45 protein-coding genes and 4 pseudogenes are annotated in these 57,671 nt (G+C 46.3%); 21 read left to right on the forward strand and 28 right to left on the reverse strand.

Annotated elements, in window-relative coordinates; translation table 11 throughout:
- Positions 1-51 precede the first annotated feature (51 nt).
- Together GZ78_RS10395 and msrP are read right to left on the reverse strand one after the other, a co-directional pair.
- On the reverse strand, positions 52-633 hold the full coding sequence (locus tag GZ78_RS10395) for a protein-methionine-sulfoxide reductase heme-binding subunit MsrQ (protein ID WP_034835231.1): 582 nt from the start codon (positions 631-633) through the stop codon (positions 52-54).
- A 10-nt stretch (positions 634-643) separates the two neighbouring features.
- A complete protein-coding gene (gene msrP / locus GZ78_RS10400; protein ID WP_034835232.1) occupies positions 644-1,687 on the reverse strand; it encodes a protein-methionine-sulfoxide reductase catalytic subunit MsrP in 1,044 nt (347 codons plus the stop codon).
- 516 nt (positions 1,688-2,203) lie between these two features.
- On the opposite strand from msrP, the gene betB reads away from it, so the two are divergent.
- From betB to GZ78_RS10415, 3 genes are all read left to right on the forward strand, one after another.
- A complete protein-coding gene (betB, locus tag GZ78_RS10405; protein ID WP_201772699.1) occupies positions 2,204-3,679 on the forward strand; it encodes a betaine-aldehyde dehydrogenase in 1,476 nt (491 codons plus the stop codon).
- A gap of 23 nt (positions 3,680-3,702) precedes the next feature.
- Complete coding sequence (betA, locus tag GZ78_RS10410) at positions 3,703-5,367, forward strand: choline dehydrogenase (RefSeq protein ID WP_034835234.1); 1,665 nt, start codon at positions 3,703-3,705, stop codon at positions 5,365-5,367.
- 369 nt (positions 5,368-5,736) lie between these two features.
- On the forward strand, positions 5,737-6,951 hold the full coding sequence (locus GZ78_RS10415) for a choline transporter (RefSeq protein ID WP_034835235.1): 1,215 nt from the start codon (positions 5,737-5,739) through the stop codon (positions 6,949-6,951).
- A 91-nt stretch (positions 6,952-7,042) separates the two neighbouring features.
- On the opposite strand, the gene pssA is transcribed toward GZ78_RS10415, so the two are convergent.
- Positions 7,043-7,870, reverse strand: coding sequence for a CDP-diacylglycerol--serine O-phosphatidyltransferase (gene pssA / locus GZ78_RS10420; protein ID WP_034835237.1), 828 nt, complete (start codon positions 7,868-7,870; stop codon positions 7,043-7,045).
- Between the two features lie 67 nt (positions 7,871-7,937).
- On the opposite strand from pssA, the gene GZ78_RS10425 reads away from it, so the two are divergent.
- Positions 7,938-9,542 (forward strand): tetratricopeptide repeat protein, encoded by a 1,605-nt coding sequence (locus GZ78_RS10425; RefSeq protein WP_034835239.1) that lies wholly within the window; start codon positions 7,938-7,940, stop codon positions 9,540-9,542.
- On the opposite strand, the gene GZ78_RS10430 is transcribed toward GZ78_RS10425, so the two are convergent.
- On the reverse strand, positions 9,539-10,453 hold the full coding sequence (locus GZ78_RS10430; RefSeq protein WP_034835241.1) for a LysR substrate-binding domain-containing protein: 915 nt from the start codon (positions 10,451-10,453) through the stop codon (positions 9,539-9,541). The two genes, GZ78_RS10425 and GZ78_RS10430, sit on opposite strands and share 4 nt — an antisense overlap.
- Positions 10,454-10,487: 34 nt before the next feature.
- Between GZ78_RS10430 and GZ78_RS10435 the strand changes: the two genes are divergently transcribed.
- On the forward strand, positions 10,488-10,883 hold the full coding sequence (locus GZ78_RS10435) for an N-acetylmuramoyl-L-alanine amidase-like domain-containing protein (protein ID WP_269078754.1): 396 nt from the start codon (positions 10,488-10,490) through the stop codon (positions 10,881-10,883).
- Positions 10,884-11,018: 135 nt separating this feature from the next.
- On the opposite strand, the gene cuyB is transcribed toward GZ78_RS10435, so the two are convergent.
- Positions 11,019-11,720, reverse strand: coding sequence for a cysteate racemase (gene cuyB, locus GZ78_RS10440; protein WP_236631525.1), 702 nt, complete (start codon positions 11,718-11,720; stop codon positions 11,019-11,021).
- A 356-nt stretch (positions 11,721-12,076) separates the two neighbouring features.
- Between cuyB and GZ78_RS10445 the strand changes: the two genes are divergently transcribed.
- The 3 genes from GZ78_RS10445 (at position 12,077) to GZ78_RS10455 (ending at position 13,898) form a co-directional block, all read left to right on the forward strand.
- A complete protein-coding gene (locus GZ78_RS10445) occupies positions 12,077-12,808 on the forward strand; it encodes a phosphorylase family protein (protein WP_034835246.1) in 732 nt (243 codons plus the stop codon).
- 204 nt (positions 12,809-13,012) lie between these two features.
- On the forward strand, positions 13,013-13,234 hold the full coding sequence (locus tag GZ78_RS10450; protein WP_269078755.1) for a YqaE/Pmp3 family membrane protein: 222 nt from the start codon (positions 13,013-13,015) through the stop codon (positions 13,232-13,234).
- A 4-nt stretch (positions 13,235-13,238) separates the two neighbouring features.
- The gene (locus tag GZ78_RS10455; RefSeq protein WP_201772700.1) at positions 13,239-13,898 is read left to right on the forward strand and encodes a DUF2959 domain-containing protein; all 660 of its coding nucleotides are present in this window, start codon (positions 13,239-13,241) and stop codon (positions 13,896-13,898) included.
- Positions 13,899-14,271: 373 nt separating this feature from the next.
- Here GZ78_RS10455 and GZ78_RS10460 read toward each other — a convergent pair whose 3' ends face one another.
- Complete coding sequence (locus tag GZ78_RS10460; RefSeq protein ID WP_034835247.1) at positions 14,272-14,718, reverse strand: MaoC/PaaZ C-terminal domain-containing protein; 447 nt, start codon at positions 14,716-14,718, stop codon at positions 14,272-14,274.
- A gap of 137 nt (positions 14,719-14,855) precedes the next feature.
- Between GZ78_RS10460 and GZ78_RS10465 the strand changes: the two genes are divergently transcribed.
- Positions 14,856-17,039: a hypothetical protein gene (locus GZ78_RS10465; RefSeq protein WP_034835248.1), complete on the forward strand. Its 2,184-nt coding sequence runs from the start codon at positions 14,856-14,858 to the stop codon at positions 17,037-17,039.
- Positions 17,040-17,050: 11 nt separating this feature from the next.
- Here GZ78_RS10465 and GZ78_RS10470 read toward each other — a convergent pair whose 3' ends face one another.
- Together GZ78_RS10470 and ilvC are read right to left on the reverse strand one after the other, a co-directional pair.
- Positions 17,051-17,968 (reverse strand): DMT family transporter, encoded by a 918-nt coding sequence (locus tag GZ78_RS10470; protein ID WP_152558657.1) that lies wholly within the window; start codon positions 17,966-17,968, stop codon positions 17,051-17,053.
- Positions 17,969-18,068: 100 nt separating this feature from the next.
- Positions 18,069-19,085: a ketol-acid reductoisomerase gene (gene ilvC, locus GZ78_RS10475; RefSeq protein WP_034835250.1), complete on the reverse strand. Its 1,017-nt coding sequence runs from the start codon at positions 19,083-19,085 to the stop codon at positions 18,069-18,071.
- A gap of 139 nt (positions 19,086-19,224) precedes the next feature.
- Here ilvC and ilvY point away from each other — a divergent pair, with 139 nt between their 5' ends.
- Together ilvY and GZ78_RS10490 are read left to right on the forward strand one after the other, a co-directional pair.
- On the forward strand, positions 19,225-20,088 hold the full coding sequence (gene ilvY / locus GZ78_RS10480; RefSeq protein WP_034835252.1) for an HTH-type transcriptional activator IlvY: 864 nt from the start codon (positions 19,225-19,227) through the stop codon (positions 20,086-20,088).
- Between the two features lie 481 nt (positions 20,089-20,569).
- Positions 20,570-20,749 carry a hypothetical protein gene (locus GZ78_RS10490; RefSeq protein ID WP_161787359.1) on the forward strand — a complete coding sequence of 60 codons (180 nt, stop codon included), beginning with the start codon at positions 20,570-20,572 and terminating at the stop codon, positions 20,747-20,749.
- 106 nt (positions 20,750-20,855) lie between these two features.
- Here the strand turns inward: GZ78_RS10490 and ilvN are convergent, their stop codons facing one another.
- Together ilvN and GZ78_RS10500 are read right to left on the reverse strand one after the other, a co-directional pair.
- Positions 20,856-21,347 (reverse strand): acetolactate synthase small subunit, encoded by a 492-nt coding sequence (gene ilvN / locus GZ78_RS10495; protein ID WP_034835257.1) that lies wholly within the window; start codon positions 21,345-21,347, stop codon positions 20,856-20,858.
- On the reverse strand, positions 21,347-23,068 hold the full coding sequence (locus GZ78_RS10500; protein ID WP_034835258.1) for an acetolactate synthase 3 large subunit: 1,722 nt from the start codon (positions 23,066-23,068) through the stop codon (positions 21,347-21,349). Before GZ78_RS10500 ends, ilvN begins: the two co-directional genes overlap by 1 nt.
- Positions 23,069-23,547: 479 nt before the next feature.
- Here GZ78_RS10500 and GZ78_RS10505 point away from each other — a divergent pair, with 479 nt between their 5' ends.
- Together GZ78_RS10505 and GZ78_RS10510 are read left to right on the forward strand one after the other, a co-directional pair.
- Positions 23,548-23,979: a DUF4124 domain-containing protein gene (locus GZ78_RS10505; protein ID WP_161787360.1), complete on the forward strand. Its 432-nt coding sequence runs from the start codon at positions 23,548-23,550 to the stop codon at positions 23,977-23,979.
- Positions 23,980-24,405: 426 nt separating this feature from the next.
- Positions 24,406-25,134 carry an SDR family NAD(P)-dependent oxidoreductase gene (locus GZ78_RS10510; RefSeq protein WP_034835261.1) on the forward strand — a complete coding sequence of 243 codons (729 nt, stop codon included), beginning with the start codon at positions 24,406-24,408 and terminating at the stop codon, positions 25,132-25,134.
- Between the two features lie 58 nt (positions 25,135-25,192).
- Here the strand turns inward: GZ78_RS10510 and GZ78_RS10515 are convergent, their stop codons facing one another.
- The 3 genes from GZ78_RS10515 to ureG form a co-directional block, all read right to left on the reverse strand.
- On the reverse strand, positions 25,193-25,417 hold the full coding sequence (locus GZ78_RS10515) for a hypothetical protein (protein WP_034835263.1): 225 nt from the start codon (positions 25,415-25,417) through the stop codon (positions 25,193-25,195).
- A 97-nt stretch (positions 25,418-25,514) separates the two neighbouring features.
- Positions 25,515-25,967, reverse strand: a complete 453-nt coding sequence (gene tnpA, locus GZ78_RS10520) for an IS200/IS605 family transposase (protein WP_034835265.1) — start codon at positions 25,965-25,967, stop codon at positions 25,515-25,517.
- Positions 25,968-26,082: 115 nt separating this feature from the next.
- Entirely contained in the window at positions 26,083-26,655 is a 573-nt protein-coding gene (gene ureG / locus GZ78_RS10525) for an urease accessory protein UreG (RefSeq protein WP_236631526.1), read from the reverse strand.
- Between the two features lie 49 nt (positions 26,656-26,704).
- On the opposite strand from ureG, the pseudogene GZ78_RS10530 reads away from it, so the two are divergent.
- The 5 genes and pseudogenes from GZ78_RS10530 to urtE form a co-directional block, all read left to right on the forward strand.
- Positions 26,705-27,034, forward strand: a pseudogene (locus tag GZ78_RS10530) (urea ABC transporter permease subunit UrtC); the annotation flags it as partial.
- 96 nt (positions 27,035-27,130) lie between these two features.
- Complete coding sequence (locus GZ78_RS10535; protein WP_051786143.1) at positions 27,131-28,531, forward strand: IS1380 family transposase; 1,401 nt, start codon at positions 27,131-27,133, stop codon at positions 28,529-28,531.
- A 183-nt stretch (positions 28,532-28,714) separates the two neighbouring features.
- Positions 28,715-29,326, forward strand: a pseudogene (locus GZ78_RS10540) (ABC transporter permease subunit); the annotation flags it as partial.
- Positions 29,319-30,140: an ABC transporter ATP-binding protein gene (locus GZ78_RS10545; protein ID WP_034835268.1), complete on the forward strand. Its 822-nt coding sequence runs from the start codon at positions 29,319-29,321 to the stop codon at positions 30,138-30,140. The pseudogene GZ78_RS10540 and the gene GZ78_RS10545, both read left to right, overlap by 8 nt.
- Before the next feature lie 57 nt (positions 30,141-30,197).
- Positions 30,198-30,893, forward strand: coding sequence for an urea ABC transporter ATP-binding subunit UrtE (gene urtE / locus GZ78_RS10550; protein WP_034835269.1), 696 nt, complete (start codon positions 30,198-30,200; stop codon positions 30,891-30,893).
- An 878-nt stretch (positions 30,894-31,771) separates the two neighbouring features.
- Here urtE and GZ78_RS10565 read toward each other — a convergent pair.
- From GZ78_RS10565 to mrcB, 11 genes and pseudogenes are all read right to left on the reverse strand, one after another.
- Positions 31,772-33,025 (reverse strand): ISL3 family transposase, encoded by a 1,254-nt coding sequence (locus GZ78_RS10565; protein WP_034834897.1) that lies wholly within the window; start codon positions 33,023-33,025, stop codon positions 31,772-31,774.
- A gap of 187 nt (positions 33,026-33,212) precedes the next feature.
- Positions 33,213-34,058, reverse strand: a complete 846-nt coding sequence (locus GZ78_RS10570) for a hypothetical protein (protein WP_034835274.1) — start codon at positions 34,056-34,058, stop codon at positions 33,213-33,215.
- A gap of 235 nt (positions 34,059-34,293) precedes the next feature.
- Entirely contained in the window at positions 34,294-37,395 is a 3,102-nt protein-coding gene (locus GZ78_RS10580) for a transglutaminase-like domain-containing protein (RefSeq protein WP_201772701.1), read from the reverse strand.
- Between the two features lie 149 nt (positions 37,396-37,544).
- A complete protein-coding gene (locus GZ78_RS27395) occupies positions 37,545-42,560 on the reverse strand; it encodes an IgGFc-binding protein (protein ID WP_051786042.1) in 5,016 nt (1,671 codons plus the stop codon).
- Positions 42,557-45,274 carry a carboxypeptidase regulatory-like domain-containing protein gene (locus tag GZ78_RS10590; protein ID WP_152558659.1) on the reverse strand — a complete coding sequence of 906 codons (2,718 nt, stop codon included), beginning with the start codon at positions 45,272-45,274 and terminating at the stop codon, positions 42,557-42,559. The genes GZ78_RS27395 and GZ78_RS10590 overlap by 4 nt, the downstream gene beginning before the upstream one ends.
- Positions 45,275-45,544: 270 nt before the next feature.
- The gene (locus tag GZ78_RS10595) at positions 45,545-45,856 is read right to left on the reverse strand and encodes a YqcC family protein (protein WP_034835282.1); all 312 of its coding nucleotides are present in this window, start codon (positions 45,854-45,856) and stop codon (positions 45,545-45,547) included.
- Between the two features lie 76 nt (positions 45,857-45,932).
- A pseudogene (tnpA, locus tag GZ78_RS10600) lies at positions 45,933-46,313 on the reverse strand (IS200/IS605 family transposase); the annotation flags it as partial.
- Between the two features lie 13 nt (positions 46,314-46,326).
- Positions 46,327-47,484 carry an IS4 family transposase gene (locus GZ78_RS10605; RefSeq protein ID WP_034835285.1) on the reverse strand — a complete coding sequence of 386 codons (1,158 nt, stop codon included), beginning with the start codon at positions 47,482-47,484 and terminating at the stop codon, positions 46,327-46,329.
- Positions 47,485-47,595: 111 nt separating this feature from the next.
- Positions 47,596-47,676 (reverse strand): annotated as a pseudogene (locus GZ78_RS28300) (IS200/IS605 family transposase); the annotation flags it as partial.
- Between the two features lie 142 nt (positions 47,677-47,818).
- Entirely contained in the window at positions 47,819-48,193 is a 375-nt protein-coding gene (locus GZ78_RS10610; protein ID WP_081869787.1) for a tetratricopeptide repeat protein, read from the reverse strand.
- Positions 48,194-48,213: 20 nt separating this feature from the next.
- Positions 48,214-50,490, reverse strand: coding sequence for a penicillin-binding protein 1B (gene mrcB / locus GZ78_RS10615; protein WP_051786044.1), 2,277 nt, complete (start codon positions 50,488-50,490; stop codon positions 48,214-48,216).
- A 304-nt stretch (positions 50,491-50,794) separates the two neighbouring features.
- Between mrcB and GZ78_RS10620 the strand changes: the two genes are divergently transcribed.
- Together GZ78_RS10620 and GZ78_RS10625 are read left to right on the forward strand one after the other, a co-directional pair.
- The gene (locus GZ78_RS10620) at positions 50,795-52,354 is read left to right on the forward strand and encodes a bifunctional aminoglycoside phosphotransferase/ATP-binding protein (protein ID WP_034835288.1); all 1,560 of its coding nucleotides are present in this window, start codon (positions 50,795-50,797) and stop codon (positions 52,352-52,354) included.
- Positions 52,355-52,498: 144 nt separating this feature from the next.
- Positions 52,499-52,759 (forward strand): TfoX/Sxy family protein, encoded by a 261-nt coding sequence (locus GZ78_RS10625; protein ID WP_034835289.1) that lies wholly within the window; start codon positions 52,499-52,501, stop codon positions 52,757-52,759.
- A 1-nt stretch (position 52,760) separates the two neighbouring features.
- Here GZ78_RS10625 and GZ78_RS10630 read toward each other — a convergent pair whose 3' ends face one another.
- Positions 52,761-53,516 (reverse strand): HesA/MoeB/ThiF family protein, encoded by a 756-nt coding sequence (locus GZ78_RS10630; protein ID WP_034835290.1) that lies wholly within the window; start codon positions 53,514-53,516, stop codon positions 52,761-52,763.
- A gap of 140 nt (positions 53,517-53,656) precedes the next feature.
- Positions 53,657-54,049, reverse strand: coding sequence for a glycine cleavage system protein GcvH (gene gcvH / locus GZ78_RS10635; protein WP_034835292.1), 393 nt, complete (start codon positions 54,047-54,049; stop codon positions 53,657-53,659).
- A gap of 571 nt (positions 54,050-54,620) precedes the next feature.
- Here gcvH and GZ78_RS10640 point away from each other — a divergent pair.
- Positions 54,621-55,145 (forward strand): hypothetical protein, encoded by a 525-nt coding sequence (locus tag GZ78_RS10640; protein WP_051786045.1) that lies wholly within the window; start codon positions 54,621-54,623, stop codon positions 55,143-55,145.
- 23 nt (positions 55,146-55,168) lie between these two features.
- Here the strand turns inward: GZ78_RS10640 and GZ78_RS10645 are convergent, their stop codons facing one another.
- Entirely contained in the window at positions 55,169-56,947 is a 1,779-nt protein-coding gene (locus tag GZ78_RS10645) for a lysophospholipid acyltransferase family protein (RefSeq protein WP_034835294.1), read from the reverse strand.
- A gap of 274 nt (positions 56,948-57,221) precedes the next feature.
- Positions 57,222-57,668: a MauE/DoxX family redox-associated membrane protein gene (locus tag GZ78_RS10650; protein ID WP_034835296.1), complete on the reverse strand. Its 447-nt coding sequence runs from the start codon at positions 57,666-57,668 to the stop codon at positions 57,222-57,224.
- Positions 57,669-57,671 lie beyond the last annotated feature (3 nt).

Raw genomic sequence — 57,671 nt, forward strand, 5'->3', positions numbered from 1 at the left:
TTAGCTTTAGGTTTGGCGCTAAACTCTTTTCCAGTAACGGTATTAAACTCGTTACGACAGACGTTTTTTTATGGGGATCCTGAACAGCATCAAACCAGCGACCACAGAACCAAATATAACAACCTCTGTATAATCACTCTTTGAGAGCCAGACAAAGTGAAGGATGGCCAGTCCCGCAGCCAGATAAACCAGCTTGTGCAGCTTCGCCCACTTTTTCCCCAGACGGCGCATCATACTTTTTGTGGACGTGACTCCCAGTACTGAGAGTATCAGGATCGCAATAGCTCCCACTATTATATAGGGACGCTGATAGAGGTCTTCCAACAGCGTTTGCCACTGCCAGCCCAACATAAAGGCAAGGTAGGCAATAACATGAAGCACTGCATAAAAGAGAGAAAAGAGCCCAATCATTCTCCGAAAACGAATCAACTTATTAATACCGGTGATTTTTCTTGCCGGAGTAACTGCCAGACTCATGCACAGGAAGATTAAAGCCCACTCACCCAGATCCCGGGTCAGCGTGTTCGCTGGATCGGGCCCCAGTTGATTGGTGGTCACAGCATTGACCAGCCAGGCTAATGGCACCAGACAAAGGGGGAAAACAACCAGCTTTAACTTTGCGATCCAGTCCATAACACCACCTTTAATAGAACTTCCTTAGGTCCATCCCTTTATAGAGATGAGCCACTTCTTCGCCATAGCCATTAAACTTTTGAGTTTCGATTTGGTTAGGCTCCCAGATAGAATTAGGCAGTCTTCGCTCTTTCTTCTGGCTCCATCGCGGATGATCAACTTCAGGATTTACATTGGCATAAAAGCCATACTCACTGGGTCCCGACTTAACCCAGGTGGTTCGTGGCATGGTTTCAGTAAAACGGATCTTTACGATTGATTTAATACTCTTGAAGCCATACTTCCAGGGCACAATCAGCCTTAAAGGCGCACCATTCTGTGGTGGCAGTGTTTTTCCATAGACGCCTATCGCCATAAACGTCAGAGGATTCATAGCCTCATCAATTCTCAGACCTTCAACATAAGGGTATTCAATGGCACTGAAGCTGGAACGCTGCCCTGGCATCTGCTCTGGTGCGTAAAGCGTCTCAAACTGAACATACTTTGCTTTTGAAGTAGGCTGGAAACGCTTCAACATATCTGCCAGTGAAATACCTACCCAGGGAATGACCATGGACCAGGCTTCAACACAGCGAAGGCGATAGATGCGATCTTCTACATCATGAGGTTTGAGCATATCTTCCAGAGTGTATTTCCCGGGCTTCTCAACCTCTCCTTCAACCACCACAGACCATGGATCTGTTTTCATATTTTTGGCGTTTTTGGCTGGATCGTCTTTCGAATAGCCAAATTCATAAAAGTTGTTATAGCCAGTTACATTGGCATAAGGCGTTAAGGCTTCGTCGGTTGTGAAACGACTGGGCTTAGAGCTGGCGACTTTCTGTTGCAGCCAATCCGGGGCAGACAATTGCGGAACATCTCCAGAACCTGAACTCGCCATTTTTTTAGCTGACTGCGGGTCGGCTGCATCACTGCAACCCGCCAAAGCCAAACCCATTCCGGCAAAGGCAAACTGGCCACCCATTCTCAGAAAACGGCGACGATCCTGGTAGACACTTTCTGAGGTAATTTCACTACTGCGGACGTCTCCCGACTTTCTGGTTTTGATCAGCATTGGTTCACTCCTGAGTCATTCTCTTATTTATCTATTACGCTCGTTTCAATTGAACAGTTTCAAATTTCACAAGCGGAAATGCTGTTCGCAAGAGTCTCGCAGCAAAGTCAATTACCTGACAGCTACTGTGCCAGTGCCTCCAGACACTCTACACATTACTTAAAACGGCAGTACAAAATCTATACCTTTAATGACGTCATATCGGACAAATTTATTCCATTTTCAACACATTTGATCAGGCAGCACAAAATCTATACACTGTAATCACTTAAAATACTTACAAGAGCCTTATGTTTTCGCAGTTTCTGCATTTTTCCCGAAATAATTCCCCTTCTACCCAAACTCTGCTGGCACTGTTTTTACAACATCATTTTCGACTTTCCTAAGCTACCTTCTATCTAAGCTAACGCTTGGCTTTGCTGCTTTATCTCATTTAAACGACGTTAATCCAGTGCACCTACTGTCAGTCCTCACGGGCTTTTTTATAGTCAGCACTGTTTAATATCTTCACGTCCAATGGAGCCACCTGTGTCACTACCCTGCTATCAGAATTTTGTCGATGGCCAGTATTTAGCCAATAAAACTGGCAATACCTTTCCAGTTATTAACCCGGCTACTCGTCAGGTTCTCTACACGGTTGAAATTGCAGACGAATCTATCCGTCAGGCAGCTGTTGACAGTGCCCAGAAAGGGTTTGAGACCTGGTCAAAAATGACCGGCATGGAGCGCAGCCGAATTCTCAACCGCGCCGTCAGCCTATTGCGTGAACGTAACGATGAACTGGCTCGGATAGAAGTGCTGGATACTGGCAAGCCCTGGCAGGAAGCTTCAGTGGTTGACGTAGTGACAGGCGCTGACTCTATAGAGTTTTTTGCAGGACTGGCCCCTTCTATTGAAGGAAACCAACAGAGTCTGGGAGATGATTTCTATTACACTCGTCGTGAAGCCTTGGGTATCTGTGCAGGTATCGGTGCCTGGAACTACCCACTCCAAATTGCCTGTTGGAAAGCTGCCCCCGCTTTAGCTTGCGGTAACAGTATGATTTTCAAACCTTCAGAAGAAACGCCTCTGGGCGCATTGAAACTGGCTGAAATTTTTATTAAGGCAGGCATGCCTGCAGGCGTATTCAACGTCATTCAAGGGGATGGTGAGGTCGGTTCATGGCTGACCCACCATCCTGACATCGCCAAAGTTTCATTCACTGGCGAGGTCAGCACAGGTAAAAAAGTCATGGCAGCAGCAGCCTCTTCATTGAAAGAGGTCACCATGGAACTGGGTGGTAAATCACCACTGATTATCTTTGATGATGCAGATCTTGAAAATGCCGTATCCGGAGCCATGCTCGGTAACTTCTACACTCAAGGCGAAGTGTGCACGAACGGTACACGGGTTTATGTCCACAAGAACATTTACCCAGCCTTTATTGAAAGATTACAACAGCGTACCGAGAACAACATTGTGCTCGGTGACCCTATGGACCCTGATACCAACATGGGCGCTCTGATTTCAGAGAAGCACCATCAATTGGTTCTTGGCTATATCAATAAGGGTATAAAGGAAGGTGCTACCTTGCTGACCGGAGGCAAGGCAGCCTCACCCTCTTCAGCTCCTGACGGATTCTTTGTCGAACCGACCATTTTTACAGACTGTCGTGATGATATGACCATTGCTCGTGAAGAGATTTTTGGACCGGTCATGGCGGTATTCACCTTCGAAGACGAAGCTGAAGTCATTGCCCGTGCCAACGATACTGAACTGGGTCTGGCAGCAGGCGTATTTACTCAGGATATCACCCGCGCACACCGTGTTATTCATCAGCTTGAAGCAGGAATCTGCTGGATCAATAACTACGGTGCCTCACCCGCTGAAATGCCAGTGGGTGGTTATAAACAGTCTGGTATTGGTCGTGAAAACGGTGTCGAAACTCTGAAAAACTATACCCAGATCAAAGCCGTGTATGTGGGTATGACCCCTCTGGACAGTCCGTTTTAAGGTTGCTCTCAGGAGGAGGTACCATGACAGAGAAAAAGTATGACTATGTCGTTGTTGGTGCCGGTTCTGCTGGATGCGTTCTGGCCAACCGTTTGACCGAAGACGGTAATAATCAGGTATTACTGATTGAAACCGGTGGCAGTGACCGAAGCATTTTCATTCAAATGCCCACCGCACTGTCCATTCCCATGAATACGAAAAAGTATGCATGGCAGTTTGAAACCCAACCAGAACCTTTTTTAGACGATCGTCGTATGCACTGCCCACGAGGCAAGGTATTAGGCGGCTCTTCTTCCATCAACGGTATGGTTTATGTCCGAGGCCATGCAAAAGACTTTGATGAATGGCATCAGCATGGTGCTACTGACTGGGATTATCGTCACTGTCTACCGTATTTCCGTAAAGCTGAAAGCTGGGCTTTTGGGGGTGATGAATATCGGGGAGATAACGGACCATTGGCCGTCAATAACGGCAATGAAATGAAAAACCCGCTCTACACTGCCTTTATCAAGGCCGGTGTCGAAGCGGGTTATATGGAAACTGCTGACTACAACGGCTGCCGACAGGAAGGTTTTGGCCCCATGCACATGACCGTGAAAAACGGTATTCGCTGGTCCACTGCCAACGCTTACCTGCGCCCGGCCATGAAACGCAACAATTTAACGGTTGTCACCCATGCCCAGGTTCATCGTGTCTTGCTGAAAGAAAAACAAGCGACGGGCGTTGAGTATAAACACAAAGGTCAGATCAAACAGGCTCTGGTGAATAAAGAAGTCATTCTTTCTGCCGGCTCCATTGGCTCACCCCATATTCTTCAGTTGTCAGGGATTGGCTCGAAAAGTGTACTGGACAGTGCCGGTATAACCGTACGCCATGAATTACCGGGAGTAGGTGAGAATTTACAGGACCACCTGGAATTCTATTTCCAGTTCCGCTGTAAGCAACCCATAACGCTCAATGGCAAAATCGACCCACTCAGCAAACTGTTTATTGGCGCACGCTGGTTCTTCAAAAAAGACGGACTGGGTGCAACCAACCACTTTGAATCCTGTGGCTTTATTCGCTCAAAAGCAGGGGTGGAATGGCCTGATATGCAGTATCACTTCCTGCCTGCTGCTATGCGATACGATGGAAGAAGCGCTTTTGACGGGCACGGCTTCCAGGTACATATCGGACACAACAAGCCCAAGAGTCGTGGTTGGGTGAGAGCCGTATCTGATAATCCAGATGATCATCCTGATATTCAGTTTAACTACCTGGCTCACGAAGATGATCGCGAAGGTTTCAGACAGTGTGTTCGTCTGACTCGTGAAGTGATCAACCAACCCGCCTTCGATGAATACCGGGGTTCCGAAATACAACCGGGTGAGAACGTTCAAACCGATGAAGAGATTGACGCCTTTGTTCGTGAATCAGTCGAAAGTGCATACCATCCATCCTGCTCCTGCAAGATGGGAGCCGACGACATGGCGGTTGTCGATCCACAAACACGGGTTAGAGGACTGAAAGGGTTACGGGTAGTGGACTCATCCATATTCCCTACCATTCCTAACGGTAACCTGAATGCCCCCACCATCATGGTGGCAGAGCGTGCAGCAGATCTGATTCTGGAGACAGATAGGCTGCCACCCTCGTCTGCAGAAGTAGACATGGATGCTCACTGGCAGGAAAAGCAGAGAACGGGATGAGCTCTGCGCTGATATAGAAAATCAATATTCAACTGAGCACTAAGGGTCACCACAGGTTTTATACCACTTCCGTTTTCTAACCTGCGTTATGAGCATGGCTTTTCGGACGCAGAGACAAGGCGAAGTGACGAGTCATAGCTAGGCATGATCTGCGTTTGAAAAGTCAGCGCAATAGCAGCGTTAGAATGCGGAAATGGTATTAACTATCACCAGCGTAAGCAGCATTGTTTTAAGCTGGTGATACTTAAGCTCTGCCAAACTGGCATTTATTGTCATACCGGTGTGCCATTCTCTCAGCCATTTAAACGATAACGATTGGCACCACATTATGAATACAGTTCAGCACCATCACCGTTGGGAGAGCAAGTAATGACCGCTCTTCTCTGCGCTGGTATTTTATTGACCTTCACCGCCATTATTTTTGTCCTGATCAAATGGGGCAATATGCAACTGGTGGGTGTAACCCCTGTCCGCACCCTGACCTTTACCGCCATACTGTTCACATCAGGGCTAGATGTGGGACTTATTATGTTCCCGCTGACTGAATTTGCCGGATATGCTGATATAGCCACCAGTCCGGAATACGCCTTCAGCAACCCTCTTGCCATTGAGTTTGGGTTTTGGGGATTCCTGATATGGGGCTTCTACTTTCTGACCTGCTTCTACTTCTGTGCCATTGAGCCTAAAGTGAAGTTCTTCGAAATACCTTTAATCAAATTTGTCAACAATGCCATTATTATTGGTACTTGCGCCTTCACGGGTTTCCTGCTGCTCAGCAACCTGCCCTGGTACCTACCCCAGATAGGCGACGGCGAAACCATTATTGGCAGTTTTTATCTGATTGTTTTCGCTGTGATTGCGGCTGCCGTCTATTCCAGTACCAGTCTGCGTTTTGTACGCACTCTTAGTTTGACGTCTACCGGCATGTTTCTGGGACTGATCGTTTTGATGTGGCTGGGCGCTTTTACAGGCAAGAACGGAACACCGAGTGACTTTATCCAGACCATTTCACTGATTGGCAGCTATTTCGGCAATATCCACCAATTTGCCCTGCCACTGAATGATTACCATGAATTCTACCTGTTCTGGTGGTTCGCATGGAGCATTATGATTGGTCAGTTTACTTCACGCTTTGTAGGAGGCCTGAAAACCTGGCAAGTGCTTGCAGCTATGCTGATATTCCCATCAATCCCTATCGCTACCTGGTTTGCAGTACTGTACTACTACCACCTAAACAGCCTGGACTCCGCTGGCTTCTACAGCCTGGCTATGGCTGCTGTCGGCATACTGTTTGTTGTAAATTCTCTTGATTCACTCATTCGCCTCTATACCGATAATCTTAATCTCACGGTTCAACGCTTTGGTAAAGCTAAATATATCGCTGGCAACCTGACCGTTATGACTCTGCTAACACTGCTATTCCAGTTTAACTTCCTGCAAATCCAGTGGATTGGTGCGTTGGTTATTGTCCTGTTCTTTATCTGTCTTAGCTATATTCTGATCACCTGTTTTGCCAAAGTCAGAGCCATTGACAGCTCACCTGAAGAAAATGAAATAGACTTCAAAAAAATAGATATGGCCTGATAAGCCCACTATTTCCAGACCCAATAAAAAAGCCCCTGATCATACGAAAAGGGGCTTCATCACTAACAAGCATGACAAAATTGTGAATCTGCTATTCGGCAGCGGGTTTCTTTCTTGTTTTTCCCATCAAATACATGAACGGGCCAGAACAAGCATAACTGAGGAAAATCAGCATGAGGACCCTGGGCGGATCTGTAAAGATGATGGCAAATGCCAGAACCATCGCGATTAGAAAAACAAAAGGCACCCGACCTCTCAGGTCCAGTTTTTTGAAACTGTTGTACTGAAAATTACTGACCATCAGAACACCAGCCAAAGCTGTAATAACAGCGCCAAGCACAGCAATACCCAGCAAGTCTCCATCAATCCCAAAGTCACTCAAAGCCCAGACCATGCCTATCACCAGAGCGGCTGCCGCAGGGCTGGCCAAACCAGTAAAGTAGCGACTGTCAGTCACTTCCAGCTGGGTATTAAAACGGGCCAGTCGTAGAGCTGCACAGGCTGCATAGATAAAGGCCATCATCCAGCCTACTTTCCCCAGATCATGAAGAGCCCAGCTGTAAGCAACCATGCCCGGTGCAACACCAAACGTTACCATATCAGCCAGACTGTCATATTCAGCCCCAAACTTGCTCTGGGTATTAGTCATGCGTGCAACACGACCATCCAACCCATCTAAAATCATGGCAACAAAGACTGAAATACAGGCTTGGGTAAAAAAACCTGCCTGAGCACTGATAATGGCGTAAAAGCCACAGAACAGGTTACCTGTTGTAAACAGGTTGGGCAGCACATAAATGCCTTTGTGGCGAACTGTCTCCCCACCTTCGACCACTTCTTCTTCAAAGTGCTCATCGACGGGAAACAAGCCGTCCACAGCATCTTGTTCATTTTCGGGTCGTTCCGGTTTATCGGTCATTTCAACATCTGCTCATCTACATAAAGGTGAAAAAAGCACACTCTATCATGAAAGGCTTAAGCACTGCATGACTGCAGAAGGCCTATCGACTGCTCATCAGTACAGCAGTACCTTTTTGAATTATCCAGCCCGTCCTGCATTTCTGCCTCCACTACCTATATTTATTTACTTCCAGGTAGCGATAGATATTTTCAAACGCTACCGTTTTAGTAAATACGGTCAGGCCATGCAATCAAAAACACACCTTTATACCTTTTTCTGGCAACCAGCCATGATCCCACTGCTCACCGGCTTATTAACTTTCAGCGGCTTGCACTCAGCCAACATTATGGCTTACTCCTCTTCCGTTATTATTCCTGCAGACTGGATCAACGCGAGAAACGCACAAAGACTATTTGGGAAGATTCAACCTGCCGTACAAGAAAAGAAAAAACAACTGATCAGCATCTCTATCAAAGATGCTTGCCAGAGCAACGATACCTATCCAGCAGAATTAGATTTGCACTTTGGCGCGCTGATCGATAGAGCTCACTCGCCGGGTATCACAGTCAATTCCACCGCCATCAGTTCAGAAAACCAGAGTTGGTCTGTAGCGCTGTCTTCGCTGTCCGTTTTATCGCTTCAGAACGATCCTTTCTCCTTCTTGTTTATCACCCCCAACAGCGGTTATCCATGCTTCCCTTTTGAACCCAATATACCCAGCGCCTTCTCACCTCAGCGACTGAACCTGACTCAAACAGCGGCCAAAGCTCGCCAAAGTAACGCTGATCTTACAAGCAGCCCCCTTTCATCACCGGTAGCTTTGCCAATACTGGTCAATATTGATGACGATGGATATATCACTCTGTTTATTGTCGAACTGACAGCCGAGGGGTATCAAATCAGAAAAATCAAAACAACTATCCATTTCAGCTCTAAGGATGCACAAGAACTTGTGGACACACTCAAAAGACATAATAATGTGTGGCTGGTTATGAAAGAGGCTTGTGCAACGCTGGATCAAAACTTTCAGTTCCAGATAACGGATGAACGTTGTGAAACGGAGGACTTTGTTCAAACTGACGATACTCTTGTCAGATTTGAGCGCTTCGACAATATTCGTTTTTTTCGGGGCCGAATAATGAGTCGCATGCAGTGGAGCAATGAAACACCCGAAGCCTCTCTGGTCATCAATAAGACAGCACCCGCTCTCCCTCTTCTTATAGCTCCCCCAGTTTCTTTGCCTGTCGACGCAAGACCCAGACAGGCACCCGGAAAAGCTTATCAAAAACCAACAAAAAGTAAGCCACTAAGAACTGCCACCCAAGATTCAGTCACTTTCATGTCAGAAGCAATACTCAAAGAGAAACTTCTCTCGGACCATAGAAATGGCTGGGATATCAGGGATAACTGGCGAAAAATAGTGGCCGAGCTTGAACAGGCAGGAAAGTATAAAGAAGCTATTGCTTTTTTAGAGATACTGATCGAAACCTATCCCTTGGATTTCGAGCCCAAAAAAGCTTTGATCTGGGCTCTGGTGAAACTCAACAGAGTAGAAGAAGCTAAACAGTGGATTTCTGACTGGATACGTAACCCTGACAACACACCTGAAAAAATGAGTATATTGATGGACATGACCAAACCCGGCGGCATAGAACGCATTCGGCAACGGGACTATAGCGTATTCCGTTAAAGCTCGGTCAGCGACCAGCCAAGCTGGCATTTGAGCTTGAGTTCAGACCATAGATTCTCGGCACTGGCATGAAGCCTGACATTATTTCTATAGATAACGATTTCAACCTGACCTATCCAGTCAGCTTTATCCGTAAAAAGAACCAGCTGACCGGACTCCAGCTCTCGTCGAATCGAATAGTCAGGCAACCAGGCAACACCTTTTCCCTTTAACGTCATCACTTTCAGAAGGTTAGTCAGTGATGACTCCATAACCGTTTGAAAGCCGAAATCCGGTAAAGAGCTATGCAACAAACTATTGACTCTACGACCCATGAACGCATCAGGGCTATACCTCAGTAAAGGAATGGACTCTTCCTGCTCAGGAGAATACAAAGGCTTGCCTGCTTCGTCGGACAGGCAGACGGGGAACAGTCGGGAAATGCCCAGAGGCAAATACTCAAAAGGAGGCTGCATCAAAGCTTCCGCATTAAATGCCAGAAGAAAATCACAACTCCCTTCTTTAAGCGCTTCAATGGCGAGATCGACATCAATACTTTCTACACGCGTTCTCAGCGTTCGATGCTCAGGTTCCATTTGCTCAATAAGCTCAGGCAGCAACGTCACGGACAATGAATGTGCTGCAGCAAAATCTATTGCCTGAGTCTCGGCTTTACCCCGCAACTGTGTCAGCCCCTCTTCCATTTGCCTTAACAAATTTCTGGCTGTTGTTCTGAACAGCCGCCCTTCTGGCGTGAGGTCAATGGGCACAGTCCCCCGCTCCACCAGCTCAAAACCCACCATCTGTTCCAACGAACGTATTCTTCGGCCAAAAGCGGGTTGAGTAATGTTGCGAAATTCTGCTGCACGGGAAAAGTTTCTCAATTCTGCCAGAGCCAGAAAATCTTCCAGCCACTTGCTTTCCAGGTTCATTCCACACCTTCTCCAAAACTTCGGTTTAACCTGATTGAGACATACTGCCGCAACGGATAACGTAAGAATCCACCTGAACTCCATCATACTTTTCGGTCTTATCTGTTCAAAGGAGCACGCTGAGGCCCAGCTGATGAAATATCGCTACCGCCAGGGACAAGTTGCAGGATACGCCAGCCGCCTGCATTATTTCAGTGACTGGATGGTAGAGAATGAAAAAAGAAAGCAGCTTAACCTGGTAATGGAAATATTGGGAGGAACAGCTCAATCCTCAAAGGTTCACTTTATGAGCTCAAATCATCAACAGTTCTTTAAACTGCAAGACAATCCGGAAAACCTGCAAGCCATTTTTCAAACTGAGCAGCTAATCAGCAATATTTCAGGCTTGGACGTGATACACACAGGCATTGCTTACTGGAATAAGGAATAAGGGAGAACTGAAACTGATTCACGCACCTGCAGAAAACAGTACGGTCCAGGTGAGCAAGAGACCTCTGCATGAACGGGTTCTGGATATTAAAAGCCAGAACGGCATTATGGTTGCAAAACCTCGCGCCCCTTTGGCTTAAGCAGCTACCCTTGCTTCTTTCTGGTTGTACCAGTCAACACAAGCGCTGGCTAACAGAGCAGTAGCATCAATGCACTGTTCAGGGCTTGTTTTGACAACTTCAGCAAGACCAATAGGAATTTCTGTACAACCCAGAACTACCGCTTCAGCGCCCTTATTCACAAGGTCATCAAATACGACTTTCATACGCTGACTGCCCAGTTCAAGACGGCCAGCTTTGATGTCATAGATGGCCTGCATCATCAAAGTCTGCATATCCTGATCAGGGATCAGGCACTCACGACCATCATTTTCAATCAACTCCTGATACATCACCGCTGAGACGGTAGCACTCGTCGCCATAACGCCCACTTTGCCAAGTCTGTGCTGCCTGATATGTTTCTGAACACAATCCAGAATACTGATCATTGGAATCTGGGCATGCTTTTGCAGTTTCTCAAACCAGAAGTGCGCTGTATTGCAGGGAATCACAACACATTCTGCACCACCACGTTCAAGACTTCTCAAGCCTCTCAGTAATGCAGGGAAAGGGTCTTCAGACCCTTCCAGAATGCAGGCGCTGCGGTCAGGAATCTGAGGGACGTTATGCACCAGCATAGGCAGGTGTTCCTGATCCTTGCTGGCTGCTGTTAAAGCAATGATTTTCTGCATAAAGTCCACGGTAGCCAAAGGCCCCATTCCACCCAGTACTCCTAACACGACACACCCCGTTTAATTCGTGACTGCAAAGTTAAAACTATGGTTCTATCATTGCGATTCACGCGGGGCTTGTGAAATGCCTAAAGCGAAGGCTTAATGCCGAAACGGCACTGAAAAGGGGCGCAAAGCTTACGCCCAGAAACCCATAAAAAACAATGTGAGTAACACTTAAGATGGATACGAATCATGGGGAGTAGTGCAGTCTATTGCGTCTTCCCCTCTCTTCCATAAAGATCCCATTCAAGCAAAAACATCAGACTGCAATGTTCAGACATAAATATAAGGATTTACTTATTGGAATCACCTGCTTATAGCGGGAAACTATATACCTCCCATTACCAACCGAATTGATCCCTATGAAAAAAATTACAATGATTGTGGCCATGAAACAGGAAGCAGTGCCACTCATTGAGAAACTGGGCCTGGCTCAAACAAGCGACACCAATCCGCTACTGCCTTGCAAAGCCTTTTCGGGTGAGTACAAGAATCTAAGCATCAATTTGGTTACCAACGGTTCCGACTCTGTTCACGGTGTAGAAAATGTAGGTACCCAACCTGCGACTCTGGCAACGTATGAAGCCCTTCGCCTCTTTTCACCCGACCTGATCATCAATGCCGGAACCTGTGGTGGTTTTTCCGATCACGGCTGCAAAATTGGTGACGTCTATATGGGTGAACGCATCCGCTTCTTTGACCGTCGTATTCCTATGGGTGATCACTATGAAGCTTATGGCGATAGTAATTATCCGTGCGAACTGGCGGTTGAACTGGCTCAGAAACTGGATTTGCCCACTTCTATTGTTTGTACCGGTAACTCTCTCGATATGAGTCCGACCGATGAAGCCATTCTGCGTCAGGAACCCCTGGTCAATAAAGAAATGGAAGCCGCAGCTATTGCCTGGGTAGCATCCCATTACCAAATGCCGCTGGTTGCAGTAAAATCAGTAACAGACCTGATGGACAGTGAACACGGTACGGCAGATGAGTTTTCTTCTAACCTTGCCCTGGCCTCTAAAAACCTTCAGGTAGAAGTGCTAAGACTGCTTGACTTACTTGCCCAGCAATCTCTTACTCAAGATGCAGCATAGTGCGGTCAAAGCCTTTAGAAAAACAATATGACTAACACTGTACCCAAAGGATTTGGAGTTGCGACAAGGCAACAGGCTAACGAAATTCCAGACGCCTGCCAATAGCAGGTGACTGGGGTGAATAAATGCAGGCAATGAAGCAGCAACTCCAAAGGCGATGGGAATACATGGATGAAACCTTTCTAATCCGAAGGGCTTCAGCTAATGCAAGCAAAGGGAGACAACATGCGTTATTTTCTGGCTATTCTGCTACCACCAATCGCAGTGATTTTATGTGGCAAACCAGGGCAAATGATTCTAAATATTATTCTGACTCTGCTGGGATGGATTCCTGGAATTATTCATGCGCTGTTTGTTGTCAACAGTCACCTGGCAGACAAGCGCAACAACGAAGTGATCAAAGCCATTAAAAGTCAGGAAGATTGACACCATGCCTTCAGTATTCCGAATAGGGGTTCCAGCCTTGTTACTGATGCTGTCTGTCTTTCTGACGGGCTGCCAGAGCACCTATTACAGCGCGATGGAAAAGGTCGGTATCCATAAGCGCGATATTATGGTCGATCGAATCGAAAGCTCTCAGGCAGCTCAGGAAGATGCTCAGGAACAATTCAGCTCAGCGCTGGAACAGTTTCGCAGTGTCGTCAATTTCAATGGCGGCGACCTGGAAGCACTCTATGATCAGTTGAATTCAGAATACGAAAATAGCGTGACGTCTGCAGAAGAGGTTCGTGGTCGTATACAGGGTGTCAAAGATGTTTCAGAAGCTTTGTTTGAAGAGTGGGAAGACGAACTGGAACTCTATTCCAGCGCCAGCCTTCGCCGTTCAAGCCAACAGAAGCTGAATGATACTCGCCGCCAGTACAAAAGAATGCTGACCAGCATGGAACAATCAGAAAAACGTATGCAACCGGTACTGGATGCCTTCCAGGATCAGGTGCTCTATCTGAAACATAACCTCAATGCACGGGCTATCTCCGCGCTAAAGGGAGAGTTTGGTTCCATTAAATCGGATATTGATCGCCTGCTCCATGATATGCAGCGATCCATTGATGAGTCACGAAAATTTGTTGCTACGTTGAAACAGCAATAAAAAATCAGAGCTGCCTGAGCTAGATATGACTGATTCGGGCAGCTTCTTCCTTCGCTGATAAGTATGCCTAACCAACTCTCTTGATCCTTATATTTAATGGGACAGACTTGCTCCGTGAATGCCCAATTCAACAGTATTTCAATAAAAACTGTAACCCCTGCTAGCAGTTATATTCCGTTCCACACTTACATCCAGCGTTTACGCAGAGAACAAAAGTGTCACTACCAGCCGCACAGAAGCTATCTATCAGTTGGGCTACGCTGTCGGCGCCTACGAATATGCCTACCCATATTATGTTGTCATTCGAAATGCATATGACCTGACGAAGAAAGTTTATGAATACAACAAGCTGTCGAACCAGCCTGAGGTTATCTCAGGCTGGTTTTCTAAAGACCATATTGGTGAACTTATAAGTGGCCACCACTTCTTCATTTTGATTGGTGACTGTCATCTGGGTCACAACAATGCCTCTATCCGGCTTACTGTTTGACACTCGCTTATCGACAATTTCACTTTTACAGCGCAGAACATCACCCACCATAACCGGCTTGGGGAAACGTAACTCATCCCAACCAAGTCCGGCTAACATGGCAATTTCACCATTAATCATACTGTGCCCAAGGCGGGTGCCAATAGCCACAGTATGAAGACTGGAAGCAAACAGTCCTCCCATGGGCGATGCCTTGGCAATGTCCTCATCCAGATGAAACGGCACAGGATCCCATTGCCCAGCAAACTCTTTGATTTCTTCTGCTGTTACTTCATGAGTCTGTTCACTGATTTTGCTCTGATTCAGTTCCAGATCTTCGTAATACATCATTTTTATTATTCCTTGTTCACTGCATACGAGTCTGCATTACAGCAAGCTCACAACCATTCTTGTACTTCTATTTTCCCATTGGAACAAATTCAGGTATTGCATGTCTAACACCATTCGATGTAAAGGATTACAAGAATATGGGGACTTCTCTATCAAAAGGTATCAATAGCACACCCACAACACAAAAGTGTCGATATCAACCAGAAGCCACTATTAAGACAGGCTTGTGGGATGATATAAAAAGCGTTTCCTGTACTGAGTTTGAGACTAGCCAGGTCAACCAAACTGCACTCCCTCTAGCCATTGTTAAAGCAGGACAATACCTGGAAGATCACGGATTCCATCCGGATTCAGGCCTGACACCAGAACTGTTAAAGAATTGGAACAAAGGATCCACCTGGTTTCAGAGTTTGATGCACCTCCATTTCAAAGGGCTACCCGTCGAGCAATTCTCTGATGAACAACTGGGCCTGACACAACCCGGTGGTATGGATGAGATCACGGTCTATAGAGGCATAATCAAAAAGCTAAAGGAACATAGCGGTGCCCGAACCCCTGAAGACTATCTGGCCTTCATGTCCTGGCTGGCCACTGTAAATATGCTGGAGGAATTTCCTTACCCCCCTCTCGTCAACGCTCTTGAGGATTGGGAAAAAAGTATGAGGGCGGAACTTTGCTCACAAGTTACAACCGATGCAAGAGATCAAAGACTTCCCTTTGATGGCAACCCTTTCCACCAACCTAATAAAAGTAAGCTGCACTTCTATCTTGAACGCTTTGAAGGTATGAAATATGACCTCCTGAAATCTCTTTTATCTGAAGCCCCTTCCGAGCTGACAACGCCTTTGATGAGCGACTGGCTTCAACCTGAAGACTCGGCCCCCAGAAAAGCACTGTTCAAACAACAGTTTTACCCTCTGAATACTTTGCAACTGGAACGCTATCAATGGAATCACTGCATCAATACTTTGGTACAAAAGCTTCCAGAAACGGCAGATACACCTTTTTATGTGTCCATGAAAGCTGACAGTATAGAGCTGCCCATGAGCCCTCCTCACGAAGCCACACATTGCCATCAAACCTGTGGAAGAACACTGATTGAGAAACTGCCGGATGGCAGTCACCGCTACATCAAGATTCAATCTGAAAATGAATCCGCCAGTGATTTTCAAAAGTGTTTTTACCGACTACAAAAAATCGAAAAACATAAGGAAGAACTCGAGCTGGAAAGTACTGCCGTCTGTACAGAGAAGGTTTTCAAAATTGATGATGTTTCTGCCTATCTGGAAGCTTCTTCCATTCCCCCTGCTCACCAACGACAGGTCCTGTCTATAACTGGAGACTCTCCCCGTTTGGCCATGAGTTTTACCACTCCACCCGGAGTGCAATACGAAGAGTATTTTTACGACGTAGAAACCCCTTCAGAAGCTTTTGAAGGACTGGCCATCTATGGAAGAGATTACGGCAGATTATGGAGACAAAAACTCATCCCTCCTTCTCTGATTACCGCAGACCATGATGTGACATCGGCCAGGAAGCATCTGGTCTTTGCTTCTCTTCTCCACTGTTTTTCTGAGGGGTGTATTGATAGGTGGCATACGGAAGCCTCCAATTACCCCAATTCAGGAGGCAGTAAGATGGGTATGAGAGATAAAGGTGATACGTGTCTTCCTTCTGAAGCGGTTCCTTATTACAAGACAACGTTCAAACATATGGGGATTGGCTGCTCCAAAGAATCAACCCAATCCCTCAACTCAATACGTGTGAATGAATTGGGCAGAGCGGCGCAAGGTATGATTCTTCAATACGCTCGCCGCTTCAATCAGTCCTTTAACCCTATGGATTCTGAAAAGTGCAATGACATAGCCAAAGACATTGAATATTTATTGGCTGGCTTATTCAGCCAAGCTTTTGCCTTAAGTAAAGAGCAGTGTCAATTACTGATGCGTGAAGCTGATTTGCTCAATCAGTGTGCCAGAGAGGTAAACTATTGGCTGGCTTCGGGGTCACCTTATGTTGAAGACATTCGATCAGCGGTCATTAATAGAAAAGTGTACCCACACCTCCCGGAAAACATGCAGGCCTGTATTTTAACAGAAGGTGCAGCGGAGCAATTAAGGGACACTGGTTTCTTCCGCCCACCAACCTATATGAAAGGCGATATAAAGCTGGGCTCCCCAAATGGAAAAAACCCACTCATCGCTCTCAATGCCTTAATGACCAAACTGACCAGCGCCGGTATTGTGGCCATGCTGGATGAACAAAAAAGAGAGAAGCAAAGTGCTGCACAGAAAGTAGCTTCGGCTCAATACTGTGCCTAACCCAAACCCTCTTATGAAGAGTACCTTCTGTTAGCGATCCAAAGCCCTGTAAAAATAAGACCGGCTGCTAACAGGTGGTATTGATGAAGTGTCTCACCAAGAATAGGGATAGCAAACATCGCGGAAAAAACCGGAATCAAAAAATTGAACATGGCCGCAGTGTTAGCCCCTAGAACCGAAACACCAAAATTCCAGGATATATAGGCCACCAGGGAAGCAAACAGTATCACGTAACCAATCAGATAAATCGCTTTCATATTGACACTGAAGCCGCCCCTGACCGAGAACTCCCAAAGGTAAAATGGAAATAGAAGCGTTACACCAACTCCTACCAGAGTCGTCAGTAACTGAGCGCCCGATATGGGCAGCTCAAAGCGCTTGAGTAAAACCGTATAACAACCCCAACAGCAAGTTGCTACAAACATGATCATGTCGCCCCGGCCAAAATTAAGGCTGGCCAGTATTGACCATTCCCCTTTACTGAAAATCGTCAATAAGCCCGGAATAGCGATCCCCATTCCCACCAGCTGTCTTTTTTTAGGGAAAATATTCAACAGAGGAACAGCCAGAATCATGGTAATGACGGGTAAAGCGATCTGAATAAGAGCCAGATTCACTGCCTGTGTAGATTGTGCTGCGATATAAAGCAGTGTGTTAAAACACGCAATACTGAAAAAACCCAGAGCCAGTAGCTTGTAGCGACTTTGGAAAATCACTTTTCTCTGTCGGATCAAGTTCTTGCCAGTGAACGAAAACAGGATCAGGAAAGCCAGTGTCCATCGCCAAAATGACAACGCAACGGGCGGTATGTCTCCCACACTCATCCGGCCTGCAACACTGTTCCCACCCCAACAGAGGGTGGCAAGCAACAACCCCATTATTGCGAGAATGTGAGGCTGGGCCTTAAGGCGGGCGATCTTCTTTCTCAAAATAAGGCTCCAGAGGAATAGAAAAAAAGGACATCAATTAATATTCACAAAAACAAAAAAGGCGCACAAGGCGCCTTTTTTTTAACCGATCGTTTAACAATCAGTTCTTATCTTTGTCAACCAACTGGTTCTCAGTGATCCAGGGCATCATTTCACGCAGCTTGGCACCGGTCTGTTCAATCGGGTGAGCCGCGTTGTTACGACGGTAAGCAGTCATGGATGGATAGTTCATTGCGCCTTCAGTAATGAACTTTTTGGCATACTCACCGTTCTGGATATCTTTCAGAGCTTCACGCATGGCTTTGCGAGACTCGTCGTTGATCACTCTTGGACCGGTTACGTACTCACCATACTCAGCATTGTTTGAGATGGAATAGTTCATGTTGGCGATACCGCCTTCGTACATCAGGTCTACGATCAGCTTCAGCTCATGCAGACACTCGAAGTAAGCCATTTCAGGGGCATAACCTGCTTCGGTCAGGGTTTCGAAACCGGCCTTAACCAGCTCTACCGCACCGCCACACAGTACCGCCTGCTCACCAAACAAGTCTGTTTCGGTTTCATCTTTAAAGGTAGTTTCGATGATACCGGTACGACCACCACCTACGCCAGAAGCATAAGACAGGGCCAGATCTTTAGCCTTACCGGAAGCGTCCTGATAGATCGCAACCAGGTCAGGAATACCACCACCTTTAACAAACTCGGAACGTACAGTATGACCAGGAGCCTTAGGCGCGATCATGATGACGTCCAGATCAGCGCGAGGTACAACCTGATTGTAATGAATGGCAAAACCGTGAGCAAAAGCCAGTGTGGCACCTTGCTTCAGGTTAGGCTCAATTTCGCTCTTGTACAGCTGGGACTGAAACTCATCCGGAGTCAGGATCATGACAACGTCAGCCTGAGCTACTGCCGACGGTACGTCCAGTACATTCAGACCAACAGATTCTGCTTTAGCAACAGAGGCGGAGTTCTTACGCAGACCAATGGTGACATCTACACCGGAATCTTTCAGGTTATTGGCATGAGCATGCCCCTGAGAGCCGTAGCCGATGATGGATACTTTCTTGCCACGGATGATGGAGAGATCACAGTCTTTATCGTAATAAACTTTCATGACGGATTCCTGAGTAAAACGCCCCGGATTATCGTTGTTGTCCGGGCTGAAAACGTTGATGTGGAGAATAAAGCAGGCAGGTTATTGCGTAAAATGATATATTTGCAACATTACGTTTCACTATATGAAATGATCAATTATGGACCTAAAACCCCTGCAGCACTTCCTGAGCCTGGCTGAAACACTTCATTTTGGCCGCGCCAGCGCTGCTTGCCATATCAGCCCCTCAACACTGAGTCGCAGCATTCAACAATTAGAAGATAAGCTGGGCGTCAGCCTGTTTAAGCGTGACAATCGTAGTGTTAATCTGACGTCTGAAGGGATCAAGTTTGAGAAATATGCCCGGGAAGCCCTGGTCCAGTGGTCAGCCATTCGCAATGAGTTGATGGCCGAATCCAAAGAGCTGAAAGGAGAAATCAGTGTTTACTGCTCCGTCACTGCCAGCTACAGCTTTCTGTACGATATCCTCAGACGATTCAGACACCGCTACCCAAGCATTGAAATTAAACTTCATACTGGCGACCCTGACTCAGCAATCGATCTGGTGACCTCAGGAAAAGAAGACATCGCTATTTCCGCACGACCGGATCAGTTACCCACCGAAATTAGATTCCACAGTATTGGGCTCTCTCCTCTGGTCTTCATAGGCCCCGCTTCCGGGGAGATAGAAACCCCTCAGAGTTTGAATGACTGGAGTCGTACACCCATGATTCTTTCTGAGAAAGGTATTGGTCGAAAACGGGTGGATCGATGGTTTACAGCAAAAAGTGTAAAACCCAGAATCTATGCTCAGGTTGCCGGTAACGAAGCAATCGTCAGCATGGTCAGCCTTGGTTTAGGCATTGGGGTGGTGCCACAGATCGTTCTCGACAACAGTCCACTGTCTGACAAAGTACAGATCCTTGATATCAAACCCTGGCTGGCTGCCTATGATGTTGGTTTATGTGTGCTTGAAAAAAAATTAAAAAGCCCGTTGATTCAGGCTTTCTGGGAGCTGCTGTAAACCGCACGATATAATCGATATTTAACTCTGATAAGGTGAATATTATTTTGATTACATCCGGCTATCCTGAAGACCATTAGCCCATACCCCTTGTTCATTTAAGGGCAATCAGAAGTGTTTCTCAAACCTGCTTTTTATACGGCATTTGTGCTTTTTACATTTGCTGCTTTACCTGTCCGGGCCGATCTGGAAAGCCTTATCACCTATATTGACAGCATGCTGATGACCCGCCCAAAATGCTTCTTGCTGTATTGGAAGAGATGGCAAAAAACAATTCAAACGTTTTTATTATCGAAATCTGGTTCAGACTACTGAACCGGAAAATTCGGAAGACTTTGTCAATATTCATTCGGCAGATGAATATCTTGCCTGGATTGATGGCGATTTAACCAACCTGTTACACCTCCATGATTTGAACAATGTTGCCATTATTGGATACGACTCAGAAGGCGCCGTAAAACAACTGGCAGAATCAGCAGCAATGGAAAATAGAAGAGTTATTGTGGATCCGGACCTGAATGTATTATCACCCAGACTTATGAGCCAAATCCGTGAATCCGTCCGTCAAAAAAATCTGGATAGCTGGGATAAACTCATTGAAAAGTATCCGGAGAATATCGTGCGTATTAAGGAAGGGGATGATCCGATATGCAGCTTTTAGTAGCTTAAATAGTAGCTTAAAGCCATGAGAAGGTATTCATGACATCCCCTTTTAAAAGAGGATGCCATGGTACGGCTCCACAGATTTTTTGTAGAGCAGTTAGCGGTTAAAGGCTAAGCACCTTTTCACCACGGGCAATACCCGTAATCCCGCTACGAACCACTTCCAGTACCTGAGCCTGGCCGATGGATTCGATAAAACCATCCAGCTTGTCCTGGGTACCGGTCAGCTGAATGGTGTAAACCGTACTGGTTACATCCACTATCTGACCACGAAAGATATCCGCTGTGCGTTTAACTTCAGCTCTCAGTGGACCGCTTGCACGAACCTTGATCAGCATCAGCTCACGTTCAACATGATGCCCTTCCGTCAGATCCACCAGCTTGACCACATCGATCAGTTTATTCAGCTGTTTGGTGATTTGTTCAATCACCTGTGGATTACCGGAAGTGGTCACAGTCAGGCGGGACAGTGTTTCGTCTTCCGTAGGTGCAACGGTCAGGGTTTCAATGTTGTAGTTACGCTGGGAAAACAATCCAACAATGCGTGACAAAGCACCCGGTTCGTTTTCTACCAGTACAGAGATAATCCGTCTCATCAGGTTCTCTCCGTCTTGCTGAGCCACAGGTCACACATGTTGCCATCCTTGATTTGCATCGGATAGACATGCTCATTGGGGTCCACCTGAATATCCATGAAGACCAGACGATCTTTCAGAGAAAAGGCTTCTTCCATTGCCGGTAGCAGTTCTTCAGGACGAGTCACTCTTATTCCAACATGGCCATAAGACTCTGCCAGTTTGACGAAGTCAGGCAGAGATTCCATGTAGGAATGCGAATAGCGGCTGTCATACTGCATATCCTGCCACTGTCGTACCATCCCCAGAGCCTGGTTATTGATATTGATCACCTTAAGGTGCAAATCATATTGCAGGCAGGTGGACAGCTCCTGAATGTTCATCTGGATACTGCCTTCACCCGTTACACAAGCAACCTGCTCTTCAGGGAAGGACAGTTTGATACCCATGGCCGCTGGCAGGCCAAAGCCCATGGTTCCAAGACCACCGGAGCTGATCCAGCGATTAGGCTTGTTAAAGCGATAATACTGGGCAGCAAACATCTGATGCTGACCTACGTCAGAGGTCACAAAGGCATCACCCTGGGTTACCTGATACAGGGACTCAATCACCTGTTGTGGCTTGAGAATATTGCCGTCACCTTTTTCATAAGGGAACAGACCTTTTTCTCTCCAGGAATCAATGCTTGTCCACCACTCAGCCAGAGCTGCATCATCCTGAGAATCAGTTGTCTCACTGAGCTGGCGGAGCATGTTTTCCAGAACGGTATCCACAGGGCCCACAATAGGAATGTCTGCGGTTACTGTTTTGGAAATACTGGCCGGATCAATATCAATGTGGATGATCTTGGCGTCCGGGCAGAATTTTTCAGTATTGTTGGTCACCCGATCATCAAAACGGGCACCTATTGCCAGAATCAGATCGGAGTGATGCATGGTTTTGTTGGCACAGTAACTGCCATGCATACCCAGCATTCCAACGAACTGTCGGTCAGACCCCGGAAAACCACCCAGACCATTCAGGGTGTTGGTCACCGGTACATTCAACTTTCTGGCCAATTCGATCAGCAATTCAGAAGCATGTCCCAGAATAACTCCACCACCGGCATAGATAACCGGTCTGCGAGCCTTCATCAGCAGATCAACCGCTTTGCGAATCTGTCCATTATGACCCTTAGCTGGCGGGTTATAAGAACGAATCTTGACCTTATCCGGATAGTGATATTCGTATTTCTTGCTCAGGTCGGTGATATCTTTTGGAATATCCACCACGACCGGCCCGGGTCGTCCGGTTTGGGCGATATGAAACGCCTTTCGGATAACCTCAGGAATATCTTCAGCTTTCTTGACCAGGAAACTGTGTTTTACGATAGGTCTGGAAATACCCACCATATCTACTTCCTGGAACATGTCAGTCCCGATAAAACCGGAAGGCACCTGGCCTGAGATCACCACCATAGGAATAGAATCCAGATAGGCGGTAGCAATACCGGTAATCGTATTGGTAGCGCCTGGTCCTGATGTAACCAGTGCTACACCGGGCTTACCCGTAGCCCGAGCATAACCATCAGCCATATGGGTTGCCGCCTGTTCATGGCGTACCAGAATATGGGTGACGGCTTTTTGTCTGAAGATCGCATCGTAGACGTGCAACAGGGCTCCACCAGGATACCCGTAGATGTACTCTACCCCTTCATCAGCCAGTGAACGGACCACCATGTCCGCGCCGGATAAAAGCTCCACGTGTGCTTACCCTCGGCAGTACTAATTATTAGAAATGAATCGGCTTGGCGCCGCTGAGTTAATGCTCAAGACCAGCTCATGCTGTCTGAGCGGTTAGGGACTCCGGCCTCTCTTTTTTCCACAGCTTACAACTACCAGTAGCAGTGCACGCTGTATTCAAGGCCTCAACATTCCTGTGTGGGTAGGGTCAGGAATCTGGCAAACGATACCTGGCAAGGCTCATCTGTCAGTATTCCAAGGAATGCTCTCATCGGAGGGTATGGATACGTCCCCCGGATTGTCGCATAAACCCCGAAGTCACCTGATTGGGCAGCGCCGGGAGGTGACATTCTTTACCGTCACTGAAGCAGAGTCAATAGCCCGACGAAGCAGAATCGCGGAAATTGCATACATTTAGAGTAATAACCACAAAAAATATGTGCAGTCCGGACTGTTCGAAAAAATTCGCTCAATCTGGCTAACACTCAGGAATGATCGATATGAAATCAATACACGCCTTGATACTGATGCTGCTGACGACTAGCCTCAACTTTCCCGTCCAGGCAGACAGAATCTTCAAATGGGTTGATACAAACGGCACCACCCATTACTCCTCCAAGCCGCCACTGCCCAATATTGATACGGAGATTATTACGTCTCTGGATGAACCTGATGAAAGCTCTGAAAACAAACTCCCGGTCGGAGTCCCCTCGGCTGATTCTGAATCAACCTCTCAAGATCCTTCTCAACCGGACCAGAACCCGGAAGTTCTCGCCTATTGTAAAAAGCTGACCGAGCACCTTGAGACACTCGATAGTGAAGATCAGGTGCGCCTGAACAAGACGGATGGCAGCTTTGAAATTCTTGGTGATGAAGGACGAGGAAGAGAAAGGGATCGCATTCGTCAGCAGATGAAAAAATTCTGCCTATAACCATCAAACGCTCTGTACGAAATTAAGGGCTACTCAACTGACCATGCTCATGAAGTCAGCCCTTTTTAGATGACTCTATTCCCCCAAAAACCTGGTTAACTCCCAGAATGAAAAACTCTATTCACGAATGCAGTAATAAGCGATTCAAATAGTTAACAAATGCAACAACAGGCACAAACCCTACCACCTTATAACACCCATAAAGATAAATGATTTCATTCAGAGGGTGATTCCTCTTTAAAGTTAAACCGGGTACTTCGAGCACTCCTGTTAATATGGACTAGACTTTTTCCAGTCAGGTATCAGGAGTAGTTCATCAGAGTTATTTCTTCTACGCAGTAACACCTATATAATGGCACTGCCTGAGCAACTGTTGCGTTAACAGCAAAATAACAATAAATCAGTCGTCGCAATAAGGTATACACAATGCAAGTTAAAGGTTTAACCGCAGTCGTAACCGGTGGCGCAACCGGTTTGGGGAAAGCCACAGTAAAAGCCTTCCTCGAAGCAGGTGCTAATGTCGCCATTCTGGATATAAACGACGAAGCAGGTCTTGAACTGGCCCAACGCTATGGCCAGAAAGCTATTTTCCAACACGCTGATGTCACAGACGAAAAGTCTATTGATGCTGCTCTGGATGAAGCCCAGAAAGTATTTGGTTGCGTGAACGTAGTGGTTAATGCTGGCTGTCCAAGCCTTGCTGCTGCCAACGATGAAAATGAAAGCTTTAAAAAGCTATCCAGTCGCTACCACAAGATACTCGAAACCAACCTGATGGGCACTTTCAATATTCTTCAGGTTGCTGCCAAGAAAATGAAATGCAATCAGCGTAATTCCAGTGGCGAAAGCGGAGTCATCATCAATACTGCTTGCGTTGCGGAAAGCGAAGGTAAAATTGGTCAGGATGCCTGTCGTGCGTCCAAAGACGCCGTTGCAAGAATGGGGCTGCCTCTGGCCAAGGAATTTGACGCTTATGGCATCAGAGTGAATACCATTGAACCGGCTTCGGGTGATTCTATTCGCCTGGGACTGAATGGCATGGCTGAAATCATCCCGGCCAGTAAACGTACCACATCACCCAAAGCATTTGCCGAAAAAGCCCTGTCAGTGGTTGAAGACAGTTATTTGAATGCAAAGACTATCAGCCTGAACTAACCCGCTTCAGTTAAAACTCAATAACAGCCGGGCAGGTTTATCTGTCCGGCTTCATTAATCAACCCTGACGCTTTTTACCCGCATTAATTTTTTTATAAATACGATAGGAAAAGCAGGCCAGAGCGCCGGTGATACCGATAAACATCATATGGTCTGGCTGGGTCAGAAAGTGAGTCAGCATGGAGAAAACACTGCCTTCCGAATGATCTCCCGGATGAGCCAGAACCTGAGATGAAATCATTGCTGTCGTAAAGGCTGTAATAGCTGCGCCCCGTTTTTTCATGTCGTACTACCCCTGTTTTTATTTGCCATAAACTACTGAAAGTTAACTGACCTCCGGCAGAGCCGGAGGCTTATTAGATGACGCCCTCAAAGGGCTTTTATTGCGCCCAAGGGCGCGGTTCAAAACCAAACCTTAGCTGGTCACGTGATTCATCATTCTTTTCTTGATTCCGAATATATTCTCTGACCATATCCTCATCAAGACCAACTGTACTGACGAAATATCCTCTTGCCCAAAAATGCTCACCAGAAAAATTCCGCTGCTTACCTTTGAAGTGCCTCGCAATAGCTATTGCACACTTCCCTTTCAGATAACCTACGACGTAAGAAACAGAGTATTTTGGTGGAATACTGATGCAAATATGTACGTGAACTCGCATCAAATGCCCTTCTATAATTTCACACTCTTTTCGCTTGGCGAGTTCATGAAATATCGCTCCCAAAAACTTTCTCAAACTGCCATAAATGACCTTCTGCCTCTTTTTGGGAATAAAAACTACGTGATACTTACAATCCCATCGAGTATGGGTCAGACTTTTGTAGTCTGGCATAAGTTAAACCTCTTGGTTCTTGGCGGAACCATCGAGGTTAGCTACCGAAGGCTCGGTATAACCTATGCGAGTCTCCCCGGCATAGCCGGGGGTTTACCTAATGATTAATTAAACATTACACACTGACGGAGGTCGGTTTGCGATCTTGCTTTTCAGGCATTTTCGCTTCCAGCATGCCTTTGTCAACTATAAAGTCGATCACGTCCCGAACACCCTGCTCAGCCTTCAGGTTTGTGAACAGAAAGGGTCGATCACCACGCATCTTTCTGGCATCTCTATCCATGACTTCAAGAGAAGCGCCCACCATAGGCGCCAAATCGATCTTATTGATGATTAACAAATCAGAACGAGTAATGCCCGGGCCACCCTTGCGAGGAATTTTATCTCCGGCAGAGACGTCAATGACATAGATAGTGAGATCTGACAGCTCCGGACTAAACGTTGCGCTGAGGTTATCACCACCGGATTCAACCAATACCATTTCCAGACCAGGGTGCCGCTGACAAAGCTCATCCACTGCTGCCAGATTCATGGAGGCATCTTCACGAATCGCTGTGTGAGGGCAGCCACCGGTTTCTACACCGATGATTCGATCCTCTTCCAACGCTTCATGACGAATCAGAAACTGAGCGTCTTCTTTCGTATAAATATCATTGGTCACTACTGCCAGATTGTAGTTCTGACGCATTGAGGCACAGAGTTTGGTGAGCAATGCAGTCTTGCCTGACCCTACCGGTTTTGCCCTGGGCGGCTATGCCATGGGAATGTACCTGATGCGCCAGATCGGTGATCGCGGCGTCTATGGCAACCCAGAACTCCCTGACTTCATGGTGTTTCTGAACTGGCAGGAATTGCCCTGGTACTGGCAGGGATTTGACTCGCTCTGGTTTGCCATGTTGATGGTAGCCCTGATTCCTGGTCTTTTGGCCTTTCTGTTTGGCTGGCTGGCTTTCCGATCCAGGGTCACTGGCGTATACCTGTCCATCATCACTCAAGCTCTGACTTATGCCCTGATGCTGATGTTCTTCCAGAACGACTTCGGCTTTGGAGGCAACAATGGTCTAACCCGGATAATTCATAAAATAAGCAAAATTTGCCCTCAGCCCTTGATATAAATGACATTGCCACCAGAGTATTCCGGACACACCAGTTCGGAACTTGTGATGGATCAACCTGCTCAAGAAATACTCAAATTTCATCCGGTCAACGGCAAAACACTGAGAGCTGATTTTCAGGGTGGCGAGTTATCATCTGATTTTGGGACCATTTTACTGCGCGAAACCATGCTGCATAGCGGTCTCATTTCCAAGCTGTCCAACGCGATTGATGATAAACGCCACCAATCCTACATCGACCATCCCTTGCAAGACCTCCTGACCCAGAGAGTTTTGCAGATGGCCTGTGGTTATGAGGACGCCAACGACAGCAACTATTTGCGCAAAGATCCTATGTTCAAGCTTGCCGTTGGACGAAACCCGCTGAGCGAAGAGGGTCATTTAGCGTCAGCTCCGACGTACACCAGGCTTGGGCAGTCAATGACCAAAAAGGACATCTACAAGATGGCCAAGGCTCTTGCTGAGCATTTCATCAGCAGTTACGAGCTACCACCGATGGCAGCCATAATTGATCTGGATCACACGCCGACCATTACCCATGGTGGTCAACAAATGAACCTGTTCAATGCTAAATATAATGACTACTGTTACCTGCCATTACTGATATTTGAAGGACTCAGCGGCAAGTTGATTACTGCTGTCTTGCGTCCGGGTAAAACACCTACAGGCAAAGAGAACGCCGCCATTCTTAAGCGCGTCATTCAGCTGATCCGACGGAGGTGGCCGAAAACGTATTTGCTGGTTCGGGGTGATAGCCATTTTGCCCAGCCTGAGCTAATGCGGGTTGTTCAGGATGATCCGCATTCCGACTATGTGCTGGGCAAAGGGGCAGGCCATAAAACAGCTCTACGACCCAAAGCCAAAGAGTTACTGGATGAGGCTCGACAAGCACTCAAGGTCAAGACCGGCCTGGCCAGATTAAACAATATGCCAATACCCGAGCGGCTCAGGCTTTACGGAGAAGCAGAGTATCAGGCCAAAAGCTGGAAAGGCCTGGATACACGAATCATCTACAAGGCAGAGGTCAACCAGAAAGGCGACAATCCTCGTTTTATTGTGACATCGATAAAAGAGGCTTCTCCTGAGGTCATTTATGAAGAGCTTTACTGCCCAAGAGGCCAGGATGAGAACTTCATCAAGCATCTGAAAAGCGACCTGTCTGGTGACAGGCTATCAGACCAGGGCTTTCTGGCTAACCATCTGAGGATGTTTTACGCCTGTGCTGCTTACGTTATCCACCATGAGTTAAGAACCAAGGCCCTGAAAGGCACAGAACTGGAAAAAGCTCAGCCCTCAACAGTGATTGCGAAGCTCTGCAAAATTGCAGTGAAAGTGGTCGAATACAAAGATCGGATCAAGTTACATCTGCCTCGTAGCTGTCCATTCAGGGGGCTTTTGCGGCATGTGACAGAAGTGTTTTATTCGATGCCGCCACCCCGACCGGGATAAATGACTCTGCAGGCACTCAATTGAGTCAAAAAGCGACCAGATGAAAGAGCTCTGGGGGGGGGCGTTTATTTGGAATTGGAGGTTTAGCGATAAATCTATCAGCCAAGCGTGCGTCTTGCTTGAAAAGTTGGTGCAGGAGGTCAATTGAAAAGTAGTCCGGCCAAAAAACTCAGATCCAAGCCCCTTGGCAAAGGCTCGAACCTTGTTTATGAAATATCCGGGCTAACCGACTTTAAGGATATTCTCGGTTTCAGTCTGCAAAGTGATATAACCAGAGTCGTACTTCTGATGTTGTCAGCACTGGCTCTTGGGCTAGGTTATTTGATTTGTCGATGGCTGGTGAGTTCTCGCTATGGACGGGTTTTAATGGCCGTGAGAGATGCAGAAAGCCGGACACGCTTTATTGGCTACCGAGTGGAACATTACAAACTGGTAGCCTTTGTAGTTTCTGCTGTATTAGCTGGCATTGCCGGAGCACTTTATGTTCCTCAGGTTGGCATTATTAATCCGGGAGAATTCTCTCCCATCAATTCCATTGAACTGGTTATCTGGGTGGCCGTTGGCGGACGAGGCACGCTGTACGGTGCCATTATTGGCGCACTGATCGTTAACTATGCCAAAACCTGGTTTACCGGAGCGATGCCTGACGCCTGGCTGTTTGCCCTGGGTGCACTGTTTGTTATCTCTACGCTGTGGTTACCCAAAGGGGTTGTGGGTCTGTATGAACAGATCAGGCAAAGACTCGCTAAACCTTCAGCCCGGACTCAGGAAAAAGAGGTCGCTGATCATGGTTGATAAGCACATACCGGATGATACGTTGCTGTACCTTAACAATGTCACGGTCAGTTTTGATGGCTTCAAAGCTCTCAACAACCTTTCTTTCTTAATCAACAATCGGGAGCTTAGAGCCATTATCGGTCCTAACGGAGCGGGTAAAAGCACCATGATGGATGTCATCACCGGTAAAACAAGACCGGATACCGGCGATGTGCTGTTTAACATGAGCAAGATTGCATCCCCGGGAGAAACGAAAAACCTTTTCGGACGCTCAAGACTGAACAAAGGCTCTATTGACCTCACTCAATATGATGAAGCCGAAGTAGCCAACCTGGGTATTGGTCGAAAGTTTCAGAAACCATCGGTGATCGAGAGTCTGACGGTCTGGGAAAATCTGGAACTCGCTCTTAAAGGTCGTCGATCTCCTTTTGAATCCATGTTTAAAGGCCTTTCTTCAACAGGTTCCAAAAAAATTGACGAAACTCTTGAAAAAATACGCCTCAAGGATCGCCGGGACCTGACGGGAGCTTCCTTATCTCATGGGCAAAAACAGTGGCTCGAAATTGGTATGTTATTACTCCAGGATCCCAAGCTCCTTCTGATTGATGAGCCTGCTGCCGGAATGACGGATGAAGAAACGTTCAGAACCGCTGACCTGCTCAGGGAACTGTCAGAAGAGCGAAGTCTTGTGGTAGTCGAGCATGACATGGCATTTATCAAAGCACTTAACTGTAAAGTTATGGTACTGCATGAAGGCAGTGTGCTGGCAGAAGGGTCGCTGGATCATGTTCAGCAGGATCAACAAGTCATCGACGTCTATCTGGGAAGATAGCCTTAAGCCAGGAAAAAAACCACAAGCCAGATAAACAGCCCTGAGCTGGAGAAAAGCATGCTTGAAGTTCAGAACATTGATGTATTTTATGGTGCCAGCCAGGCACTTAAATCTGTATCGCTGACGGCCCATAAAGGTCAGGTCACCAGCATTATGGGGCGAAACGGTGTAGGGAAAACCACACTGATTAATACGGTTGCCGGACGTGTCTTAGCCACTTCCGGGCAGATTCTCTGGAAAGGGCAATCAATAAACAGTCAACCTTCTCATCAAAGAGCCCGACAAGGGATTGCCTACGCTCCCCAGGGTCGACAGATATTTCCTCTGCTCACGGTACAAGAAAATCTTGAAACCGGTTTTGCCTGTCTGCCACGGTCAAAACAGAAAATTGACCGGGAAATATACGACTTATTTCCAGTACTGTTAGATATGAGACATCGCCGTGGAGGCGACCTCTCTGGAGGACAGCAACAACAGCTGGCCATTGCCAGGGCGCTGATCACCAAACCAGAGCTTTTAATTCTTGATGAGCCCACCGAAGGTATTCAGCCTTCCATCATCAAGGATATTCAATCCTTCATCGGGATGCTCAGAGATCGAGGAGAAATGGCCATCCTGCTGGTCGAACAATACTTTGAATTTGCCCGGGATTTAGCCGATCAATATGCTGTATTGGATCGTGGAGAGCTGGTTCTGTCAGGTGCAGGCAATGAGATGAACGAAGATGAAGTCAGACGACTGATGACTGTATAAAACGATTCAGATGAGTACAGACAGACTATCTGCCTGTACTCATCGAAAACCGAGTGGCTTTCATAGTACTGAGAGCTTAAATCATGCATTCTCCTGTCTGAACAAAAAGTAAGATCAACAGAATGAATGGTTCAGCTGCCATTCTTTAATACTCTTAATTCTCTTAAGTAGTTCTTCCCATTCAGAAAAACATGAGAGACTTTAGCTATATAATCGATCAACTATCGACCATCTAATCACAAACAAAGCACATAGCATAATCAGATACCCTATCAATATCTCAAAATATTTTTTCTTATTGTCATAGTACTCATACCACTTCCTTAGAGCATATACTCTTTTCTTCCATACCCCATAGGTCAGCATAACAGCATAAAGCAGTATGCCTATATCAATTACAAGTAGAACTGGATCCATTAAGCATTCACCTCTTGCATACCTCACTGCCAGCTGCCGGGATTACAGCACCTCCAGCCAAGAATGAAATATACGAAAACAGCAAAGCAGCACAGAGCTCGGGGTCAGGGCGATTCATGATGCCGGATCCACTCCGGTCATACGAAAACAGCAGAGAGATTATGGCCGAGAGCTCTACACGATACGAAAGATTAGGTCGCAATTATCTGGGTATGATTCATTTAGCAGCTTCAGTTCTTTGGCTGACTTAATTGTCAACACCCTCTAGCATCTCTACAGGTACTTATAAATTTCATCAGGAAATACTACATACCGTATATACAGCGCAAATATACCTAAGAGGATATAGCCTATGACATATTGATAAAACATCGACCTATTTTCTTTATAAAACCATTCCCCAAATGCATAGATCCTCCCTTTGATTAAGGCATAGATAACCATACTAAAATAAAGCCTCGTCAGTAAAATCTGTGGGTCATTTCCGGTTCAGGCAGCTTGCCGAGTGCATGATATAAAGCGATTTCTGCGCATTTATAGGTTCTGAATCCGTATGATTTTCTCGTAGTGAGTTTTATCTTGGTATTCAGACCCTCAACAATACCGCTGGAATACGCCTTTTTTGCCCGGAACCAGTTCAGGATGAGAGGCTTGTGTCGTCGAACAGTTTTAGCAACTTTTTTCATCGGCTCTATCTTTGATCGCATGACTCTTGTACACCAACGATCCAGATATTTTTCCGCCCAATGTGGTGAAATGTACTCCCAGAATGCCTGAAATTCTTCTCTGAGCAGGTAGGCTCTGACGCTTTTCAGGTTGTACTGAAGCACGGTGTTCAGCTTTATCTCTTCTTTCTCTGTGAGGTTTTCTTTGCGCTTGAGTAGGCACCAGCGTGTTTTTTTCAAAACAGGCTCATAACCATCGGCCTGTAGCTGCTTATGTTCAGATGCCCGGACTTCATCAATAGCCTTGTTCAACATGGCCACGATGTGGAAGCGATCCAGGATGTGCAGTGCCTGACTGGCACATTCCGCGATGGCTTTTACGTAGGGCTTCCACATATCAGAGCAGACATACTCCAATCGCTGACTACGCTCCGTACCAAAGAAAGCGAAGAAGCTTCGAATCGTAGCCTCTGTACGCTCCTGACTAACCCACAATAATCGTGTGCAACCGCGATCAATCTGGTAAACGACAGTCAGGTATTTATGGCCTGTCTGGTAGGCAACCTCATCAACGCCAATAGCCCTGACGTTATCGAGTGTACGGTGGGCCTTTCCCCATTCAACAACGTACTCAACAGCATGAAAGACTTTCTCCCATGAAGTACTGAAACTACTGGCAACCTCTTTCCACGATAACTTTTTTGCCCAATGTGCGAGGAACTGCATGTAAACTTTGGTCAGCTCCTTCTTGCCATCAGCCCATGGAACCTGTTCAACCTTTACACCACATGAATTGCATTCCACCCGTCGCATTATGTAGAGCAGGAAAACCCTGATGCCCCAGAGAGGGATAAACTCGAAGCGACGTTCAGCAAGATGATCATAGCCAGGAGCAGGCTTCTGGCATCCTGAGCAGATAGCGTGACTGTTCTTTCGTGGAACAACGGTTACATTGAATACTTCAGAACCTTGATAGAAGCCGAGCTTTACATCTTGATAAACAAATGACTTGAGTTTATGAACTTTATTGAGGATAGTTTTAATCAGCATCAGTGGTCACTTTTGTTGTTTTTTTGTCCATCAACAAAAAACTATCAAAAGTTTGCTACTGATGCTTTTATCTCAAAATCTGTTCATTTTTACCCACAGTTATCCCTGAAGAGCCAAAATAAAGAACAATGGCAACATCAAATATTATCAATAGGAAATAAGCCAGCTGAGTTTTACTCATAACATATCACCCTTTACAGATTTTACTTTCAGCTACAACTACAGCAGCTTTCGAAGCTAAAAGCCCTGCATACATAAGGGCAATACCTATCAAGGGACCAGTTAAGAAAAATATCCCAAGCAAACTCACAAATACGGATAAAGCTATAAGGGCTCCAAGCCCATTACATTTATGATCAATCGCCAAATAATCAAGAACAGTCTTTACGTTCAAAAATGCGGCTATGCCTACTGAAAGTACTCCAATAAGACCTTTTCCAATTACCCCAAAAACAAAACCAATACACCCAAGAATATCGAGAGCATCATCACTGAGGAAACCACCATTAGCCCCACCACTGATCTTATAAGCCCCGGCTCCCGTTTCAGGATCAATAATCAGGTAGCCTGCACCATTCCAACCATTCAAGGTAATATTACGCTCGTGGGCTGTTACGGTCTTTCCAGCCAAGACACCCTGTCGGATTTCCTGCTCAACTTCAGTCGCCAAGGTTATGCTGGCAAGTGCCTGATCAAGATTATCCCGAGTAATGGTAAATACTTTCTGGCCTTCAGCTACCGCCAGAGTTAGCGCTTTTACAGCACTCACGCCTTCTGCCGGAGAGTCTTCCGTTGAAAATATCTGTTCAGGTACCAGATGCTCCATCGCGGAGCTATTGGTTCCAGTTCGCTGGTTGTAGTCTGCCCAAAGCTTTTTATCATTCTGCTTATGAACAGCCATTGTCATATAGTTATCCACATCCATGGCCAGTCCACCCATTTTTACATCCCTGGGCATACCAAACCAGTATAAAGGGGTGACGCTGGTCATAAACAGACCAAAACTGGGGGCACGGTATGGTATCAGTCCCAAGTACTCTAACTTCGTAACCACCACTCAGCAAAAGCAAGAACAAAACTAATTGCCATCCAAGCAATTCCAAAACGACTGACAGGCTTTTTCACTTCCAAGCTAATAACTATTAAGAGAAGTCCACATATTGCACCGATTATAATCGGCCAAGATATTTGTAATGCATAAAGTGCCACAATATATAGTGAAAGAGTAGTTTGTATTACGACTCTTTTAGGCCTGAATAACATATGGTTCATTTTTTATCACCAGCACACAACGGAGTATTCAAAATCCAGTCCTTCAGATATACACCACCGTAGCCTAAAATGAAAAGCCCTATAGCTGCACCAATAGGTCCAGCAACTAATGCCAAAAGACCAATAACTAACACATTAACAACTGTATATAGGATGGAAAAAATAACTGCTGCTGTTGCATCTCTACACTTCATAGATAAATCGTAAATGTTCATTGCAAATGCAAGAAAAAATAAAACACCTCCTATACTTGAAAAAACAGCTGCCACACCTAATGACCCGGCAATGATTGCAAGAAGCTCTTTAATAAAGAAACCTATACCAAGCCACTCAAACACTTTAGAAACAAGCTCAACAAAACCACCATTCTGACCACCACTTATTTTATAAGCTCCTGCCCCAGTATCTGGATCAATGATTAAATACCCAGCTCCAACCCAGCCCTTATAAGCTATATTTTTCTCATGAGCAGTAATGACCTTCCCAGAATTCACCCCCTGCTTAATTTCTCTCTCTACATCGTCTGACAGCTTTAGAATTTGCATTGCTTCTTCTAAGTTTTCACGAGTAATAGAAAGAATGCGCTGCCCTTCTTGAGCAGCTATAAGCAGAGCTTTCATTGCGCTTACTCCATATGCAGAGCTCTCACTTGTCGAAAGCATTTGTTCAGGAACAATGTGCTCCATCACAGAGCTTCTTTTACCTATTGAAAAGTTATAATTACTCCACAGCTTTCTTTCATTACTTTTGTGCACTGAAATTACGCTGTAATTATCTACATCCATTGCAAGGCCGCCAAACCTCACATCTCTCGGCATTCCAAACCAATATTGAGGTGTAACATTAGTCATAAACAAACCAAAACTCGGAGCCCGAAATTGAATGACATCACTATTTTTTGATGACACTTGGTCGTGTACATCATTCTGAGCAAAATAGCTCAAAATAGTTGCGTATAAAAGGTCACCGACTACGCTATGTTGTGATAGAGCATCAAATTCAGCATTTGATAATTTATCTTTGGTTAAACTCACATTTTTTTGCAGCTTGCTTGCCTCCGATTCAGACACCCCCTGTAAATCCAACCCAATAGCCCGATACTCACCCGCTACCGGTTTGTTATTCGCTGTCGTCCAGCCATGCGTTGGTGAATACAGGCCCAGTGTACTGTACAACTCTGTACCCATTTTCCCTGCCCCGGCGGTGAGTTCTACTTCACCGTCCAGAGTGAATTCAGCCGTCATATCGATCAGGTAACCGGGAAGGGTATCCGGCAATTGTGATGGATCTATCGGACTGCCATCGTCATTTGCCTGGGGAAGATATTTCTCGATAATGGCTTCGTCTTCTTCTGTACTGGGTCGGAAGGACAGGGCCAGTTTTTTACCGGCCAGCTTGACGGTAGGCTGCTCAAAGTTAAACAGGCTTACATCCGGGTTGCCATAAAGCTGGGTCTGGAGCTGGTACTTGAATTTGTGGCGCAGTTTTTCTGGTACTTCTGCAAAGCGTTCGCTGGTGACCAGCACTTTGTAGGGCAGGCCTGCTGCCAGAGGAGCCGGTGGTTTTACCTTGACTTCCTGTAGGCCCAACACTTGACCGACGGTGGCATCGGGATTCTGATTGGTGATGTAGTCCTGCAGTTTTTGCTGGTAGTCCTGCAACTGCTGTTCTATAGCCATCTGGGGCAGGTTCTGTACAAAACCCTGCTCTTCATTAATGGTTGAATTGGCTTGAATTTCATCAACCAGAGCCTGGGCATCAAAAGGCACCTGCTCTTGAAGGTCCATGCCTTTAGTAAATTCATACTGTTTAAAGCTGGCATCCATAGGAATCCAGTGATCGCCCTGTCGATTCTTCACACCCCGACTGGGTTCAAAATCGACCCAGGCTTCTACCCAGGTGTGTTCCATACGAATGTCGGTGACCTTGCCACCGCGCAACAAACCTGTATTGGGAATACCGCCCTGTCCCATAAGGTTCTGGGCAGCGGCGGGCACTTCGACTCCACCCACCCAGTTCATCACTTTATCCGCTGGCACTTCAATGGTGCCGTAGGCATAGCGAGCCGGAATGTTTGCAGCACGCAGCAGGCCAATCAGCAAACTGGCAATATCAGTGGCATTGCCCCGGCGGGTTTCCAGAGTCATGGCCCCGCCCTGAATCGAGCCGTAACTGGGAATAAAGCGGATATTGTTGTGTACCCAGGCGTAAATTTCAGTCGGGTTATTGTTCAGATCAACCGCCAGTTGTCGTATTTCATCATTAATCTGGATATCCATAGTATCAGACAGGTGTTCTTCTGATACCTGATTTCTGGCCTCCAGTGCTTTCTGAACCGAATCGGGCAGTATACCGGCTGACACGACCATAAGCCCTGCTACAGGACTCATACCCAGCACATTTTCCAGTTCGCTAAGGGTGACCGCTGGCTCGCGCACTTCACTGTCCGGTGTGCCGAAAGGCAGTTTATTTGGATCGAAAGGCGCATAGCTTTTCTGGAACTGTTGCTGATTCAGAAAACGCCCCAGCTCTTCCCAGCCAGACTGCAACTCCACATCATTATTGGTGTTCTCCAGCTGCTGATAATATCCGGAGAACTGGCGGTACTGCTCTTTGAATTGTTCCATAGCCTCCTGATGACGCTCCAGAGCAATTGCAGGCAGGTCGCGGTTTTTCAATTCAGTTTCGAGGTTCTGCCATTCCGACCATGCTTCTGTGTAAGCTTCATCAACTCCTGAGTAGAGAGTCGTCAGTTTATTTTTATCTGAAGTCATGAGGAATTTATCCCCCAACCCAATGGATCGGGTAATAGTGGCCAATAAACCTTCATTCGCTCGTTCCCTGAAACGAATACCTGGCTCATCATCGGCGACCCACTCTTTCAGCTTTTGCAGCCTGTGGGCGAGCTTCTTCTCAGGGGTGCTTTCCATCATGGCGGTCAGGCGTCGTTCATACTCCGCCTCTTTTTCTATATTGTCCGCCATTGCCTTGCCTGTGGGAGACAGGAAGAAAACAAAGACGAAGAGCGACGAAAGCAACAACGACACGCCTTTGCCCAGTAGGCCCTGGCGAAACGACTCCATTACCTGAACAGACATTCTTTACTCCATGTAATTTTTATAAGTCTGAGTATGTTTAAAATTAACCGTACTTCCACGCTACCGCTGAAGGTTGATGCCACCATAATTATCTGGCCAACCCAGCGATGCTTCTATTATTTTTCGACCTGCTTATCAGGCAGTCCCTTTCAGCGACACTGTAAAGGAGGCTCAACCTTCAAAGTAAAGTACTGAATAGCAGTATCCCCGCAACCATCTGATACCCGTACAATCACAGGGTATTCGCCTGGTATGGGATGTTCCCAGTTGATCACGCCTTCTACACTGATACTCATACCTTCAGGATACTGATCCAACTCAAAAATAGGCGCGTTCCTGTCCTGGGTGACCGCAACCTTGTACCTATAGGGTTCAATTTCCAGAACATGGGTCATGGGCTCAGAGGTAATGGTTAACTTAACGGGGTTCCTGACCAGACTGACTTTATCAATCAACCCACCCAGACTGTCTGAAAGGCCGGTGGCCTTAAAAACCAGCTCGGCACTATCGTTGGAGGCAACCACCTCATAGCGCTTGGTGATCCAGCCTGTATCACTGCCATCCAATGTATCCAGCCGTTTTCCATCCCACCAGACTTCCACCTGGTTGGTATCACCCGGTGAAACCTCCCTGGTTTCACATTGAAACCAGGTACACTCTTTCTCGTTATAAGTAGACACTCTGGGTGTATAACTGAATTCGAGGGTATAACTGTCTCCGGCGCTCGTTCTGACGACTTGTGTCGCTTCAGCGTTTTCGTGGGCATCCAGTTCCAGTCTGGATCGGCCTTCCTTAGCACGAATGCCTGCAACTTTACCAAACTGGATTTCGAAGGGTTTCTGACCATCGCCCTGCCAGCCAGGAATGGCATCAAAGAACCCGGAGCGGCCATAGTGAATAGAGGGATGATCTTCAAACGAACCATTGGTCATCTGATTCTTAAAAGCACTATCATCAAATGGGCAACTCAGGCTCACATTATCAATAAGCCCGCCCACACCGTCTGATGTACCGGTAGCTTTCAAAGTCAGTGCTGTTTTCGATTCACTGGCGGTTACCTCATAATGTTTACTCGTCCAGTGACGATGTTCAGCCGAGATCGTATCGATTTGTTCATCGCCCCACCAAACTTCAATATCATTGGTATCTTTTGGCCAGTGAATACTGGGCACGTAGCCCAGGGTCAGATTGTACTTCTGCCCTACCCGGGTCGTTATATCCTGGCGAATCGCACTGTTTTCATAACCGTCCAGCTTCAGAGCTGCATCACCATGAACGACCCAACTCTTGTCATAGAAGGTTCTAAAGGCGTAGTCCTTACCCCAGATATAATGCTTGAGGTATCTGGCTACATGCGTATCTCTCCAGTGGTCATCATCTATCTGGTGGTTTTGCCCATGGATCCAGTCTCTATGCTTCCAGAATTTATAGTCATTCTCCGCAAGCCATCCTTTGCGCTTCCAGGCGTTGTATCTCCAACCTGTTCGGCTTTCAAGAATTTTGAACGGTTCAGCACCTGTGGCTCTCCAGCCAGGTATATTAGAAAAGAGCCCCCAATAAAACTGGTCCAGGGCACCGTGTTGCTCAAAGGAGCTATTTTGTACAAGATTATCAAAACGACATGAAGTGCACTTTAACTGAACATTATCAATCAACCCGCCAACACTGTCGTTTTCACCCACTGCATGGAAAGCCAGCTTCGTCAGGTTGTATTGTGCCGCCACTTTAAATTGCAGAGTCTTCCAACCTGCCCTATTGCCTTCAAGGGTCGTGACTTTTTCATGTCCCCAATACACATCAATGTTATTTGTGGTTGAGTCACTGTCGCCTTCCACACGTGGAGAGTAATCAAGACTCAACAAGTACTGATCACCGGGCGCTGTTTCAACCCATTGCGCAATCAACGCATTACGGTGCGCATCCAGCTCCAATATCGCTTTACCATCCGTAGCGGTCTGGGAAACTCCGTTGGTTTGAATTTCAAATCGGTTTTTCAGAGCCACCCAGCCAGGTATATATCTGAAGACTCCCCAGTCGCCGTAGTTCAGATATCCGTGACGCTCAAACGATCCATTAACCAATAAGTTAGAGCTGTAATGAGAATTTTTTACTTCCGCAACGGGTACTTCTGCAGGACAGACAAGTGTATAACCTGCATTGGCTAATGTTACTTGCTCACCGTCTATCACCGTTTGCAATACACAGGCATGTCCACCAGGATTTAGAGTGTCGGTAGCTATCGGATGCGTATATTCAGCTGTCACACCAGAGTTTAGAATGACTGAAGATTCGCCCAACACGTTAGAGCTTTGTCCTCCGATATCCACCATTAAACGACTCATAGACAACTCAGTAGAGGTTTTAGTGCCACTGTTTTCAACAGTGAAATAACAGACTTGAGGTTCACCTATGATCAGTTGACTCTGGTCAGCCGTCACCTTTCCTCTTAGAGCAGTCAGCATGCTTTCCTGCACCCTGAACTCTGCCTGGGACATGACAATTTCATTCCCGCCCTTTTCTATCAGTCTGGCGACCACCTGATAGGAGCCTTCCACAACCCCCTTGAGCTCGATAGCACTGAACCTCTGTTGTACTCCGCCCGATGCCAGTTCAAGCATATCCATGACTTCACTGAAAATAATATCCCCATCCGGTGAAATAACATTGATATGGAGCTCTGAGGCTTGGGCTACCGCATTGACAGACAGGTTCTGAATCAGATTTTCAGCGTTAACCCTGTCGGTTGTGTGGTAGACCTGCTTGTCGGTTGTCGTTCGGATGTTGATAATCGTAACCTCTTCCCCTCCTGAACCAGAGGCCCGGATGGTGAAGGGTTTGCTGGCAGTAGCCACTTGACCCGTAAGATCATCTTTCACATGGATACGGGCAATATATTGACCATTAGCCGTATCTGACGTATTCCATAGGCTTTGAAAACTGACCGAGTTTCCTGAACCTATTCCGGGTAGATTATTTCCAGAAACTTCCGCAACTTTATTGCCTTCAGTATCAAAAATTGAAATATTCGCTACTGCAGAACCCGTCGTTGTGCCTGTATTCTGAACGACAGCGGTGAGCATGACATTAGTATCTGCAGGATACTGGTTACTGTTCGTACCGATGGATGGCAGGTAACGTGATGACAGTACATCGATCACTTGTTGTCCCAGAGACTGATAGACATCATTACCGTTGATATCCCGGTAATATAAATCAAGAGCTTGTGTCACCACTCTTGTCTCACCTGGCACAGGGTTCTTGAAAGTAATGTCGTAACTCAGGTCTTCAATCTGATCAATGGTGATATCGTCAAATCGCCACTCAATAAGCGTGCTTCCATCCTTTTGGCTGACGCTATCGGGTTTAATTGAAAAAGAGCTACTGACAAGGTCGATGTCTGCCCCTGACAATTGACTGATGACCTGAACATTGGTCAGTCGTTTTTTATCACTAAGGACGATCTCCCTTTTAACCTTGTTTCCAGCCCCATCGCTGATCACCAGTATCCCGCTGGCCGGTAAGTCTTTATTAATGGCATTAAGAGTGAACTGCACCTTTAACGCACCAGGAATAAAGTTCTTTGTATCAAGAGCCAGGTTTTCTGAACCTTCTTCAAGCTCAACCCTGAAAATACCCGTATCACGATCAATCACACCATCGTCATTCAGGTCCTCACCTTCATCCAGCTCATCGTTTCCATTGATGTCTTCAGTCCGACGATCAAGCGTATTGTTTTTATTCAGGTCTTCACCGGCATCAATGAGTGAGTTGAGGTTCAGATCTTCAAAATCACCTGCAATACCTTCAATGCTTCCATCAAGTTCAATGAGTTTAACGAAAGGAGCAAAACTGTCACCCGTGGAGTTAATCAGATCAAAATTCATTCCTCCCGGGTATCCGTACGAGTCATAACTGCCAAAACCGTAGACATAGATACCAAAGGGGTTCGGACTGGAAATAGTATGAGAACCTTCAGACACCTTGATTTGTGCTCCACTGAATCCACTATTACCAATATCCTCAAACTTGTCTGGCGCAATAGCCTCGCCATCAAGAACAATCGAATTAGTATTATCTTTTGGAACAACGACATTGACATAGTTATTAACAAAACCCAGTTTCTCTTCGAGAGACGCAAAGGTATAACTTTTTAAAAATTGCTCAGCAGGAGGTACCAGCATCATAAAAGGGTCGGATATAACTCCGTCACTGCTCTGCCCTTGTGAATATTGAGCAACAAGAACAGGCTCACTGCTTTCTATGACAGAGCGGGTGCTTAATACTTTCTCAACAAACTTCCCTTTGGCCAGGGTTTCAATCACCTCTCCGTTAATTTTAACTTCTGTATTATCAGAAGAAGCTAATATACGGAAAACATCACCACTTCTCCGGGTTGCCAGAGGGACGGTCAAAAAAGATTTACCCCATGTTGATACAGGGGGAAGCATTTCCACCAGGTGATCGCAGGCTGATTTTGTCACGGGTACGTATGCACATTCAGCGCCACTAAAAACAGCAACAGGAGTAGAAGATTTGATTAATGTTCCTGTCAGATCACCATTACCAGGATCATTGAATAAAAAAACTTCATTAGCGTCCAGCGTCATCGTAAAAGGCTCACCGGCTAGCCTGCCATGCGCGCTGAGTATGGGAGTAATGGTCACTACCGTGCCATCGTAAATCCCGGTGACTGAAAATTCTGATGGTGCGTTTCCACTGTAACCCCTATAACTAAGAATTGAGTATTCAGTACCCAAAGTATCTATAGATAGCCCATAAAAAGCATCTGTAGTATATCTTCGCTGGTTTAAACCATACACAGCGACTTTGACATCACTTGTTACACGTACTCCAAGATTTGATATACCGTTAACGCTTGGTTCATCGACTTTGGAGGGGAGCTCTATGCGAATGATAGTGTTGGGTTCAATCGAAAAGTCTTTAACAAAGTTGAGCCCGGGAATGTGAACTGCGCCATTAGCCCTCTCTTCACTGGAGATAATGACAGACAGGCGAGCACTACCATCAATATTCGGCATAAATGACAAAACATAATTTTTGCCATTATTATTGCTCGCATGAGCACTAATACCTACCAAAACACTAAACAATACAAAACCGAAAGCTATCGCCAACGTCGGGATGAAATATTCCTTAATTCTCATTGTTCAACTCCCTTGATTTTGACGCCAATGGTTATTGTTCTATCTCCATCAGGAGTAATCACCTTCTCGGATATACTTTGTTCGGCCTCAACTCGAACAGAAGGAGCCACCTCTACACTGATTCCCTTAATATCTGGAGATGATAGTGAGCTACTCAACTCAACAGTAAACGGATAGCGTCCGCTCTCTTTAAAGAGGTGCTCCATATCCAACAAAACAATCGACTTTTCTGTATCGTTCCCCGTCAAACTCAGTACTTTATCTACCTCTTTAATAATGTCTGAGTCAGTGTCACGCCAAATTGTTTTAAAAGTGAAATCAGATGATTTATTTGAGCGATTAACAACATTAGCCGTTAATATCAGTCGTTCAGTAGCACCAACATGAGAAAATGCTTTGTTCAACCTGAGATTGACCTGAGCTAATGCACTGGTCTCAACAATCGTAATACTGGTGTATTTCTCAGTGAGCAGCTGCTTTGTAAATTGGTCATATGCAGACAGCTTGATACGATACCTGCCCGCAGGTTTATTCGCAGTAAACCAGTTTGCATCTATAGATACCGTTTTCTCAGGCAGAATGACTATGGGGTCGCCAGGGCCAACACCACCTGTCATACTTCCTACAGGTGTCGCAAAAAGAATCCTGTCCGCGCTGTCCAGCACTTCGATATACATTTGCGCTGTCTTCGGTACATCCCCAGCATTATTGACAGTCGCTGTAATTGAAACAGGCTCATACGCTGAAAAATGAGCGCTTCCTGCTCCCAGTTCAGTAATGGCAAGCCCTCCCGAATCAGAAGGAGCTAAAGAAACATTGAGCTGCAGTTTTCCATATTCTTCCATGTCTACTTCTGGCAGTTGACTCCAATACCCGGAAGCACTGACCAATAGTTTAAATTTCAGGTCCTTTATGTCATCAAGAGTGTATGACCCGTCAGAAAGCGTTCTTGTTGTTTGATTTAAACCATCAATAGCTACAGCAGCATCCTGAATCGGAAGCCCTGTAACAACATCGAACACTTTTCCAAACAAGGTACTGCGCTCGTCTTCTCCTTCAGGTTTTTTAACAAGCTGCACACTGCCTACATTCACCTTATTCCCTGCGTTTGCTATAAATTCAAGCGACCTGGACTCATAACCCTCCTTTGCAACAGTCAGGGTAATCTTTCCAGCTTCCAGATCATCAAGAACAAAAAGGCCACTCACTCCGGTTAAAACAGAGACAGCAGAACTTTGTGCGTTAACATTGGCATCCGAAATTGCTTGACCCGTATCTGAATCAACCACCACGCCATTAGCAGAAAGCTTAATGTTGTCAGGTTCCCCTTGCCCTACAAGAGAAGGTGAAAAGATCACTCTCTTTCCCGCTTCCATAACAGCATTCGCAGAAACTTCACGATACCCGGCTGCAGTCACCTTGATCTTGTATTTGCCCGGCTTCAATTCAGCCTGGTATCGCCCTGAACTGTCACTGATAATTGTGAATGTATTGTCACCACTCTCGTCTGCCAACGACAGGCTTGCACCACTTATGGCTTTATCAGACTTTGCGTTGAGAATTGTGCCTTCGATGACTGCTATATCGGGCACAGTTTGAAGCCTTACCAAACCAAGGTTTACTATCTGGCCCTTTGCCACTTCTGCTGTCTGCTGCACTGTCTGGTAACCAGCAACTGAATAGGCTATTTCATGATTCCCGGGGTCAATGTTTTTAATAACAAAATAGCCCTGGTCACCTGTTTTGGACTGCTTATCCTCTTGCCCTTTGACGGTAACAACAACACCACTCAATGGAAGGTTTGGACTGACAGAGAATACTCTTCCACTGAATGTCCCCATCGTTGGTTCTTCAGGGAAGGTGATATTGCTCGCGAGGTAGAGGGCACGAAGAGACAAGGCTGTTACAAAAACATCGCCTTCCCAGGACCCATCAGGCAATTGATTAGCTTTCAGCTCATCAACCTGGGTTTTATAAAGACGAGAGTCACGAATTTCGGGAATAATTGCGAGCAAGGCAATGGCTTTTTGCCAAGATTCGTTCAAACCGGAAGCAGTAGAAGGATTTTCTAACAGGTACTGCCCCATTTTTTCCAGAGCATCGGGAACATTGGTGTATTTAAACCTATATGGCTGAAGCGCTTTATAGACAAAAGAAGTGGCAGATATGGAAGGTTCATTAGAATCATAGACAGAATAGGCCCCATTACTAACTTGCTTCTCTAACAAGTATTGTATGGCAGCTACTTCCGCTGTTTGAACTTGCGCATCTTGTGAAAGTACATAAAGCGCAACAGCTGTGTCGAGAACGCTACTGCTGTATCCCTTATTACTACCAAATCCACCATCCTGATTTTGACGACTCAGGATTTCTTCCAGTTCTGCTACAACAGAAACACCCTGCCTGATCTTATGGGATGTAATAGCTGATAGAGATTCAGTATCAAGACTCTCCGAATCAAAACTCTCCAGGTATTTTAGTGCATTAGCCTGGATAGAAGAGTCTGTATTACCTAAAAGACTCAGTGTAATAACAGCTTCAACCGTAGACCTTGAAACACTGGTTAGATCAGACTCTGAATAAATACTTCCATTGTCTGCTATACTCTGTTTAAGAAACTTCGCATCAAGAGCCCACAGACTTCCAATATTAAGAAGAAAAAGAAGATTGATAGCAAAACTCAAAAAACATGAATACTTGCTTCTCTTATACACGCCGCTATCCCTTGCATATTTTTATTATGTTGAATGAGTCGAGCTTCGCTTCAACTTAATCCAATTCACTATTATTAGTTCATGTTGCGTAATCCATAATCACAACAAGGTATATTGGCGCAAAATTATACGACAATATTATTACGAAGATATTAAAATAGAAAAATTTCGGGCAAGGGTATAACACTCGCTTTGAGATCTCAAGCAAGTCACATTCTTGATAATCTCCCTACGGTGTGCCTGCTCAGCATATAAGCAGGCACACATCCATCAATTCATTAACTGATCAAAACGCTCAACCAACACTAATAACTGAGTGGCTTCTACTTTCTCAACCACCAAAGCTTCTTCTGCATAAGGCTTGATATTGGCACCTTTTGGCAGAGCAGCGCCCTGATCCAGAATGGCACTAACCCTGGGAATAAATAGCCACTGCAACCACTGGGTAAACCCCATGGTATCCATACAAAAAGGGGTTGTACTGGCCATAGCCTCTGCTGACGGCGGCATACTCTGCCAGCAGTTCAACCTTTTCAACTCTTCTTCCAGAGATACCAGTAATGCTCTAACTTCTGTACTCATGACTTGCCGTATATCATTTAGTTAACTGACCTCCGGCAGAGCCGGAGGCTTATTAGATGACGTCCTCAAAGGGCTTTTATTGCGCCCAAGGGCGCGGTTCAAAACCAAACCTTAGCTGGTCACGTGATTCATCATTCTTTTCTTGATTCCGAATATATTCTCTGACCATATCCTCATCAAGACCAACTGTACTGACGAAATATCCTCTTGCCCAAAAATGCTCACCAGAAAAATTCCGCTGCTTACCTTTGAAGTGCCTCGCAATAGCTATTGCACACTTCCCTTTCAGATAACCTACGACGTAAGAAACAGAGTATTTTGGTGGAATACTGATGCAAATATGTACGTGATCTCGCATCAAATGCCCTTCTATAATTTCACACTCTTTTCGCTTGGCGAGTTCATGAAATATCGCTCCCAAAAACTTTCTCAAACTGCCATAAATGACCTTCTGCCTCACTGCTGTCCGGTTAAACATATCCAAGCTCCAGCTTTCCCTGATTCTGGAGCAAGCTGCCCCCGCTTTTCTCCGGAGGATCACTGAATAACTCCAGAAGAGAACGACGACCGGTCAGATTAAGACTGATTCTCCTGGCTATTTGCTGTAACGACAGCTGGCAGCGTGTTGTGATCTGGGCCAGGCGTAGTAGAAGGTAGGCAATCATTGCTGTCAGAACCTGAATTTTCACTGCGTTCTCACTTCTGCCAATGAACCGCTTAATCTTCAGATTCTGTTTAATCCACTTGAAGAACAGTTCAATCTGCCAGCGAGATTTGTACAGGGCAGCAATTTCAACCGCTGTTCTCTTCAGGTCATTACTGATAAATACCAGTACTTTGCCGTCTTCCTCACGGTGAATTTTGACTCGTCTCAGGTAGGTTGGACAGTCTTTACGGCCTTTGTCAGAAGAAAGCCTGATGATTTGATCTTCAAGGATAAAGTTTTCCTTCGTTGCACGAGTTTCAATGACTTCGTAGACCGCAGAGCTCTTCATTCTGCCAACGAAAAGAGTACCCTGGCAGGTCATCTCGTAATACCAGCTGTAGTCATCATAGGCCCGGTCAAAAACATAGGTAACACCCGCCATAATGGGCAGGTTCTGAGCGGCTTTACGATCATTCACTTTGGCGCTGGTCAGTTCGAAGAAGGTCGGTGTATCTGCCTCCGGGTCATAAACCGTGTGCAGCTTTATGCCGCCCTTGGTTTTCCTGAAATGAGCCCATTCAAACTGGTTTACATTCAAGTCGATGGTTGTGGAGTCAATCAGACGTACCATGTCACTGGCCGCTCCCCGTGGCAGATGGCTTTTGACCTTTTGCAGCAGAAAGAAAAAAGTCTCTGAGAAAATGCTGGCGGACCGATGACTGTTGGCGTCCGACAGTGAAGAGCGCTTTATGCGAGAGACGCCCAAATGGTAATGGTGGCTGTGGCAGGTGTTGAAGTTCTCAACTAAATCCCGAATCGAGACCCGACTGGCCAGTTGAGCAAACATCATGGCGACCAGCTGAGTCCAGCATGACAGAGTTCTGATCCGATGATCACCATTGTGACGGTCAACCACCTTCTGGAATTGGTGGCGGGGAATGACTTTGAGCAACTGTTGGAAAACGCTGTTATGATGCTTCATGCCTGTCTCTCTTGGTCTGTGAAATAGCTGTCTCGACAACTTCTATTTTACTGTAAACCAACAGGGACAGGCACTTCCCAGTTATTCCGGATTTTTAACCGGACAGCAGTGCTTCTGCCTCTTTTTGGGAATAAAAACTACGTGATACTTACAATCCCATCGAGTATGGGTCAGACTTTTGTAGTCTGGCATAAGTTAAACCTCTTGGTTCTTGGCGGAACCATCGAGGTTAGCTACCGAAGGCTCGGTATAACCTATGCGAGTCTCCCCGGCATAGCCGGGGGTTTACCTAATGATTAATTAACGCTATTGTATCCCAATGATCAATATCTGATCACCCAAGGTTGGCCAAAAATGCATTCAATTGTCGTTTCAAACCATGGTTGGGACCCAGACTGAGAGCTCTTCCTGCCAGCTCCCGAGCCTGATCATATTGCCCTTGTTCTTTTCTCAGTTGAGCCATCAGGTAGTAAACGGATGGATCGGTCGGGCTGATCCTCATCGCTCTGGATAAGGCACTTCCGGCCCTGCTCAGTTCATCTTCAGCCATTGCATTCCATGCCTGATCCAGAAGAGTACCCACGGCATCCGAACGATCAGAATAAGGAGAGCCCCCGCCCAAAATAGATGGCGATATGTAAGCTATCTGACCGCTACCGGCACACCCTGTTAAAAGAACGGCAAATAGCAGAGGTATTAATCGTTTCATTTTTGTCTCGCTATGGGCATTTATTCAAACCATGACTTTATGGAATCAAACAGGGTTTTGACCGGTTCGCTCACGGCTCGACTACACCCCTGATACCCTTCAGGCTCTGAACCCTTAATGTAAGGAACTTTGACAGCACCTTCACAGCGTTTGCCTGTTCTCACATTGGCTGCGGGCTTTGTCCAGACATATTCGATCTGCTCACTGTTCAAAGACTGTACTGACTTAATAGGCACCTGTTGCATAAACCGCGTCCAGACTCTGAGTGCACCACTACTACCCGTCAGATTTGTCGGACTGTTATCGTCATTTCCCAGCCAGGTAACCGCCATCAGGTTTCCTGTAAAACCGGCAAACCAGCTGTCTCTGGAATCATTGGTGGTGCCACTTTTTCCTGCCAGCTGTATATCCTGACTGATACTCCAGTATGCCCTGCGCCCCGTACCTTCTCTCATGACCTCGCCCATGGCATGGCGCAAGAGCTCCATAGGAGCAGAATTAAATGCCCTCTCTACAGAAATACTGTAACGCCTTAATGGTTGGCCCCGAGCATCAACAACAGCATCAATAGCACGCAACGGCATCTTGAAACCACCACTGGCAATGGTCTGATACATCGAAGCAATATCCATTGGAGAAAGGGATGCAGCGCCCAGCATGACTGAAGGATACGCCGGCAGTTTTTTGTCCACTCCCAGACGCTCAACCGTATTCAGAACATTATCCAGACCTAACGCCATACCTGTCTGGATCGCAGCCTGGTTATAGGACTTGGCCAGAGCTTCTTGCAAAGGCACCATCCCTCTGGATTTACCATCGTAATTGGAAGGCTCCCAAAGTCCTCCCTGTCCGTCGTCTACCTGAATGAGCTTATCTTTGACAGGTGTCGTTAAAGTAAATCTTGCTGGTTGCTCCAAAGCAGTGAGATATATTGCTGGCTTCAGCAAGGATCCCACGGGACGTCGTGCATCCAATGCCCGGTTAAAGCCAACATAACCCGGATTCCTGTCACCTACGACTGCCAGCAGGTCTCCGGTCTGAGCCGAAGTCACTACCATTGCGCCTTGAAGATCAGGACTGTCTTTATCCAGCTGACCAACTGTTTCGGTCATACTTTTCTGGGCATAGCGCTGAATAATAGGGTCCATATTCGTGAAGATTCTCAGGCCCTCCGAGGTCAGATCACGTTCATCGTAATCCTCTCTTAGCTGCTTCTTCACCATATCAATGTACGCAGGGTAGGCACTGGTATTGAGTTGCTCCCGTGTGACAACGCCCAGAGGCAGTTTCTTGGATCGCTCAGCTTCGGATTGAGGCACAATACCTTCTTCTGCCATTACATCCAGAATCAGATTTCTTCGCTCTTTTGCTCTTTCGGGAAAACGCCTTGGATCGTAATAGGATGGACCTTTCACCAAGGCTACCAGTAGAGCTACTCGAGCAAGGCTTAATTCCTGAATAGGCTGGGCAAAATAGAAATGACTGGCCAGCCCAAAACCATGAATAGCCCTTCGGCCATGTTGCCCCAGATAAACCTCGTTGAGATAAGTCTCCAGAATTTCATCTTTGGAGTAATGAAAATCCAACAGTACCGACATAATGGCTTCGTTAATCTTGCGACTCAGCGTTCTGTCATTACTCAGATAAAAGTTTTTTACCAGCTGTTGGGTCAGGGTACTTCCGCCCTGAACAACTCCACCAGCTCTCAGATTGACCAGAAAGGCTCTGGCAATAGAGCTTGGAGAAATGCCCCAATGATCGTAGAAATTTTTGTCTTCTATCGCTAAAAGAGCTTTGATCAGAGGCTTGGGAGCCTGTGACTCACGTATGAGAATACGATCTTCAAAGGTTGAAGGATAAATACCACCAACGGGTTGAGGATCCAACCTCAATAATGGGATATTTTCAGCAGCCTTCCCTTTCAGACTGACTACTTCGTTGCCAGAAAATGCGACATTGGCATACCTCGAAGCCTCAGCCCCGTCTGGAAAATGAAACCCCCGACTGTAAATTGTGAAGCGGCTGCCGGTGCGGGCAAAAGTACCCGGTCGCCTGACATCTCTAACGGCCTGATAGCCCTGACGACGAAGTTGAGCCTGAAGCTCATTCGGATTGAGAAGCTGCCCTTCATAGAGTTCCAGTGGGCGTGCGTAGACCTGAGCAGGAATCGCCCATTTCTTACCTTCAAACTTTTTAGTAACCACTGCATCCAGATAAACCGAGTAGGCAGCCAGCAGAATCAGCCCCACCACTCCCAGTTTTATAAGAACTGAGAGCCCGCGCCTTAGCTTCCCCATTTTGGGAGCCTTTTTTCTGCGTCTTGAGGATTTTCCTCTGGACGGTGCTTTTCTATTTGTGACCATAGTGCGAGATTATACGCGATAGTTTTCCGTAATAGCTCTATGGTTTGCCGTGTTTTTGCCTCAAATTACTGACGGGTCGGGAAACTTCATCACGTGTCGAGCTTATTGCTCTTTAATTGCAACGTCCGTATGTCAATCTCCTCCATTGAGAGGATAAGTAAATTATCCTATGGCGGGTATAATCACCCACTCAAATTAGGGAAGAGCCAAAAATAATAATCAACAATGGATCAAAACATTGAGCACGGAACTCATCGAGGCTTTACTGAAGCCCTCTGCCTATCCTCATCCCGTTGAGAAGATAGAGCTTCTGGAAACTCATATATCCTGGGTTATTCTGACAGGAGAAAGAGTCTACAAGATCAAAAAACCTATGGATTTTGGTTTCCTGAACTTCACCAAGCTGGAAGACCGAAAGACATTTTGTGAACTGGAGATGAAGCTGAATCAGCGTCTTGCTCCACGACTCTACGACTCGGTCATTCCCATCAGCGGTTCTCCGGACAACCCTATACTCAATGACAACACTAACCCCATCGAATACGCCATTGTGATGCACCAGTTTCCACAAGAGAATATGCTGGATGCTATCAGCTCATCAGGTAAATTGACTCTGGAGCCTTTACTGGATGTAGCCGAGCAACTGGCTGACTTTCATCAGAACATTGAAGTCAGCACTTCAGAACAACACTACGGTTCCGCAGAACACGTCTGGTTTCCGGTTAAACAAAACTTTGATCAAATCAGGCCTTTGCTGAGTCAGAAACAAGACCTGCTCCAACTCGATAAACTTGAACAATGGGCTTCTGAAAGTTATCAGAGCCTTCTCCCTCTGATCAGAGAGCGAAAGGCTGAAGGTTTTATTAAAGCCTGCCATGGCGATGTCCATCTGGGCAATATCACCTTGTTTGAAGACAAAGTAACCCTGTTCGACTGCATTGAATTCAACGAAGACTTCCGTTGGACTGATACCATGGCAGACCTCGGTTTTCTATGCATGGACCTGGACTCCAGAGGCCTTTCACACCTGTCGTCTTCAGTCGTTAATAGGTATATGGAAATCAATGGTGACTTCCGGGGACTGGGCCTATTAAATTTCTACAAAGCCTACCGGGCAGTGGTAAGAGCCAAAGTCGTCCTGTTCCGATTACACGGAGACGATATTACCGACCCATTGCGGTCAGAGGTACTGGCAGAGTACCGCCAATATACAGATCTTGCAGAAAGCTACTGCACCCTGGAAAAGCCGTTTCTTGCCATGATGCAGGGTCTGTCTGGTTCAGGAAAAACGACTGCAGGCAGAGAGCTGGTAGAACATTCCAACTGCGTGATGCTCAGAACGGATATCGAGCGTAAAAGACTTTTTGGTCTCAAACCAGAAGCTTCCAGCCATGATGCCAAGCTGGATATCTATACACAGGAAGCCACTGATAAAACCTATTTGCAGATTCAGTCAACCGCTCGCTTTCTGTTAAGTCAGGGAATCTCTGTTGTTATTGATGGAGCGTCGCTCAAACTTCAGGAAAGATCACTCTGCTGTCAGCCTGCCATTGAGCTGAAAATCCCTTATTTTATTGTCAAATGTATGGCACCAGACAATGTTCTGAAGAGCCGTATTATTAAACGTCAATTCAATAACTCAGACGCCTCTGAAGCGACGACAGACCTCATTCAACAACAACACCAATGGGAAGAACCACTCTCAGATCACGAAGAAAAGCACACCATAGTGCTAAATACCGCAGATAAAGGTTGGCGTAAAAAACTGCTAAGCGACCTGACTGATCAATTGAATTGATCTATTTTTCCTTCTTCGGCTGTCCATTTCTGGGCAGCTGTGAAGACTCGTCTATCATTAACTCATTAAAAGAAATTTCCTTCTGACATTCAGAAATATCAAGCAACCCTTTCATGGACGCTTGGGACGATTTGGAAAACCGGTATGGCAACTAACCTGATCGAATTAAAAAATCTGGGTAAAACTTCAGTGCAGTGGCTTAACGCTGTAGGTATTCGCACTCTCGAACAACTTCATGATGTAGGTGCTGTAGCCGCCTACTGCAAAGTTAGAGACAGAGGTTTCAAGGTATCCAAAGTATTGCTCTATGCAATGGAAGGCGCTCTGATAGGTGCTCACTGGAATGAGTTAGACAGTGATCACAAAGAACGCCTGCTGAGCGAAGTTAAAAACTTTCAGGGCTGAATCAGGCGTTATCCTGATGTCCGCAGACAGGACATTCAGGATCAGCGGCCAGTGATAGACTCTGCCACTGCATAGTGGCAGCATCGAACATCAACAGTCGGCCATTCAATGACTCTCCTGCCCCCGTCAACAGTTTGATGGCCTCAAGTGCCTGCATGGTACCTATAGTCCCGACTACGGGTCCCAATATTCCCGATTCCGAGCAACTCAGTTCTTCAGCGATTTCCTCTGAATAGAGGCAGCGATAACAGGGAGCATTCTCCTGCCATCGATCAAACACAGTGAGCTGACCACTGAGGCGGATAGCAGCTCCCGTCACCAATGGCACACCGGAATGAACACTGCAACGATTGACCATAAATCGGCTGTCAAAGTTATCGGTAGCATCCAGAACCAGATCACTGTTCTCTACCAAAGCTAACAATTCCTGCTCTCCCAGTTTCCTGGGAATGGGCTCAATCTCAATTCCAGGATTCATGGCGCTGATTCTTGCAGCCACTGCATGTACTTTAAATTGTCCTATGTCATCAGTGGAAAAGGCTATCTGTCTTTGCAGGTTGGTGGTATCCACAACATCCGGATCAATAATGGTCAGCCTGCCAACACCTGCGGCCGCCAGATACATCGCTGCCGGACAACCCAGCCCTCCCATGCCAACAATCACAATATGGGCATTGAGCAGTCGCTCCTGCCCCTCAATGTCTACCTGAGGCAAAAGTATTTGTCGGCTGTAACGCAGCAGCTGATCGTCATTCATGTTGAAACGTCATGTTCACTGGGAAGGGAATGCTGCAGTATACCGCCCAGAACAGAGGCAGCAAGACCCCAGAGCAGCCAATAAAACACAAAAAAGCCCTGACAGAGCAGGGCTTTTCATGGATTGTCAGATTTCCCTTATCAGGCTTCTGACTCTACGAATTCTGCGTAGCCTTCGGCATCCATCAGTTCGCTCAACTGGCCTTCATCGGTAATCTTGATCTTGAAGAACCAGCCTTCATCATAAGGAGCACCATTGACGGTTTCCGGGGTTTCTTCGAGAGCTTCGTTGATAGCAACCACTTCACCAGAGATAGGCGCGTAGATGTCAGAAGCGGCTTTTACGGACTCAACCACACCCGCTTCATCTTCAGCAGCCAGAATAGAGCCCACTTCTGGCAGTTCAACGAAAACGACATCACCCAGAGCTTCCTGGGCATGATCGGTAATACCAATGGTGGCAGTACCGTCTTCTTCGATTCGGATCCACTCATGGGAACGAACATAACGCAGTTCGGATGGGATGCTACTCATCGAAAATTCCTCTGGTCACTTAACAATTTCATTCTTTTCAGTGGCTGTCAGTCGGAAGGCAGCCTACTGACGGCACCGCACATTTATCTAGAAGGTAGTCGAAAAGGCTGTACTTGTAATTTCAGTATTTACCCTGATCCAGATCACCGGGAAGCAGGCACTAAAAAGATATATAAAAACAGGACAGCCTGTCCTTTTACTAGTGATATTCCCCCGCTTCATCGCACTGATGAAGGTGACTTTCTATACCACTATCAGCATTTATATATGTCGATTAGTCAGCTACTAAACCTCAGCAGCTGTGCTGAAAACCATCTTCTGGAAACAGTACTTTCAGGGCCCCGTCGAGCTTATGCTTTCCAGCATTTAATGCTTTAGAGCGCTTCAGGCTACTGACACCCGCTATTCAGACAGGCATTCTAACCAGAATCCATGACTCCGCCAATATTTCATTCAAGACGAATGCACTCTGTTGACATTCATTGGCATGACTCAGATTCCGCACCTATACAAAAAGCCTTCCTCTGTGACAGACTGATTAAATCAGGGATAAAAATAATCCGGGAACAGCATGACTCTGACCGACGCCCGCCAATTCAATATCAGCACGCTCTCAGAACTGGAATCAGTACTCCTTCACTTGTCTGAAAAACAATATAAGAAGACATCATCTCTTTTATCGAGCTCAGTAGGCACTCATGTCAGACACATCATTGAGTTCTATCATTGTTTTTTCAAAGGACTGGATTATGGCGCTATAGATTACGACAACCGTCCCCGTAACCCGGTGCTGGAAGAGTCTGTGGATCAGGCCTTGGAATACCTGAAAAATGTTCATTTATTGCTTAGTGGGCAAGATATGTCCCACTACCCTGAAACGGTTTCAGTAGTGGCATTGACAGGTTCCGGAAGCCCTGTTCAAACCAGCAGCAGTATTATCAGAGAACTGCTTTTTCTGCAGAGTCACACGACCCACCACCTCGCCCTCATTGCCCTGATGCTGGAGCAGGAAGGCATCAAACTACCCCTCGACTTTGGTGTAGCCACTTCTACCAGACGGCATCGCCAGGCCGCCGAAGAGCCTGCCCAGGAATAGGTTGGCTCTCATATAATAAAGTCTTATGCTGCAGGCCGGTTATATTCGAGGAAGGCTCTGGCTCCGGCTGCCCCCATATATTTATTGAGCGTTCTTTCGTCTACTTTCTGAAGATCAACAATAATCAATCCATCCAACGCATTGTTAAAATCCGGGTCAACATTAAAAGCGGCCAGCTCACCACGCAGTTTTAAGTACTGCTTCAGTAAGATGGGAATCCCTTTATTATCTTTCTCTATCTGTTGCACCAGGGAAGAGAGCTTTTCAAAGTCTGTCAGCCCCAATAAGTCGGTCTGGTTCCAGAAACGACCTTTGCCTGGCTTTAAAGGCGTTGTGGGCTGCACCAAATCACGAAGTACACTGTCTGAATTATTCATAGACAGACAGCCTGCCATCAGTTGACGTGAAACCTCGCTGTAATCACTGCTAATGCTGACTGGACCAAACAATACTTTGTACCATGGGTTCGCCGCTACATACGCACCAATACCTTTCCACAACATCATCAGAGCACTCAGACTTCTCTGATACTCAGGCACTACAAAGGATCTCCCCATTTCGAGGCAATTGCCCAGCTTGTGGATAAACTCTGCGTGATAACGGAATAAGCTGCGGGAGTATATGCCATGCACACCTTTAGAACGGAGGATTTGGTCGACCTGCCCGATCCGATAAGCACCCATGATTTTTTCTTCTTTATGATTCCAGAGAAACAGATGAAGGTAATATTCATCATACTCATCCAGATCTCTGGGTTTACCTGTACCTTCACCCACCCCCCGAAAAGTGACTTCCCTGAGGCGGCCAATTTCGGGCAGTACTTGAGACAGCTGCTCTGATCGTGCGCAATAAACACTCATTTCTCCCTTTTCCAGCAGCAGGCACTCCTCTGGCAGCTGTTCAACATTGGCTTTCAGTGCTTCAGGAGAAACAGGGGCTGCAACTGGCTGTTCTTTTCTCTCTTTACGAGGTAGAGAAACCAATTTGGTTCTAACTGGTTTATGCGTGGATAATAGATAGGTATTCAAGCGAAGGTAGTTGGTTAAAGCAGCATCAGAGCTCATCGACTGATAATCTGACTCATCTAATGTGCGGCCTATTCGAAAGCTCAGGGTTGAACCTCTTTTATTAAGCAGTTCCCTGATCAACCTGACTGTTCTTAAACGGGGATGAATCAGCCCCATGACCTGAAATAGCCAGCCATTTCTACCTTCTATAAAAACAGGTGTGACTTTAGCCTGTGTTTGTCTGATGATTCGAGCGGCTGTATTTCTCCATTTTGGATCTGTAACCTGCCTTAACGAGAGGTCAAGGCTGGAGACTTCACCTGCAGGAAAAATAAGCAGCTGATGACCATCAGCCACCCACTTCCTGGCCTCTTCAATCGCATTTACATTCTTCTTTCTGTTATTGGCATTAATAATATCAACGCCAATAAAAAGCTCTTTTAATTCGTGAATACGACAAAGTAACTCATTAGTCAGCACCTTTACATCAGGACGTACCTGCAACAAAAGATCGGCAAGCGCTACACCTTCAATACCACCAAACGGGTGATTTGCCACAATAACCGAAGGGCCTGTTTCAGGGATTGAATCCAGATCCCCCGAGGCTACCTGGTGTTGAACATTAAAAATCTTCAGCACCAGTTTAATAAAATCATCTGAAGGGTATTCTTCATTGACTTCTTTTTTATAGAGCTGATCCATAGTTTTTAAACCTAAAAACCACTCAGCAGCAGCCTCAGGTAAACCAGACCGTGTTTTTTTTGGAAGCCTGAATGGAGAACTGTCAGGAGTCATCCGTTTTTCCCTTTCTCTTTGATGTGAAAAGCCTTGTTGTCTGGCCGCTAAACATCAGTAATAGCAACAATGCTTTTCTACCTCTATAGGCATTGTTTTCAGTCCAGCTCAGGAGACCGGCCAACTTCCTATCTTTTATAATGAACAAGCTGACCTTTATGAACAAGACTAGGAAGGAGAAATGACAAACCCATTAACAGATTGTGAAAACACTGTGACGATATTCATTGGGAGAATGGGCGGGATACTCCTATCCCGCTCAAAGAAGCGTGCATTAGAAAAGAATACGCTTGATCGCATTATCGGTATCAAAAAACTCCATAATAGCGACAACTACTGCAGCCACCAGCATGCCAGAAGCATTGTAAAAGAGTAGTCCTCCGTCATCTCCGATAATATTTCCCGTATTATCGAACTCGGGCATATTGATACCCAGTGGTGTAAACAGATGGAAGAAGACAGCCCCTGCCATAACACCTGCAGAAAGAATGGCTCCGTATAGTCTGCAGGCAGGAATCATCAAAAGTATCGCAGCAATCAGCTCTGTAATACCCACACCATAAGCACCATACTCAGCAAACCAGTCCAGACCTGACCAGTTCCCCAGAACACTGAAAATGTATACGGTCTCGTAAGCATCCGTGAATTTGAAAAACAGGGATTGTACAAATACAAAAGCAATGTATATACACAATATCCACTTAAAGCCTTCCTTGAACATAAT

The organism is Endozoicomonas numazuensis (assembly GCF_000722635.1).
Lineage (GTDB): Bacteria > Pseudomonadota > Gammaproteobacteria > Pseudomonadales > Endozoicomonadaceae > Endozoicomonas_A > Endozoicomonas_A numazuensis.

Bases quoted from the DNA above. Each gene is read 5' to 3' on its own strand.
- urtE (WP_034835269.1), top strand. From the start codon at position 30,198: ATGCTTGAAGTTCAGAACATTGATGTATTTTATGGTGCCAGCCAGGCA.
- msrP (WP_034835232.1), bottom strand. From the start codon at position 1,687: ATGCTGATCAAAACCAGAAAGTCGGGAGACGTCCGCAGTAGTGAAATT.
- ilvY (WP_034835252.1), top strand. From the start codon at position 19,225: ATGGACCTAAAACCCCTGCAGCACTTCCTGAGCCTGGCTGAAACACTT.
- gcvH (WP_034835292.1), bottom strand. From the start codon at position 54,049: ATGAGTAGCATCCCATCCGAACTGCGTTATGTTCGTTCCCATGAGTGG.
- pssA (WP_034835237.1), bottom strand. From the start codon at position 7,870: ATGACCGATAAACCGGAACGACCCGAAAATGAACAAGATGCTGTGGAC.
- ilvC (WP_034835250.1), bottom strand. From the start codon at position 19,085: ATGAAAGTTTATTACGATAAAGACTGTGATCTCTCCATCATCCGTGGC.
- GZ78_RS10455 (WP_201772700.1), top strand. From the start codon at position 13,239: ATGCCTTCAGTATTCCGAATAGGGGTTCCAGCCTTGTTACTGATGCTG.
- ilvN (WP_034835257.1), bottom strand. From the start codon at position 21,347: ATGAGACGGATTATCTCTGTACTGGTAGAAAACGAACCGGGTGCTTTG.
- GZ78_RS10505 (WP_161787360.1), top strand. From the start codon at position 23,548: ATGAAATCAATACACGCCTTGATACTGATGCTGCTGACGACTAGCCTC.
- GZ78_RS10465 (WP_034835248.1), top strand. From the start codon at position 14,856: ATGGGGACTTCTCTATCAAAAGGTATCAATAGCACACCCACAACACAA.
- GZ78_RS10640 (WP_051786045.1), top strand. From the start codon at position 54,621: ATGACTCTGACCGACGCCCGCCAATTCAATATCAGCACGCTCTCAGAA.
- mrcB (WP_051786044.1), bottom strand. From the start codon at position 50,490: ATGGGGAAGCTAAGGCGCGGGCTCTCAGTTCTTATAAAACTGGGAGTG.
- GZ78_RS10625 (WP_034835289.1), top strand. From the start codon at position 52,499: ATGGCAACTAACCTGATCGAATTAAAAAATCTGGGTAAAACTTCAGTG.
- GZ78_RS10445 (WP_034835246.1), top strand. From the start codon at position 12,077: ATGAAAAAAATTACAATGATTGTGGCCATGAAACAGGAAGCAGTGCCA.
- GZ78_RS10645 (WP_034835294.1), bottom strand. From the start codon at position 56,947: ATGACTCCTGACAGTTCTCCATTCAGGCTTCCAAAAAAAACACGGTCT.
- GZ78_RS10425 (WP_034835239.1), top strand. From the start codon at position 7,938: ATGACTGCAGAAGGCCTATCGACTGCTCATCAGTACAGCAGTACCTTT.
- GZ78_RS10515 (WP_034835263.1), bottom strand. From the start codon at position 25,417: ATGAAAAAACGGGGCGCAGCTATTACAGCCTTTACGACAGCAATGATT.
- GZ78_RS10610 (WP_081869787.1), bottom strand. From the start codon at position 48,193: ATGAAACGATTAATACCTCTGCTATTTGCCGTTCTTTTAACAGGGTGT.
- GZ78_RS10630 (WP_034835290.1), bottom strand. From the start codon at position 53,516: ATGAATGACGATCAGCTGCTGCGTTACAGCCGACAAATACTTTTGCCT.
- GZ78_RS10460 (WP_034835247.1), bottom strand. From the start codon at position 14,718: ATGATGTATTACGAAGATCTGGAACTGAATCAGAGCAAAATCAGTGAA.
- GZ78_RS10605 (WP_034835285.1), bottom strand. From the start codon at position 47,484: ATGAAGCATCATAACAGCGTTTTCCAACAGTTGCTCAAAGTCATTCCC.
- GZ78_RS10415 (WP_034835235.1), top strand. From the start codon at position 5,737: ATGACCGCTCTTCTCTGCGCTGGTATTTTATTGACCTTCACCGCCATT.
- GZ78_RS10395 (WP_034835231.1), bottom strand. From the start codon at position 633: ATGGACTGGATCGCAAAGTTAAAGCTGGTTGTTTTCCCCCTTTGTCTG.
- GZ78_RS10545 (WP_034835268.1), top strand. From the start codon at position 29,319: ATGGTTGATAAGCACATACCGGATGATACGTTGCTGTACCTTAACAAT.
- ureG (WP_236631526.1), bottom strand. From the start codon at position 26,655: ATGCGTCAGAACTACAATCTGGCAGTAGTGACCAATGATATTTATACG.
- betA (WP_034835234.1), top strand. From the start codon at position 3,703: ATGACAGAGAAAAAGTATGACTATGTCGTTGTTGGTGCCGGTTCTGCT.
- GZ78_RS10490 (WP_161787359.1), top strand. From the start codon at position 20,570: ATGGAAAATAGAAGAGTTATTGTGGATCCGGACCTGAATGTATTATCA.
- tnpA (WP_034835265.1), bottom strand. From the start codon at position 25,967: ATGCCAGACTACAAAAGTCTGACCCATACTCGATGGGATTGTAAGTAT.
- GZ78_RS10565 (WP_034834897.1), bottom strand. From the start codon at position 33,025: ATGCTGATTAAAACTATCCTCAATAAAGTTCATAAACTCAAGTCATTT.
- GZ78_RS10450 (WP_269078755.1), top strand. From the start codon at position 13,013: ATGCAAGCAAAGGGAGACAACATGCGTTATTTTCTGGCTATTCTGCTA.
- GZ78_RS10580 (WP_201772701.1), bottom strand. From the start codon at position 37,395: ATGTCTGTTCAGGTAATGGAGTCGTTTCGCCAGGGCCTACTGGGCAAA.
- GZ78_RS10595 (WP_034835282.1), bottom strand. From the start codon at position 45,856: ATGAGTACAGAAGTTAGAGCATTACTGGTATCTCTGGAAGAAGAGTTG.
- GZ78_RS10650 (WP_034835296.1), bottom strand. From the start codon at position 57,668: ATGTTCAAGGAAGGCTTTAAGTGGATATTGTGTATATACATTGCTTTT.
- betB (WP_201772699.1), top strand. From the start codon at position 2,204: ATGGAGCCACCTGTGTCACTACCCTGCTATCAGAATTTTGTCGATGGC.
- GZ78_RS10430 (WP_034835241.1), bottom strand. From the start codon at position 10,453: ATGAACCTGGAAAGCAAGTGGCTGGAAGATTTTCTGGCTCTGGCAGAA.
- GZ78_RS27395 (WP_051786042.1), bottom strand. From the start codon at position 42,560: ATGAGAATTAAGGAATATTTCATCCCGACGTTGGCGATAGCTTTCGGT.
- GZ78_RS10535 (WP_051786143.1), top strand. From the start codon at position 27,131: ATGGATCAACCTGCTCAAGAAATACTCAAATTTCATCCGGTCAACGGC.
- GZ78_RS10510 (WP_034835261.1), top strand. From the start codon at position 24,406: ATGCAAGTTAAAGGTTTAACCGCAGTCGTAACCGGTGGCGCAACCGGT.